We start from the raw sequence: 57671 nt of genomic DNA on the forward strand, positions 1-57671 counted from the left end.
CCCACCTGCAGGGCGTGCCCGGCTACCTGGCATATGCCGAACACGGTGTGGCCGCCCTGCGTGGCGCGCTGCAGGATGCCACCTACGGCGGCTGGTTCGCCCACCCCGGTGGCCATGACGACAGCGGCAAGGCGGCTTACCTGCATGCCTTTGTCGCCCTGGCCGCCAGCTCGGCGGTGATGGCAGGTGCTGGCGGTGCACCAGCCCTGCTGGCAGGCGCGGTGCAGGTGCTCGAAGCGCATTTCTGGAGCGAAGAGGAGGGTGCCCTTCGGGAAGCCTTCTCCCGCGCCTGGCAGTTGCCCGAGCTGTACCGTGGCGCCAACAGCAACATGCATGCGGTCGAGGCCTTCCTGGCCCTGGCAGACGTCACTGGCGACAGCCTGTGGCTGCAACGCGCCTTGCGCATCGCCGAACGCATCATCCATACCCATGCCGCTGCCAACGGCTACCGGGTCATCGAGCATTTCGACGCCCTCTGGCAGCCACTGCCGCACTACAACCAGGCGCACCCGGCCGACCACTTCCGGCCTTATGGTTCCACGCCCGGGCATGCCCTGGAGTGGGCGCGGTTGCTGCTGCACCTGGAAGCCAGCCTGGAACGGGCCGGCCTGCATGCCCCGCAGTGGCTGCCAGACTGCGCCCGCGCGTTGTTCGATACAGCCTGCCAGCAGGCCTGGAACGTCGATGGCGCACCCGGTTTCGTCTACACCCTGGACTGGGACGATCGCCCGGTGGTGCGCGCACGCCTGCACTGGGTGCATGCCGAAGCCTGCGCCGCCGCCGCGGCCCTGTTGCAGCGCACGGGCGAGGCGCACTACGAGCAGTGGTACCGCCGTTGCTGGGACTTCATCGCCAACCATTTCGTTGACCATGGCGCTGGCAGCTGGCACCACGAACTCGATGCGCACAACCAGCCGGCCGCGACCATCTGGCCAGGCAAGCCCGACCTCTACCATGCCTACCAGGCGCTGCTGCTGCCAGGCTTGCCACTGGCACCCAGCCTGGCCAGCAGCTTGGCCGGCAATGTAACCAAACGATGACATTCACGCATCGCTTCGTTACCTGGCGAGGCGAGCACGCTGTTTAGACTTCATGCAACGCAAGCGATCGACTTGCACGGCATAACAACAAGAAAGGTGCTTCGATGAATTCCACGCTCCGTCTCGCTGCCGCAATCTCACTGGCCTCCTTGTTCCCGCTGAGTGCCTTGGCTGCCGATGCCAAAGGCAGTGTCGAGGTGGTGCACTGGTGGACCTCCGGTGGTGAAAAAGCGGCGGTCGATGTGCTCAAGGCCCAGGTCGAAAAAGATGGCTTCACCTGGAAGGACGGCGCCGTCGCCGGTGGTGGTGGTGCCACCGCCATGACCGTGCTCAAGAGCCGCGCCGTGGCTGGCAACCCGCCGGGTGTCGCGCAGATCAAGGGCCCGGACATCCAGGACTGGGCGGCCACCGGTCTGCTCGACGCCGATGTGCTCAAGGATGTGGCCAAGGACGAAAAGTGGGACTCCCTGCTCGACAAGAAGGTCGCGGACACCGTGAAGTACGACGGTGACTATGTCGCCGTGCCGGTGAACATCCACCGCATCAACTGGCTGTGGATCAACCCCGACGTCTTCAAGAAGGCTGGTATCGACAAGGCGCCAGCCACCCTCGACGAATTCTACGCCGCCGCCGACAAGCTCAAGGCCGCCGGCTTCATCCCGCTCGCCCATGGCGGCCAGCCATGGCAGGACAGCACCGTGTTCGAAAGCGTTGTACTGGCGGTGATGGGTGCCGATGGCTACAAGAAGGCCTTGGTCGACCTCGACAGCGCGACCCTGACCGGCCCGCAGATGGTCAAGGCGCTGACCGAACTGAAAAAGGTCGCCACCTACATGGACCCGGACGGCAAAGGCCAGGACTGGAACCTGGAAGCGGCCAAGGTCATCAACGGCAAGGCCGGCATGCAGATCATGGGCGACTGGGCCAAGAGCGAATGGACCCTGGCGAAGAAAACCGCCGGCAAGGACTATCAGTGCGTGCCATTCCCCGGCACCGACAAGGCGTTCCTGTACAACATCGACTCGCTGGTGGTGTTCAAGCAGAACGACGCCGGCACGTCTGCCGGCCAGCAGGATATTGCCCGCAAGGTGCTGGGCGAGGACTTCCAGAAGGTCTTCAGCAGCAACAAGGGGTCGATTCCGGTGCGCAACGACATGCTGGCTGACATGAGCAAGTATGGCTTCGACGCCTGCGCGCAAACCTCCGCCAAGGACTTCCTGGCCGATGCCAAGAATGGCGGCCTGCAGCCGAGCATGGCGCACAACATGGCCACCACGCTGGCCGTGCAGGGCGCGTTCTTCGATGTGGTGACCAACTACATCAACGACCCCAAGGCCGACCCGGCCGATGCGGCGAAGAAGCTGGCGGCGGCGATCAAGGCTGCCCAGTAAAGCTGACGCGATTCCGTTGTAGGAGCGGCCTTGTGTCGCGATGGGCTGCGCAGCAGCCCCATAACCTGCGCACTCGATCTTTAAGGTAGGTAATCGACCTTGAGTCCTTTGGGGCTGCTGCGCAGCCCATCGCGACACAAGGCCGCTCCTACAGGGGAGTGCGGCGCCTTTGAGGTGAACCATGACCACAGCAACCGCCCAACTGCGGGCCTCACCCCTGGACGCGCTACAGCGCTGGCTGCCCAAGCTGGTGCTGGCGCCGAGCATGTTCATCGTCCTGGTGGGCTTCTACGGCTACATCCTCTGGACCTTCGTCCTGTCCTTCACCACCTCGACCTTCCTGCCGACCTACAAATGGGCCGGCCTGGCGCAGTATGCCCGGCTGTTCGACAACGACCGCTGGTGGGTGGCAAGCAAGAACCTGCTGCTGTTCGGCGGCCTGTTCATCGCCATCAGCCTGGTCATCGGCGTAGTGCTGGCAGTCTTGCTGGACCAGCGCATCCGTCGCGAAGGTTTCATCCGCACCATCTACCTGTACCCCATGGCGCTGTCGATGATCGTCACCGGCACCGCCTGGAAGTGGCTGCTCAACCCGGGCATGGGCCTGGACAAGCTGCTGCGTGACTGGGGCTGGGAGGGCTTTCGCCTGGACTGGCTGATCGATCCCGACCGGGTGGTGTACTGCCTGGTGATCGCCGCCGTGTGGCAGGCCTCGGGCTTCATCATGGCAATGTTCCTCGCCGGCCTGCGTGGCGTCGACCCGTCGATCATCCGTGCCGCGCAGATCGACGGCGCCAGCCTGCCGCGCATCTACTGGCGCGTGGTACTGCCCAGCCTGCGCCCGGTGTTCTTCAGCTCGCTGATGATCCTCGCGCACATTGCCATCAAGAGCTTCGATCTGGTGGCGGCGATGACTGCCGGCGGCCCTGGCTACTCGTCCGACCTGCCGGCGATGTTCATGTATTCGTTCACCTTCAGCCGCGGCCAGATGGGCATGGGCTCGGCCAGCGCCATCCTGATGCTCGGGGCGATCCTGGCGATCCTCGTGCCTTACCTGTACTCGGAGCTGCGGAGCAAACGCCATGCATAGCCCTCTCGACAAAGCGGTGCTTAGCCCGAGCCGCATCGCCATCCACGCGGTGCTGTTGCTGGCGGTGCTGCTGTACCTGGTGCCGCTGGTGGTGATGCTGCTGACCAGCTTCAAGACCCCGGACGACATCAGCACCGGCAACCTGCTGAGCTGGCCGGTGGCAATTACCGGCATCGGCTGGGTCAAGGCCTGGAGCACGGTCAGCGGTTACTTCTGGAACTCGATCATGATCACCGTGCCAGCGGTGCTCATCTCCACCGCCATCGGCGCGCTGAACGGCTATGTGCTGTCGATGTGGCGCTTCCGCGGTTCGCAGCTGTTCTTCGGCCTGCTGCTGTTCGGCTGCTTCCTGCCGTTCCAGACCGTGTTGCTGCCGGCCTCGTTCACCCTCGGCAAGCTCGGCCTGGCCAGCACCACCACCGGCCTGGTCCTGGTGCACGTGGTCTACGGCCTGGCCTTCACCACGCTGTTCTTCCGCAACTTCTACGTGAGCATCCCCGATGCGCTGGTCAAGGCTGCGCGCCTGGACGGTGCCGGGTTCTTCACCATCTTCCGCCGCATCATCCTGCCGATGTCCACGCCGATCATCATGGTCTGCCTGATCTGGCAGTTCACCCAGATCTGGAACGACTTCCTGTTCGGCGTGGTGTTCTCCAGCGGCGATTCGCAACCGATTACCGTGGCCCTGAACAACCTGGTCAACACCAGTACCGGGGCCAAGGAATACAACGTCGACATGGCGGCGGCGATGATCGCCGGCCTGCCAACCCTGCTGGTCTACGTGGTGGCAGGCAAATATTTCGTCCGCGGGCTGACTGCTGGCGCGGTAAAGGGGTAAGTCATGGCAACGCTCGAACTTCGCAATGTGAACAAGACCTACGGCAGCGGCCTGCCGGACACCCTCAAGGACATCCAGCTGTCGATCAAGGATGGCGAGTTCCTGATCCTGGTCGGCCCGTCGGGTTGCGGCAAGTCGACCTTGATGAACTGCATCGCCGGGCTGGAGCAGATCACCGGCGGCGCGATACTCATCGACCAGCAGGACGTCAGCGGCATGAGCCCCAAGGACCGCGACATCGCCATGGTGTTCCAGTCCTACGCGCTGTACCCGACCATGAGCGTGCGCGAGAACATCGAGTTCGGCCTGAAGATCCGCAAGCTGCCCCAGGCCGCCATCGACGAGGAAGTGGCGCGGGTGGCCAAGCTGTTGCAGATCGAGCACCTGCTGGCGCGCAAGCCGGCGCAGCTGTCCGGTGGCCAGCAGCAGCGCGTGGCCATGGGCCGGGCGCTGGCGCGGCGGCCGAAGATCTACCTGTTCGATGAACCGCTGTCCAACCTCGATGCCAAGCTGCGCGTCGAGATGCGTACCGAAATGAAACTGATGCACCAGCGCCTGAAGACCACCACCGTGTACGTCACCCATGACCAGATCGAGGCCATGACCCTGGGCGACAAGGTGGCGGTGATGAAGGACGGCATCATCCAGCAGTTCGGCACCCCGCAGCAGATCTACAACGATCCGGCCAACCAGTTCGTCGCCAGCTTCATCGGTTCGCCGCCGATGAACTTCATCCCGGTGCGCCTCACGCAACAGGACGGGCGCCTGCTGGCCGTGCTCGACAGCGGCCAGGCGCGTTGCGAACTGCCCCTGGGGGTAGCCGCTGACGAACTGGATGGCCGCGAGATCATCCTGGGCATCCGCCCCGAGCAGATTGCCCTGGGTGCAGCCGAGGGCAATGGCCTGCCCGGCATTCGCGCCGAGGTGCAGGTGACCGAGCCCACCGGGCCAGACCTGCTGGTGTTCGTAACCCTCAACCAGACCAAGGTCTGCTGCCGCCTGGCGCCGGATGTGGCGTGCCGGGTCGGCGACAGCCTGAACCTGCAATTCGACCCGGCACGGGTGCTGCTGTTCGACGCCGCCAGCGGCGAGCGCCTGCACCTGGCCACTACTGCCGCAACCATGAAAGACAATGTGGCGCACTTCAAAGGCCGATAACTCGTCTACACCATCAATAAGAACAAAGAGGACGCAAAGGGATGGAACAGCGCAAACGCATCAGGACATTAGGTTCGCTCGCCTTGCTCGCACCGCTGGCGATGGCCGCTGGCAGCGGCGCGCAGGCTGCCGAGGCTTTTTCCAGCGAATCGAAGTGGATGACCGGCGACTGGGGCGGCACCCGCACCGAGCTGCTGGAAAAGGGCTATGACTTCACTCTCGATTATGTCGGTGAGGTTGCCGGTAACCTGCACGGTGGTTACAACGACGACAAGACCGCGCGCTATAGCGACCAGTTCGCCCTGGGCGCGCATCTGGACCTGCAGAAAATCTTCGGCTGGCACGACGCCGAGTTCAAACTGGCGATCACCGAGCGCAGCGGCCGCAACCTGTCCAACGACCGCATCAGCGATCCGCGCGCCGGGCAGTTCAGCTCGGTGCAGGAAGTGTGGGGCCGCGGCCAGACCTGGCGCCTGACCCAGATGTGGGTCAAGCAGAAGTACTTCGACGGCGCACTGGACGTGAAATTTGGCCGCTTCGGCGAGGGCGAGGACTTCAACAGCTTCCCCTGCGACTTTCAGAACCTGGCCTTCTGCGGCTCGCAGGTGGGCAACTGGGTCGGCGGCATCTGGTACAACTGGCCGGTCAGCCAGTGGGCGCTGCGGGTGAAGTACAACATCACCCCGGAATTCTTCGTCCAGGTCGGCGCCTTCGAGCAGAACCCTTCCAACCTGGAAACCGGCAACGGCTTCAAGCTCAGTGGCAGCGGCACCAAGGGTGCGATCCTGCCGGTGGAAGCGGTGTGGTCACCCAAGGTCAACGGCCTGCCGGGCGAGTACCGCCTGGGTTACTACTACAGCACGGCCAAGGCCGATGATGTGTTCGATGACGTCAACGGCAACCCGCAGGCGCTGACGGGCGAAGCCTTCAAGTCGCACTCCAGCAAGCATGGCTGGTGGGTGGTGGCGCAGCAGCAGGTCACCGCCCATGGCGGCGACGTCAACCGTGGCCTGAGCCTGTTCGCCAACTTCACCGTGCACGACCAGGCCACCAACGTGGTCGACAACTACCAGCAGCTGGGGTTGGTCTACAAAGGCGCATTCGACGCCCGGCCCAAGGACGATATCGGCTTCGGCGTGGCGCGCATTCATGTGAATGATGACGTGAAGAAGCGCGCCGAACTGCTCAACGCCCAGAGCGGCATCAGCGATTACGACAACCCAGGCTTCGTGCCGCTGCAGCGTACCGAGTACAACGCCGAGCTCTACTACGGCTTCCACGTCACCAACTGGCTGACCGTGCGGCCCAACCTGCAATACATCAAGAGCCCCGGCGGGGTGGATGAGGTGGACAACGCGCTGGTCGCAGGTTTGAAGATTCAGTCGTCATTCTGAGAGCAATTGTTGTAAATTTACGCCAATCCACTTCGGTACCCGGCAGCCACTGGCCTTCAGTGGTTGTCGGGGATAGGCCGAGACAGCGCTATCTCAAACAACAAGAGCTCTGAACCATGCCCGAACATCCGCTCCATCGCTTCTTTACCTCGCAGCGGCCCCGGCCGACATTCGAGTGGGAGCGTTACCAGCAGCGCGATGTGCTGATCATCGACCATCCCCGTTGTCAGGCGGTGTTCAGCCGCCAGGGTGCGCAACTGCTGCATTTTCAACCAGCGGGTGAACGGCCCTGGCTGTGGTGCGCCGAGCAGTGGCCGCAGGTGGGGGCGATCCGCGGTGGTGTGCCGGTGTGCTGGCCATGGTATGGCCGCCACCCCAGCGAGGACTTGTGGCCGGCCCATGGCTGGGCGCGGCTGCTCGACTGGAAGCTGGTGGACAGCCGCGAGGACGAGGAGGGGGTAACCCTGAAATGGCGGCTGGACCTGTGCGACTGGCAGGTCGACCTGCATGCCCGGCTGGGTAGCCGCATGGAGCTGAGCCTGAGCACCGAGCACCAGGACAGCGAACCCTGCCAGCTGAGCCATGCCCTGCTGGCCTACTGGCGCATCAGTGACGTGTCCGAGATAGCGCTGTCCGGGCTGGAGGATATCGAAGGCTACGACCGCCTGAACCGCCAGGCCTGCCGTGAGGATGGCGCGCTGAAGCTCAAGGGCGGCTGCCAGAAGGTCTACCCCGGCACGCCGCGGGTGCAACTGCAGGACCCGGCCTGGCAGCGCGAGCTGTGCATTGATACCGGTGACAGCGACGACACGGTGGTCTGGCACCCGGGCAACCGCCCGCTGATGGGCGTGACCGGGCGTGAGTGCCAGCGCTTCGTCTGTGTCGAGGCCGCCAGCGGCAGTGGCGAGGGCCTGAGCCTGGCGCCGGGGCAGCGTGCCCACCTGCGCCTGCAGGCACACCGGCTCAGTTGAGCTCGTCGTCCTCGATCGGGTAGCGGCTGGCGTTGAGGCTTTCCTTGATCTTGCGCAGGTGCGGCTGGAAGTCCACGCCGCGCCGCAGGGTCATGCCGGTGGCCAGCACATCGAGCACGGTCAGCTGGATGATCCGCGAGGTCATCGGCATGTAGATGTCGGTGTCTTCCGGCAGCGGAATGTGCAGGCTCAGGCTGCAGGCATTGGCCAGTGGCGAACCGGCAGCGGTCAGGCCCAGCACCGAGGCGCCGTTTTCCCGGGCCAGGCGGGCCACCTCGACCAGTTCGCGGGTGCGCCCGGTGTAGGAGATGATCACGAACAGGTCGCCGGTGTGCGCCACCGAGGCCAGCATGCGCTGCATCAGCACGTCGGCGTGGGCCGATACTGCCAGGTTGAAGCGGAAGAACTTGTGCTGGGCGTCCAGCGCCACCGGGGCCGAGGCGCCCAGGCCGAAGAAGTGGATCTGCCGGGCCTGGATCATCATGTCCACGGCACGGCTGACCTGCTGCGGGTCGAGCTGCTGGCAGGCGCTGTCGAGCGAGGCGATGGCACTGGCGAAGATCTTCTGGGTGTAGGCGGCCGGGTCATCGTCAGCCTCCACTGCGCGGCTGACGTAGGCGGCGCCGCTGGCCAGGCTCTGCGCCAGCTGCAGCTTGAGCTCGGGGTAGCCGCTGACGCCGAACGAGCGGCAGAAGCGGTTGACGGTAGGTTCGCTGACCTTGGCCGCCTGGGCCAGCGCAGCAATGCTGAAACGGGTGGCTTGTTGCGGGTTGAGCAGGATGACTTCGGCGACTTTGCGTTCGGCCTTGTTCAGCTCGTCGAGGCGGCCCTGGATCTGTTCCAGGAGGTTTCGCACGCGGTCCATGGGGTGTGTCCTTGGGTCGGGAAGACAGCCGGCTGTGGGAGCAGCAGGCTTTTTGCACGGTCGTCTATCGTACTGTCGGCGCGGTTGACGTACCACTTGTCTGTAACACTTGTGTTTAATGTTGTGGTTTTTACTACATTATCCCTTGAAAACCGTATGTGAAAGCGGTATTCCTAGACCAACTTTAGGAAAGAACCAACATCATGGCTGCGATCAGTGTCGAACCTTGCACCTTTGCCCTGTTTGGCGCCCTCGGCGACCTGGCATTGCGCAAGCTGTTTCCTGCGCTCTATCAGCTCGACCGGGCCAACCTGTTGCACCCGGAAACCCGCCTGCTGGCGCTGGCCCGCGAGGCCGGTAGCGCGCAGGGCCACCTGGACAGCATCGAAGCGCACCTGCGCCGGCATGTGCCCGAGGCCGATATCGAGCCCGCCGCGCTGGGCCGTTTCCTCGCCAGGCTGAGCTACCAGCACCTGGACTTCCTCCAGCCCGAGGGCTACCAGGCCCTGGCCGAGCAGTTGCCGGGCGAGCTGCCGCTGATCGCCTACTTCGCCACCGCTGCGGCGGTGTACGGGGCCATTTGCGAAAACCTCGACAAGGCCGGGCTGGCCGAACGCACCCGGGTGGTGCTGGAGAAGCCCATTGGCCACGACCTGGAGTCGTCGCGCCGGGTCAACGATGCCGTGGCGCGGTTCTTCCCAGAGAGCCGGGTCTACCGCATCGACCACTACCTGGGCAAGGAAACGGTGCAGAACCTGATCGCCCTGCGTTTCGCCAACAGCCTGTTCGAAACCCAGTGGAACCAGAATTCCATCTCCCATGTGGAGATCACAGTCGCCGAGAAGGTCGGTATCGAAGGCCGCTGGGGCTACTTCGACAAGGCCGGCCAGCTGCGCGACATGATCCAGAACCACCTGCTGCAGCTGCTGTGCCTGATCGCCATGGACCCGCCCAGCGAACTGTCGGCCGATGCCATCCGTGACGAGAAGGTCAAGGTACTCAAGGCCCTGGCACCGATCACCGGTGAAGGGCTGAGCACCCGTGTGGTGCGCGGCCAGTACATCGCCGGCTACAGCGATGGCAAGCCGGTGCCTGGGTACCTGGAAGAGGACAACGCCAACGCCCAGAGCGACACCGAGACCTTCGTCGCCCTGCGTGCCGACATCCGCAACTGGCGCTGGTCGGGGGTGCCGTTCTACCTGCGTACCGGCAAGCGCATGCCGCAGAAGCTGTCGCAGATCGTCATCCACTTCAAGGAAACGCCGCACTACATCTTCGCCCCGGAACAGCGTTTGCAGATCGGTAACAAGCTGATCATCCGCCTGCAACCGGACGAAGGCATCTCTTTACGGGTGATGACCAAGGAGCAGGGCCTGGACAAAGGCATGCAACTGCGCAGCGGCCCGTTGCAGCTGAATTTCTCCGATACCTGGCGCAGTGCACGGATTCCGGATGCCTACGAGCGGCTGTTGCTCGAAGTGATGCGCGGTAACCAGAACCTGTTCGTGCGCAAGGACGAAATCGAGTATGCCTGGAAGTGGTGCGACCAGCTGATCGCCGGCTGGCGTAACGCGGGCGATGCGCCCAAGCCATACGCGGCAGGCTCCTGGGGGCCGATGAGCTCGATTGCACTGATCACACGCGATGGGAGGTCGTGGTATGGGGATATCTGAACTGAAACTGCCAGCGGCTGTGAAGGTACACGAGCTGGCGGATGCCAAGGCTCTGGCCGCGACCCAGGCCCATGACGTGGCCGAGCGCCTGCGCGCGGCCATTGCCGCCAAGGGCCAGGCCTGCGTGGTGCTGTCCGGTGGTCGCAGCCCGGTGCCGTTCCTCGAGCAGCTGGCCAGCGAAAACCTCGACTGGGCCAAGGTCACCGTCAGCCTGGCCGATGAGCGCTGGGTGCCGGTGGAGCACGCCGACAGCAACGCCGGCCTGCTGGCCCGCCACCTGTTCAAGGGCGCGGCGGCCAAGGCCCGCTTCGTTGGCCTTTACCAGCAGGCGGAGAACCTCGATGCCGCCGCGGGCAAGGCCGATCAGGCCCTGGCCAAACTGCCGCCGATCGACGTACTGGTGCTGGGCATGGGGGATGATGGCCATACCGCTTCGCTGTTCCCTGCCAGCCCCAACCTGGAGGCAGGCCTCGACCTGGCCAACCCACGCCGCTGCCTGCCCTTGCTGGCACCGAGCGTGCCGCGCCAGCGCCTGTCTATGACCCGCTCGCTGCTGGCCAGCTCCGCCTTTACCGCGCTGTCCGTACAAGGGCAGGGCAAACTCGCTACCCTGCGCGCCGCGCTGGCTGGCAACGACCTTACCGAAATGCCGATTCGCGCTTTTCTTCACGCCCCCCTGGACATCTACTGGTGCCCATGAGCCAAGGATCCACAGTCATGACCACCCTCGAACGCCCACAGCCCAAGCTCTCGATGGCCGACAAAGCCGCACGGATCGACGCCATTTGCGAAAAGGCGCGCATCCTGCCGGTGATCACCATCGCCCGTGAGGAAGACATCCTGCCGCTGGCTGACGCCCTGGCCGCCGGCGGTATCCGTACCCTGGAAGTGACCTTGCGCTCGCAATATGGCCTGAAGGCCATCCAGGTGTTGCGCGAGCAGCGCCCGGAGCTTTGTGTCGGCGCCGGCACCGTGCTCGATCGCGGCATGTTCGCCGCCGTTGAGGCTGCGGGTGCGCAATTCGTCGTTACCCCAGGCATTACCCAGGACATTCTCGAAGCCGGTGTGGACAGCGAGATCCCGCTGCTGCCAGGCATCAGCACACCGTCCGAAATCATGATGGGCTACGCCCTGGGCTACCGCCGCTTCAAGCTGTTCCCGGCGGAGATCAGCGGCGGCGTGGCGGCGATCAAGGCCTTTGGCGGCCCGTTCGGCGATATTCGTTTCTGCCCTACGGGCGGTGTGAACCCGGCCAACGTGCGCAATTACATGGCGCTGCCCAATGTGATGTGCGTGGGTGGCACCTGGATGCTCGACAGCAGCTGGATCAAGAACGGCGACTGGGCGCGGATCGAAGCGTGCAGCGCGGAGGCGATGGCGCTGCTGGACGCCAACTGAATTTGTTGTGTGCTTTACGGCTTGTGGGGCGCTTGGTCGGCGCCCCTTTTTTTTGCCTGGAGATCTTGCAGCGCTTGTACCGGCCCTTTCGCGGGTGAACCCGCTCCCACAGGTACTTTACAGATGCTGAGTGCAGCGCGATCCCTGTGGGAGCGGGTTCACCCGCGAAGAGGCCGGCACAGGCCAACAAAAAAGCCCGCATCAAACGATGCGGGCTTCCTCATTCATTGCGGCACGGCTCAGGCCGCCTTGGCTTCCTGCAGGCTCAGCGAGCGGTTCAGCGCGCTGAACAGTGCCTTGAAGCTGGCCGTGGTGATGTTTTCATCGATACCCACACCATGCACCGGGCGGCCACCGGCCACGCGCAGTTCGATATAGGCCGCGGCCTTGGCATTGGTACCGGCGCCAATGGCATGCTCGTTGTAGTCCATGATCTCCACGGCAATCGGCAGGCCGGCCACCAGTGCTTCCAGTGCGCCGTTGCCCTTGCCACGCCAGTGCAGGGTAGTTTCGCCTTCACCGGCGACTTCCACTTCCACGGCGCTGTGGCCGTTCTCTTCCTGCAGGCGGTGGCTGACCAGCGCGTACGGGGCGTTGGCCTGGAGGTATTCCTTGTGCAGCAGGCTGTAGATCTGCTGGGCGGTCATTTCCAGGCCCAGGCGGTCGGTTTCACCCTGCACTACCTGGCTGAACTCGATCTGCATGCGGCGCGGCAGGCTGATGCCGTATTCCTGCTCGAGCAGGTAGGTGATGCCGCCTTTGCCCGACTGGCTGTTGACGCGGATTACCGCCTCGTAGCTGCGGCCGATGTCGGCCGGGTCGATCGGCAAGTAAGGCACTTCCCACAGCTCGCCTTCCTGCTGCTTGGCGAAGCCCTTGCGGATGGCATCCTGGTGCGAGCCGGAGAACGCGGTGTGGACCAGGTCGCCCACGTACGGGTGGCGTGGGTGCACCGGCAGCTGGTTGCACTCTTCGACCACCTTGCGCACGCCGTCGATGTCGGAGAAGTCCAGCAGCGGGTCGATGCCCTGGGTGTAGAGGTTCAACGCCAGGGTCACCAGGTCGACGTTACCGGTACGCTCGCCGTTGCCGAACAGGCAGCCTTCGGCGCGATCGGCACCGGCCATCAGGCCCAGTTCGGTGGCGGCAATGCCGGTGCCACGGTCGTTGTGGCAGTGCAGGCTGATGATCACGCTGTCGCGACGGCTGACATTACGGCAGAACCATTCGATCTGGTCGGCGTAGATGTTCGGGGTGGACACTTCCACGGTGGCCGGCAGGTTGAGGATGATCTTGTGCTCGGGGGTCGGGTTCCACACCTCGATGACCGCGTCGCAGACTTCCTTGGCGAACTCCATCTCGGTGGCGCTGAAGGTTTCCGGCGAGTACTGGAAGGTCCACTGGGTTTCCGGCTGCTGGGCGGCGTACTTGACGAACAGCTTGGCCGCGTTCACCGCGATGTCCTTCACGCCTTGCTTGTCCTGGTTGAAGACGATGCGGCGGAACGACGGGCTGGTGGCGTTGTACAGGTGGACGATGGCCTTCTTCGCCCCGCGCAGCGACTCGAAGGTGCGGGCGATGAGGTCTTCACGGGCCTGGGTGAGCACCTGGATGGTGGTGTCGTCCGGGATGTGGCCGTCTTCGATCAGCATGCGCACGAAATCGAAATCGGTCTGCGAAGCGGATGGGAACGAGGCTTCGATTTCCTTCACGCCAACCTGCACCAGGGTCTTCCAGAAGCGCAGTTTCTTCTCCGAATCCATTGGCTCGATCAGCGACTGGTTGCCATCACGCAGGTCGGAGCTGCACCAGATTGGCGCGGCGGTGATGGTCTTCGACGGCCAGGTACGGTCAGGCAGGTCGATGGTCGGGAAAGCGCGGTATTTCTTCGAAGGGTCTTTGAGCATGGTCATGGAAGCAATCCTTTTGTGTGCGGCCGAGATCGGGCCTGCCGAGCGATAACGAGATGAAAGGCGAGGCGACGCGATTCAGCCTGGTAGTCGGGCGCTGACCAGGCAGAGGCTGCGATGTTGTCGGAGCAGGATGAGGGTGCTGAAGGTTTTCATGCCTTCAACCCTAACCAGTGGGGTGGGGGATGGCAAGCGTTCAGGAAAAATTGAGAGGAATGCTTAAAAAAAGCTTATAGGCGAGATTTTATAGCAGGAAAGCAAGGCTGGCTTCTTGATTGTTGCGCAGTATTTTTCGATGGCGCAACACAGTTGAACTGATGTCGACTGTGCTGGCCCTTTCGCGGGTGAACCCGCTCCCACAGGTGCAGCGCCATCCCTGTGGGAGCGGGTTTACCCGCGAAAAGGCCGGCACAGGCAGTACCGCTCTCAGGGCTGGAACGCGCCAATGAAAATCGCCGGATCCACCCGCGCATCGTTCAGGCTGACGTTCCAGTGCATGTGCGGCCCGGTAGCCCGCCCGGTCGAGCCCACACGCCCCACCACCTCGCCCCGGCGCAGCTGCTGCCCCACCTGCACATCGATCTTCGACATATGGCAGAACATGCTGATAAAGCCCTGCCCGTGGTCGACGAACACTGTACGGCCATTGAAGAAGTAATCGCCCACCAGGATCACCTTGCCATTGGCCGGGGTCTTGATCGGCGTGCCGGCCGGCACCGCGAAGTCCAGCCCGGCATGCGGGTTGCGTTCTTCGCCATTGAAGAAACGGCGCACGCCGAACTTGCTCGACAGCGGGCCACTGACCGGCTTGTCGAGGATCAGGTTGCTCGGCAGGGTCGGGCTGAAGCTGCGATAGGCCTTGATCTGCTCGGCCAGCTCACGATCGATGCGCTTGAGGTCGGCCGGGTTCGGGTTGACCTGGCGTGTGTTCTTCAGGGTGATGCGCTGCTCGGGGTATTTCTTGCTACCGACCGTGAAGGGCAGGGTACGGCCGTCCTGGCTCAGCACCGCGGTGCCGGGCTTCTGGGTCAGCGGGATGCCAACGATGGCCAGCCAGTTGTCCTGCTCTTTCACCACCAGCACCGGCTTGCCGTCGAAGCGGGCGCTGGGCGCGCTGGCGGCGGGGCCGAGGTCGACCACCGCCACGCCGCCGGGTACCGGCTTGTTCAGCGTGCGGGTGATGTAGCTGGCCTGGGCGCCGCCGGCCAGCAGCAGGAGGGAAAGGGCAAGCAGGGGCGCGAGCAGGCGGGGCATGTGTCAGTCCAGAAGTGAGAGGGTGACCGGGGTCAGGTGGTTGTCTTCGACCCGCACCAACAGCTCGCCTTCGTTCAGGCGGGCGGTCAGGCGCTGGCCATTGCGGGTCTGTTCGGCGTTGCGGATGGCCTGGCCCTGTTCGTCCAGCAGGATGCTGTAGCCGCGGGCGAGGGTGGCCAGCGGGCTGACCACCTGCAGCGTCTGCAACTGGGCCTGGAAGCGCTGGCGGCGGTCCTTGAGCACCTCGCGCATGGCCCGTGGCAGGCGCTCGGCCAGGCTGTCCAGGCGTTGGCCCAGCAGTTTCAGGGTGCGCCCCGGGTGCTGCGCGGCGAGGCGGGTGTCCAGGCGTGCCAGGCGCTCGTGGCGCTGGTTGAGGTTGAGCATGAACGCGCGGCGCAGGCGCATGTCCAGGTCGTCCAGGCGTTGGGCCTGCTGGCGCAGGCGCTCGCCCGGGTGGCGCAGGCGCCGGGTCAGCGACTCCAGGCGCAGGCGGTCGTGGGTCAGGCGGTTCTGCATGCGCAGCAGCAGGCGCCGTTGCAGGCCATCCAGGCGTTGCTGCAGGCCACTGTTGTCGGGGGCCAGCAGCTCGGCGGCAGCAGAGGGTGTGGGCGCGCGCACGTCGGCGACAAAGTCGCTGATCGAGACATCGGTCTCATGGCCCACGGCGCTGACAATCGGCGTGACACAGGCGGCCACGGCCCGCGCCACGGCTTCTTCGTTGAAGCACCACAGGTCTTCCAGCGAGCCGCCGCCCCGGGCCAGGATCAACGCATCGAACCCGAGGCTGTCGGCCAGACGGATGGCACGCACGATCTGTGCAATGGCTTCGCGGCCCTGCACTGCGGTGGGGATCAGGTTCAGCTCCACCTGCGGGGCGCGGCGACCGAAGACACTGATGATGTCGCGGATCACTGCACCGGTGGGCGAGGTAATGATGCCGATGCGCTGCGGGTGGGCTGGCAGCGGCTGCTTGCGTTCGGCGCTGAACAGCCCCTCGGCACCGAGCTTTTCCTTCAGTGCTTCGAAGGCCAGGCGCAAGGCGCCATCACCGGCCGGCTCGACGGTGTCGAGAATCAGCTGGTAGTCGCCACGCCCTTCGAACAGCGAAACCTTGCCGCGTACCCGCACCGCCAGGCCGTCGCGCAGGGCCTGGCGCACCCGCGTGGCGTTCTGCCGGAACAGCGCGCAACGCACCTGTGCGCCGCTGTCCTTGAGGGTGAAGTACATGTGGCCGGACGCCGGGCGGGCGAGGTTGGAAATCTCGCCTTCCACCCACACGCTGCGGAACACGTCTTCCAGCAGCACGCGGGCGCGGCCGTTGAGTTGGCTGACGGTAAGGACCTCGCGGTCCAGGCCGAGTCGTTCGAAAGGGTCTCTGATCATGGCGGGCATCATAAAGGACATCGGCCCCGGTTGTCTGTCCCGGCCCTATCGCCGGCAAGCCGGCTCCCACAGGTTTCGCGCTGGCTTGGGCCTCATGCTGTCCCTGTGGGAGCCGGCCCAGCCCTTTGGGCTGCGCTGTCGCGTAGATAACTGAAAGTGCAAGCAGTCCGCATACCCTGTGGGAGCGGCTTTAGCCGCGAAGAATCCAACGCGGTGCATGCCACCGGCTGCGCCGGTGTTCGCGGCTAAAGCCGCTCCCACAGGGCACCTGCTAATTCAATGAGTTACGTGCAGTTCTATGGGGGCAGGCCCTTCAGGCCTGCATCGCCGTCACGAACTGGCGCACCATCGAACCTGCATCACGCCTGCAAGCCATCGCCACAGAACTCTCACACCCTCCTTCCAGCACCACGAAGCTGACTGAGGCTGGCGCAATCTCGCGCATGCACGCCGGCAGCAATGCCACCCCAAACCCCGCCTGAATCAGCTGCAACTGGGTGGTCTTGCGCGACAGCACCTGCGCCGCGCGCGGGAAAAAGCCTGCCTCCATGCACATCGAGGCCGACAGGTAGCTCAGCCCGCCACGGTCCCGGTGCGGAATGGAAATGAAGCGCTCCTCCCGCAGTTGTTCCAGTTTCACCTGTGGCGCGCTGGCCAAGGGATGCCCGGCGGCGACCGCCAGCAGCAGGGGTTCGCTGAACAGTTCATGCAGCACCACCCCTTCATGCTGGCGCAGCACCGGCAAGCGCAGCAGGCCGATATCCAACCGCCCGGCAGCGATATCCTCCAGTTGCGCCTCCGACGACTGCTGGGCAATTTCCAGCGAAACCCCTGGGTTGTCGCGCAAGTAGCCGCCCAGGCGAGCCAGCAACGGGCCGGTCAGCGGTACGGTACTGGAGTGGTTCAGGCGCAGGCTACCCTGCAACCCTTCGCCAATATCGCGGGTAACCCTCTCGGCCTGCGCCAGGTCGGCCAGCAAGCGCCGCGCCCGTTCCAGGAAGGCCTGGCCAGCCAGTGTCAGGCGTGGCAGGCGTGCGGTGCGCTCGAACAGCGGCGTGCCCAGTTGCTGCTCCAGTTCCTTGATCTGCCGGCTCAGCGCCGACTGGGCGATGTACAGCCGCTCGGCGGCAGCGCTGAAGCTGCCGCATTCGGCGATTTCCACGAAGTAACGCAATTGGCGGATCGACGTCATGTCATGCCTTTTCGAGATGAGTGTGGCGACAAAGGCATATTAGTCGGCATGGCTCATGGCTGGCTAACCTTTGCCTGTCTTCCCAGGAACTGCTGCCATGCTCGCCCAACTGTCGTTTTCCGGCCTTGACTGGCTGCCCATCCTGCTTGGTGTTGGCGCTGCCTACATCGTCTTCGGCATCGCCGGTTTCGGCACCGCGCTGGTGGCCGGCCCAGTGCTGATCCACTTCATGCCGCTGTCGCGGATCATCCCGCTGCTGGTGCTGCTGGACTTCGTCGCCGCCTTCGGCAACCTGTTGCCCTCGCGCCGCGATGTCGTACGCGGCGAACTGCTGCGGCTGCTGCCGTTCATGGCCATTGGCTGCACGCTGGGCGTGGTATTCCTGCTACAGCTGAAGTCCGACCTGTTGCTGCTGCTGATGGGCCTGTTCGTCACGGCCTATGCCCTGTACGGGCTGGCGGTGAAGGTGCGGCCGGCCAGTTTGTCGGGTTTCTGGGCAATGCCGATGGGCACGGCAGGCGGGCTGTTCGGTGCCTTGTTCGGCAGCGGCGGCTTCCTTTATGCCCTGTACCTGAGCGCGCGGCTGGAGGTGAAGGAACAGGTGCGCGCTACCCAGAGCGCGCTGATCAGTTGCAGTACGGTGGTGCGCCTGACACTGTTCCTGATCGCAGGCGTCTATGCCGACCAGAACCTGCTGCTGCTCGCCGCCTGCCTGTTGCCGGTCATGCTCGTCGGCCTCTGGGTAGGGCGCAGGCTCACCCACCGGCTGTCCCGCGAAGCTTTCGTGCGCCTGGTCACCTGGCTGGTGCTGGCCAGCGGCCTGGCGCTGATCGGTCGCTACCTGAGCGCCTGAGCAGGCGGTAGAATTGCGCCAATACCGCAGTTTTTTCAGGCTTGTCCCGTTCATGAACACCCAGAGCATCATCGTTCCCAAGCTGTCTACCGTCCCGGTGCACGAAGCCCGGGCCCGCGCCATCCTGCGCTGGCTGGTGCGCGAGAAAGTCGTCGAGGAACAGCTGACCACCTGTGGCCGCACCGGCAACCGCATGGGCCATGCCCTGGCCGAAGGTGCCCGCAAAGTGGCCCTGCACCCGCAGAAACTGCCCTTCGGCGAGCAGGTCAACGGCCTGGAGGTGATGCTCAAGCGCTGCATCTATACCCCTACCGAAGGTTTCCTCGAAGAGGCCGGTTGCCCCGAGTGCCGGCGCGAGGTGGGTGAGCCGCTGTTCGAAAGCCTGGAAGAATGGATGCCGGCGGTGAGCGACAACTTCACCTGCCCGTTGTGCGGCTTCGAAGATGACATCAATGGCTTCATTTACCTGCAGCCATGTGCCTTTTCCAACCTGGGGTTCATCTTCAACAACTGGGGCGAGGCCGGGTTCACCCAGGCCTTTCTCGACAGCTTCGCCGACTGGCTCGACCAGCCGGTGACCGTGGTACAGGTAAAACTGCCACAAGGCTGACCGAAGGCCCTTATTTTGCATTGAGCGGCGCGCCGTGCATGAGTATAATGGCGCGCTTCCATTTTTCCCGCCCGGGAGCCCCCGCGATGCTGCGTATCAGCCAAGAAGCCCTGACCTTCGACGATATCCTCCTTGTACCTGGCTATTCCGAGGTACTGCCCAATGAAGTCAGTCTCAAGACCCGTTTGACCCGCGGCATCGAGCTGAACATTCCGCTGGTTTCCGCCGCCATGGATACCGTGACCGAAGCGCGCCTGGCCATTGCCATGGCCCAGGAAGGCGGCATCGGCATCATCCACAAGAACATGACCATCGAACAGCAGGCCAGCGAAGTCCGCAAGGTCAAGAAGTTCGAGGCTGGCGTGGTCAAGGACCCGATCACCATCGACGCCGACGCCACCGTGCGCGACCTGTTCGACCTGACCCGCCTGAACAACATCTCCGGCGTTCCGGTGCTGGCGAACGGCGACCTGGTCGGCATCGTCACCTCCCGTGACGTGCGCTTCGAAAGCCGCCTGGACGCCAAGGTCCGCGAGGTGATGACCCCGAAAGAGCGTCTGGTCACCGTCCGCGAAGGCGCCGACAAGAACGAAGTCCGCGAGCTGCTGCACAAGCACCGCCTGGAAAAAGTCCTGATCGTTGACGACAAGTTCAACCTCAAGGGCATGATGACCGTCAAGGACATCGAAAAGGCCAAGGCCTACCCGCTGGCCAGCAAGGACGACCAGGGTCGCCTGCGCGTCGGCGCCGCGGTCGGTACCGGCAAGGACACCGGCGAGCGCGTTGCCGCCCTGGTGGCTGCTGGCGTTGACGTGGTGGTGGTCGACACCGCCCACGGTCACTCCAAAGGTGTGATCGACCGCGTTCGCTGGGTCAAGGAAACCTACCCGCAAGTGCAGGTGATCGGCGGCAACATCGCCACCGGCGCTGCCGCCAAGGCTCTGGCCGAGGCTGGCGCTGACGCGGTCAAGGTCGGTATCGGCCCGGGCTCGATCTGCACCACCCGTATCGTTGCCGGCGTCGGCGTGCCGCAAATCAGCGCCATCGCCAACGTTGCCGCTGCACTGGAAGGCACTGGCGTGCCACTGATCGCCGACGGCGGCATCCGCTTCTCGGGTGACCTGTCCAAGGCCATCGTCGCCGGTGCTTCCTGCGTGATGATGGGTTCGATGTTCGCCGGTACCGAAGAGGCTCCGGGTGAAGTCGAACTGTTCCAGGGCCGTTCCTACAAGGCCTACCGCGGCATGGGCTCGCTGGGTGCCATGGCACAGGCGCAAGGCTCGTCCGACCGCTACTTCCAGGACTCCTCGGCCGGCGCCGAGAAGCTGGTACCGGAAGGCATCGAAGGCCGTGTTCCCTACAAGGGTGCCCTGGCCGCGATCATCCACCAGCTGATGGGCGGCCTGCGTTCGTCCATGGGCTACACCGGCAGCGCAACCATCGAAGAGATGCGCACCAAGCCGGAATTCGTGCGCATCACCGGTGCCGGCATGGCCGAGTCCCACGTGCATGACGTGCAGATCACCAAAGAAGCCCCTAACTACCGCGTAGGCTGAGGCTTCAAGCAATACAAGCATGCGGGGCTGTCATGACAGCCCCGCGTCGTTTCCGATTTCCACTGACGAGATTGAGTCATGGCCCTCGACATTCACGCTCACCGCATCCTGATCCTCGATTTCGGTTCCCAGTACACCCAGCTGATCGCCCGCCGCGTGCGCGAAATCGGCGTGTACTGCGAGCTGCATCCGTTCGACATGGACGATGAAGCGATCCGCGAATTCAACCCGCGCGGCATCATCCTCGCCGGCGGCCCCGAGTCGGTCCACGAAGCCAACAGCCCGCGCGCCCCGCAGGCGGTGTTCGACCTGAACGTACCCGTGCTGGGCATCTGCTACGGCATGCAGACCATGGCCGAGCAGATGGGCGGCAAGGTCGAAGGTTCCGACCTGCGTGAATTCGGTTATGCCCGCGTGGACGTGGTCGGCAAGAGCCGCCTGCTCGACGGCATCGAAGACCACATCGACGCCGACGGCGTACTGGGCCTGGACGTGTGGATGAGCCACGGCGACAAGGTCACCCAGATGCCGGGCAACTTCCACGTGCTGGCCAGCACCCCGAGCTGCCCGATCGCCGGCATGTTCGACGACGCGCGCGGCTACTACGGCGTGCAGTTCCACCCGGAAGTGACCCACACCAAGCAGGGCGGTCGCATCCTGTCCCGCTTCGTGCAGGACATCTGCGGCTGTGAAGCCCTGTGGACTCCGTCCAACATCGTCGAAGACGCCATTGCCCAGGTGCGTGAGCAGGTTGGTTCGGCCAACGTCCTGCTTGGCCTGTCCGGCGGCGTCGACAGCTCCGTTGTTGCCGCACTGCTGCACCGCGCCATTGGCGACCAGCTGACTTGCGTATTCGTCGACAACGGCCTGCTGCGCCTGCACGAAGGCGACCAGGTGATGGCCATGTTCAAGGAGAACATGGGCGTCAAGGTCATCCGCGCCGACGCTGAAAAGCAGTTCCTCGACAACCTGGCCGGCGAAGCCGACCCGGAGAAGAAGCGCAAGATCATTGGCCGCACCTTCATCGACGTGTTCGATGCCGAAGCCAGCAAGCTGGAAAACATCCAGTTCCTCGCCCAGGGCACCATCTACCCGGACGTGATCGAATCGGCTGGCGCCAAGAGCGGCAAGGCCCACGTGATCAAGTCGCACCACAACGTCGGTGGCCTGCCTGAGGAAATGAACCTCAAGCTGGTCGAGCCGCTGCGTGAACTGTTCAAGGACGAAGTGCGCAAGATCGGCCTGGAGCTGGGCCTGCCGTACGACATGGTCTACCGCCACCCGTTCCCGGGCCCGGGCCTGGGCGTGCGTATCCTCGGTGAAGTGAAGAAGGAATACGCCGACATCCTGCGTCGCGCCGACCACATCTTCATCGAAGAGCTGCGCAAGGCCGACTGGTACCACAAGACCAGCCAGGCATTCGTGGTGTTCCAGCCGGTCAAGTCGGTTGGCGTCGTTGGCGACGGCCGTCGCTACGCCTGGGTCGTGGCCCTGCGTGCCGTCGAGACCGTGGACTTCATGACCGCGCGCTGGGCACACCTGCCGTACGAGCTGCTGGAAACCGTCAGCGGCCGTATCATCAACGAAATCGACGGTATCTCGCGCGTTACCTACGACGTGTCGAGCAAGCCGCCAGCGACCATCGAGTGGGAATGATCCCGCCTCGCGGTTAATGAAACGGGCCTGCATTGCAGGCCCGTTTTTTTTGCCAAACCCTACTCGGCCCCGGGAGAATGCCCGAAATACGCCTTGTAGGCATGGCAGAAATTGGCAGGGTTGGCGTAGCCGACATGGTATGCAACCTGCGATACCTGCCATCGACGCTCCAGCAGAAGGGCGCGGGCCAGTTCCATTCTTTGTTGCCGAACGTATTGCAGGAGCGACCGGCCGTATTCGTGGCTGAACGCGCGGCGCATGGTGGTTTCGCTCACCCCCAATTGGCGAGCGAGGGCTGCAGCAGTGGGCGGGGCGTTCAGGTTTTCGTCGAGCTGGCGGCGCGTTTCAACGGCCAGATCGCGGCGCCCCCGGTCCTGAATCTTCTCGGCAGACCTGTGCCCGATCAGGTGGCTGGCCAGCTCCAGCACGATGGCCAGGCTCAGGCTCTCGCAATGCAGGCGCCTGAGCCCGCCGGTGTAGGGCGACAGATAGAGCTGCTGGAACAGGCGGCTTACCGCTGGGCACTGCGGCAACTGGTCGAAGCGCATGCCATCGGCGACCAGCGCCAGCAGAGGCTTCAGCTGCGCGTCGTCACGGGCCAGCTCGTGCAGGTAATCGCCAGCAATACGTACCCCGGCCATACGGGCGTGACTGTTGGCGGGCAATTGGTCCTGCGCCTCCAGGCTTTCACCAAGGCCCAGCATGTGCAATTGGCCAGAGGCATAACTGTTGAGCCTTCCGTCCACCGTGTGCTGCCACGCCCCGTCGAACACCTGCACGATGCACAGGCTTTGCGGCAGCACTTTGTCGATCTTCAGCGGCTCCGGAAATTGCAGGTTGCAATCGAAGTACTGCAACCCGTCGTGTACCGTCTGCGCCCGATAGTGGCCGGACGCGCTGCCCATCACCCGCGCGCTGTTCGCGTCCAGCACACCGGCCTCGGCGAGTGAGCCGGGGCTATCGAATGAAAAGTCGGTGTCGAGGTAGGGGCTGATCGATCGCATGTGCGCTAGGCATCCTTGGCTGAGGGCGGCATGGCCGGAAATGGTAACGCGTGCACATTTTCAGCGACAGCCATTGTGCGCACGGCGCTGTCTGTTGTGCGAACCGGTCAGCGGGGTTGGCTATTCGGACCAGGCTTATTTCAATGGGCGTTTGTTCCGATTCAGGATGGAAAAGACATGCTCGCTTATCGCAAATGGACTGCCCTTCTGGTGGCTGCGCTCAGCCTGTGGCTGGGCCAGGTTCACGCTGAAGAACGGCCGGAAGTGGCTGACCAGGTAATTGCCTACACGGGGACGCAAGGTGCCAAGGTGTGGACGCTGCGCATCGGTGCACGCGCCGCCAACGAAGCGCTGGTACAAATCGAGGGCGTCGATCACGACTGGAACATGCGCATCCAGAAAATGCAGGTGGAGAAAACCAGCAGGGATACCCGTTACTCCACCACCGTGGATGGCAAGAAATACGTTGTGCTGATCATCCAGGGCAACTGGGGCGGCGAACTGTATCTGCCGGGTGAGGCTCAGGCAATGCAGGTCGGCTATTCGGAAGGGCTGTCGCATCAGGGCAATGCCCAGGCATTCCTTACCGATTACCTGGCAGCACAGAACACGGAGGCGCAATGACCATGGGCGAGTTCAACGACCCGCTGTCCGAACTGTCTGGCTCGCTCGGCCAGGACTATGAGCAAAGCCGTGCCGCCCAGCGCGACCGAGTGATCGCTGAGCTCAAGCAAGTGATCGAGCGCGTGCCCGAGCAGAGCGAGTTCACCAACTCCCGGCGTTACCGGGTCTGGGGGCCAATATTGTTGCTGGGTTCCCTGATCATCACGGCCGTGACATTCAACCCTGAGCGCTTGGGGGCGGTTGCAGCCGGTGTCTTCATCACCTTGATTGCAGCAGCGGTGACCTGGCAACACCGTAATGCCGGTACCCAGGTATTCATGCGCTTGACCCGCCGGCAATTGTTTGTCGATACGCTGGATGCACCGGTAGACCTGGCGGAAGTAGAAGACGTTTCGGTCAAGGATGAAGGGCTGGTCATGGTGCAGACGCTGGAAATGAGCAGCGAAGCCGCCCTGCCGAAGCATCATGTGGTGAAACTGCAGTTCTTCGGTAACCAGGCCATGGTGTTGAAGAAACCGCGACCGCAGATCCGCATCATGTCCGCAGGCCTGGCCAGCAACGGACGCAAGCTGGGGAACGAGGAAGTGCTCGCGCTGCTGGCGGCCTACCGCGATGCGGCACATGCGCAACGGCAACTGGATCTGTTGCAGACCGATGGATAACGGCGAACGCGAAGCCCACCTCGCGTACCTGCAGGAGCAGGCTGATGGCCCCACCGACAGCTTCGTACTGCTGGAGCGCTCGCTCGGCAAGGCGCTGGCCTGTGCTGTGATTGGCCTGCTGTTCGGCGCACTGGGAATATGGCTGACCGCTCTGGCGGTGCAGTTCAGTCCCGGTGCCAGCAGCGGTGTCATCTGGCTGATGTCTGGTTTCGGCCTCGGCCTGGCCGGCGTCGGGGTGGCGGGGCTAGCCTGCGCCATCGTGCTATACCGCCGGCACGGCAAGCGGGTGCTGAGCGTAACGCCAGATACCCTGTGCTTCGCCAACGCGCAGGCGCCGACCCCACTGCATTCCTTCGACGGCTTCGAGGTCGAGCAGGGTTACTTCACTACCCGGCTGATCTTTACCGTGTCGGCGTTCAGCCATGCACCAGCGCTGGCACCGGCCTGTTTCAGGGCGCTGGCCTCGCCTGACGCGGTGGTCGTCGCGGGTGGCTTGCGCGTCAGGTTGTGGTTGTGCACGCCCGTCGTGGCCGGGCGCCGCCTAGGTCTGCAGGAACTGGTGGATCTGCTTTATGCCTATGTGCAAGCGGCCCAGGCCAGGCGCACGTTGGCGCAGTTGTTTCCGGGCGTGGCGCGTCTGGGTGATGCGGCCAGATGAGCCTGATCGTGACCATTGGCGCTATGGGGCAATGAGGCGCTTCGGTTGGGGCCTGATCCTGTTGCTGCTGCCACTGGTGCTGTTCGGCTGGGGTAAAGTGCAGTACTGGCGGGCTGACACGGCGCAGGATCAGGCCCGGACCATACGGCAATGGCTGGCTGCCCCCAGTGAGACGTTGCTACGGCAATTGCCATGGGAAGCCCGCAAGCAGCTTGCCAGGCATGTCGATCCACGACAGGCCCTGCAGCGCCATCTGGACCTGCTCGATGCGGATCGCCACTGGGTAAGCGTACGCAAGGTGATGGCCAGTGTGAGCTGCTGGCTGGCGGTGGCCGCTTTGCTGGCAGGCCTCTGGGCCTGGCTCAAGCTGAAGTTGGACGCCTGGCGGGCGCTGCGTTCTGCGGCCTACCTGCATGAGCGCATGATGGCCAGCTGGCAGGGCCTGGGCTGTTGCTTGAGCATTTACATGATCATGCTTGCCGGTTCGCTTTGCCTGTCGTTGCTCTACGAGGCCAGTTCCGGAGCGAGCCGCGCAGCGCAGGGCGGCATGACGGTGCTGATCGTGGTGCTGCCGCTGGCCTCTGTTCTGGTTGTGTGTGTTCGCCAGGTCTGGCGAATGCGTCGGCTGTGGCCGCTGATGCAGTCTCCGACCGCCAGTTTTCTAGCCCGCCCGCTCGGCAGGCAGGCGACCCCAGCGGTGTGGCAGTGGATCGAGACCTTGGCAGCGCAACTGCACGCGCCGGCCCCGGACCATATCGTGGTCGGGCTTGACCAAGGGTTTTTCGTCACCAGCGTTCCGATCCTGCTGCAGCCCGACGGGCAGGTCCTCAGGGGGCGCACATTGTATCTGCCTCTACCTTGCCTGGCCGCCTTGAGCCAGGCCGAGGCGGCCTCGATCATCGGTCACGAACTGGGCCATTTCAGGCGCCGTGATACGGAGCGGGGCAGCGAAACCAGTGCGCGTTTCAGCCTGATGTGCGCGCATTATTCGGCCATGGTCGGCGACGAGGATGCTCCGCGCTGGGTGGTTCGGCCCACCTTGTGGCTGGCCGGGCAGTTCTTGCACCATTTCCAGCTTGCGGTTCATCACTGGGGGCGTGCACAGGAATTGCTGGCTGATCGGGCAGGTGCCGAGGTCGCTGGCCCGAAGCTGTTCGTACAGGCGCTGTTACGGGTGATTGCCCTGGGGCAGGTGATCGACGGCTTGTTGGTCGCACACGGTGGCAGCAACCTTTTGCAGGCGCTGGCGGCGCACCTGCAAGGCACGCCGTTGCAACTGGGCGAGGAAGTGCTGGGGCTGGCCACTACCCATCCGTTCGATACGCACCCCGACCTCGCCACGCGCCTGAACAACCTGGACATCCTGCTCGACCCGCAATTGCTGCAGGCCGCCTTGCGCGTGCCGTCCGCTGATGACCAGCAGTGGTTCAATGACCTTTGTCTGGCTCCAGGCAGCACTTGCGATAGCAAGACTGCGGGCAGCATCCAAAGAGACTTCACTTAATATTTCCCATTTGCAGGTGTATCGTATTCGCCCTTCATCGCCAGCCATGCTGGCAGCTTGATTGCGCAGAACACGAGGTACCCGCACCGATGTCCTTCACCCGTCGACAAATGCTCAAGGGCCTGACCGGCCTGGTTGTGGTTGGCCTGGGCGCCGGTGGCGCGGCGCGTTACTGGCTGGGCAAGGTCGAAGACGACAATGCCGGCCATGACTACGAGCTGATCGCAGCGCCCTTGGACGTCGAACTGGTGCCTGGGCACAAGACCGAGGCCTGGGCCTTCGGCCCGTCCGCACCGGGTACCGAACTACGCGTGCGCCAGGGTACCTGGCTGCGGGTGCGCTTCATCAACCACCTGCCGGTCGAAACCACCATCCACTGGCACGGTATCCGCCTGCCGCTGGAAATGGACGGCGTGCCCTATGTGTCGCAGCTGCCGGTCAAGCCGGGCGAGTATTTCGACTACAAGTTCCGTGTGCCGGATGCCGGCAGCTACTGGTACCACCCGCACGTCAGTAGCTCCGAAGAGCTGGGCCGTGGCCTGGTCGGCCCGCTGATCGTCGAGGAGCGCGAGCCGACCGGCTTCCAGCATGAGCGCACGCTCAGCCTGAAGAACTGGCACGTGGACGAGCAGGGCGCCTGGTTGCCGTTCAGCATCCCGCGTGAGGCGGCGCGCAACGGCACCGCCGGGCGCCTGATCACCATCAATGGCCAGGCCGATTCGGTCACCGAGCTGCCAGCCGGCCAGGTGGTGCGGGTGCGTCTGCTGAACCTGGACAACACCTGGACCTACCGCATCAACCTCAAGGGCAACTGCGAGGCAAGAATCTATGCTCTGGACGGCAACCCGGTAACCCCGCGCCCATTGGACGATGACTACTGGCTCGGCCCAGGTATGCGTATCTGCCTGGCTATTCGTATACCCGAGGCGGGGGAGGAGATCTCCCTGCGCGACGGTTTCGTGCGCCTGGGCACCCTGCGTTCGGTGGTCAGCAACGACGCGCCGAGCGACTGGCCGCCGGCGCTACCGCCCAACCCGATCGCCGAGCCGGACCTGGAGAATGCCGAAAAGCTCAACTTCAATTTCGAATGGGCGGCGAAAGTCTCGGTCACTACGGACCAGGACAGGCCGTCGAGCATGTGGCAGATCAACGGCCAGGCCTGGGATATCACCGACAAGACTTGCGCCGAGCGGCCGATTGCCACGCTGAAGAAGGGCAAGAGCTACATCTTCGAGCTGAAGAACATGACCCAGTACCAGCACCCGATCCACCTGCACGGCATGAGCTTCAAGGTGATCGGCTCCAACCGCCACGACATCAAGGAGCCGTGGTTCACCGATACCTACCTGCTGGGCAAGAACGAGCGCGCCCAGGTGGCGCTGGTGGCGGATAACCCGGGCACCTGGATGTTCCACTGCCACGTCATCGACCACATGGAAACCGGCCTGATGGCCGCGATCGCGGTGGTCTGATGCGCCCGCAGATCATCGATCGCAGCCGCGATCAGGAATTCATGCGCCTGGCCCTGGCCCTGGCCGCCGAAGGCGCGGCCATGGGCGAGGTGCCGGTGGGCGCGGTACTGGTGCAGCATGGGCAGGTGATCGGGCAGGGCTTCAATCGGCCGATCATCGACAGTGACCCCAGTGCGCACGCCGAGATGGTGGCCATTCGCGCGGCGGCGAAATCCGCCAGCAACTACCGGCTGCCCGGCAGCACCCTGTATGTGACCCTGGAACCGTGCAGCATGTGTGCGGGGTTGATCGTGCATTCGCGGGTGATGCGGGTGGTGTACGGCGCGCTGGAGCCCAAGGCGGGGATCGTGCAGAGCCAGGGGCAGTTCTTCGGGCAGGGCTTCCTGAACCACCGGGTTATGGTGGAGGGCGGGGTGCTGGCGGAGGAGTGCGGGCAGATCCTCAGTGACTTCTTCAAGGCCCGCCGGGCCAAGTCTTGACCTGTTCCGGCCCCTTCGCGGGTAAACCCGCTCCAACAGGAATACCACTATCCTTAAAACCTGTGATGTACCTGTGGGAGCGGGTTCACCCGCGAAGAGGCCGGTGCAGGCCTACATCGGCGGCGACTGCTCCGCCGGCTTGTCCTTGTTCACCCCGGGCACATGCAGGCTGCCCTCGGCCACCTGGCCTTCGAGCTGCGGCTGGGTCACCCAGGTGAGGATGTCGTAGTAGCGACGGATGTTGGCCACGAAATGCACCGGCTCGCCGCCACGTGCATAACCGTATTTGGTCTGCCGATACCACTGCTTCTGCGAAAGCCGCGGCAGCATCTTCTTCACGTCCAGCCACTTGTTCGGGTTGAGCTTCTCGCGCTTGGCCAGGGTGCGGGCGTCTTCCAGGTGGCCGGTGCCGACGTTGTAGGCGGCCAGGGCGAACCAGGTGCGGTCCGGTTCCTGGATGCTGTCGTCGAGCTCTTCCTTGATCTTCATGAAGTACTTGGCGCCGCCCTGGATGCTCTGCTTCGGGTCCAGGCGGTTGGACACGCCCATCGCCTGGGCGGTGCGCTGGGTCAGCATCATCAGGCCGCGCACGCCGGTCTTGGAGGTGACTTCGGGCTGCCACATCGATTCCTGGTAGCCGATGGCGGCCAGCAGGCGCCAGTCCACCTGCTCGACCTTGGCGTAGCTCTTGAAGTGCTTCTCGTACTTGGGCAGGCGCTGCTGCAGGTGCTGGGCGAAGGTGTAGGCACCCACATAGCCCAGTACGTCGACATGGCCGTAGTAGCGGTCCTTCAGGCGTTGCAGGGTGCCGTTCTTCTGTGCCTTGTCGAGGAACTCGTTGACCTCGTTGAGCAGGCTGTTGTCTTCACCGGCCGCCACCGCCCAGCGCTGGTCGCGGGTGTCGCCCAGGTCGAAGGCAACCCGCACGTTGGGGAAGTACACCTGGTTCATCGCCAGCTCGTTGGAGTCGACCAGGGTCAGGTCGATCTGGCCTTCGTCGACCATGCGCAGCAGGTCGACCACCTCGACGGCGTCGGATTCTTCGTATTCCAGGCCCGGGTACTGCTTTTTCAGCTCGGCCAGCTGGTCGGCGTGGCTGCTGCCCTTGAGCACCATGATCTTCTTGCCGACCAGGCCCTTGGCGTTGGTGGGGCGCGTGCGGCCGTTGCGGTAGATGACCTGTGGGGTCACTTCCAGGTAAGGGTGGGAGTACCTGACCTGGGCCTTGCGCCGTTCGCTGGTGACCAGGCCGGCCGCTGCCAGCACCGGGCCGGAGGGCTTGCCGAGGCTGTCGTACAGCTCGTCGAGGTTGTCGGCGGTCTCGATCTGCAGCTTTACGCCGAGATCCTCGGCGAAATGCTGGACCAGCTCGTACTCGAAGCCGGTTTCGCCGTTGCGGTCCTGGAAGTAGGTGGCCGGGCTGTTGCGGGTGATCACGCGCAGCACGCCATCCTCCTTCACGCGCTCGAGGGTGCTGGGTTTTTCAACGCAGGCACCGAGCAGCAGAAAGAGTCCGGTTGCGAAAAGCCATCTGGCGCAACGCTGGCGCAAAGCAGTGTGGGCGAACATAGGTTGCAGTATACGCAAAGGACTGGCCCAACCATATCTCGACAACTGTTAGCTTGTCTGGTAGCGCTTTATGTGCAATGGCGGCCTAGTCCCCTTGTAGGAGCGGCCTTGTGTCGCGATGGGGCGCGCAGCGGCCCCCAGATTTTAAGCTCTGCCGCAGATATCCCTGGGGCCGCTGCGCGCCCCATCGCGACACAAGGCCGCTCCTACAAGGCGAGCGAGGCAGGTGTATTTTTTTGACCCGCAAGTCCGGTTCCGCCGCCCGGCAGGCGTGGCTTAGAGCGGGTGCCGAAACCCTTCGAATTAGGCTAGAATGCACGGCCTCTAAGCACACCCCTTCCTGAGGCTGTCCCGACGATGTTGATCCTGCGCGGCGCTCCTGCCCTTTCTGCCTTTCGCCACGGTAAATTACTCGAGCAACTGAGCCAGAAAGTCCCCGCTGTTACTGGTTTGTATGCCGAATTTGCCCACTTCGCCGATGTCGACGGCGAGCTGACCGCCGACCAGCAGCAGGTGCTGGGGCGTCTGCTCAAGTACGGCCCGAGCGTGCCGGTACAGGAGCCGAGCGGCCGCCTGTTCCTGGTCGTGCCGCGCCTGGGCACCATTTCGCCGTGGGCCAGCAAGGCCAGTGACATCGCCCACAACTGCGGCCTGCAGTCGATCCAGCGCCTGGAGCGCGGTATCGCTTACTACGTTGCCGGCAACCTGAGCGAAGCCGACGCCGAACTGATCGCGGCCGAGCTGCACGACCGCATGACTCAGCGCGTGCTCGGCCAGCTGGAACAGGCCGCTGACCTGTTCAGCCATGCCCAGCCCAAGCCGATGACCTCGGTGGACATCCTCGCCGGTGGCCGTGACGCCCTGGCCAAGGCCAACATCGACCTGGGCCTGGCCCTGGCCGAAGACGAGATCGACTACCTGGTCAACGCCTTCCAGGGCCTCAAGCGCAACCCGAACGACATCGAACTGATGATGTTCGCCCAGGCCAACTCCGAGCACTGCCGCCACAAGATCTTCAACGCCAGTTGGGACATCGACGGCCAGGCTCAGGAAAAGAGCCTGTTCGGCATGATCAAGAACACCTACCAGATGCACAACGAAGGTGTGCTGTCTGCGTACAAGGACAACGCCTCGGTGATCGTCGGCAACGTTGCCGGCCGTTTCTTCCCGAACCCTGAAACCCGCCAGTACGGCGCGGTGCAGGAGCCGGTGCACATCCTGATGAAGGTCGAGACGCACAACCACCCGACCGCCATCGCCCCGTTCTCCGGCGCCTCCACCGGCTCCGGCGGCGAAATCCGCGACGAAGGTGCGACCGGCCGTGGCGCCAAGCCCAAGGCTGGCCTGACCGGCTTCACCGTGTCCAACCTGCGTATCCCGGGCTTCGAACAGCCGTGGGAGCAGGCCTACGGCAAGCCTGAGCGCATCGTCGACGCCCTCGACATCATGATCGAAGGCCCACTGGGTGGCGCTGCGTTCAACAACGAATTCGGTCGCCCGGCGCTGACCGGCTACTTCCGTACCTTCGAGCAGGCCATCAACACCCCGCACGGTGAAGAAGTGCGCGGCTACCACAAGCCGATCATGCTGGCCGGTGGCATGGGCAACATCCGTGAAGACCACGTGCAGAAGGGCGAGATCACCGTCGGCGCCAAGCTGATCGTGCTCGGTGGCCCGGCCATGCTGATCGGCCTGGGCGGCGGCGCCGCTTCGTCGGTGGCTACCGGTGCCAGCTCGGCTGACCTGGACTTCGCTTCGGTACAGCGCGAAAACCCGGAAATGGAGCGCCGTTGCCAAGAGGTTATCGACCGCTGCTGGCAGCTGGGCGACAACAACCCGATCGCCTTCATCCACGACGTTGGCGCCGGCGGTATCTCCAACGCCTTCCCTGAGCTGGTCAACGACGGTGGCCGTGGTGGCCGCTTCGAACTGCGCAACGTGCCCAACGACGAGCCGGGCATGGCCCCGCACGAAATCTGGAGCAACGAATCGCAGGAGCGTTACGTGCTGGCGGTCAGCGCCGTCGACTTCGAGCGCTTCAAGGCAATCTGCGAGCGTGAGCGTTGCCCGTTTGCCGTAGTGGGTGAAGCGACTGAAGAGCAACACCTGACCGTAAGCGACAGCCACTTCGGCAACACGCCGGTAGACATGCCGCTCGACGTACTGCTGGGCAAGCCGCCACGCATGCACCGTTCGGTTACCCGCGAAGCCGAGCTGGGCGATGACTTCGACCCGAGCAAGCTGGACCTGGACAACGCCGTTCAGCGCGTCCTCAGCCACCCGGCCGTGGCCAGCAAGAGCTTCCTGATCACCATTGGCGACCGCACCATCACCGGCCTGGTAGCTCGTGACCAGATGGTCGGCCCGTGGCAGGTACCGGTGGCCGACTGCGCCGTCACCGCCACCAGCTTCGACGTCTACACCGGTGAAGCCATGGCCATGGGCGAGCGTACCCCGCTGGCTCTGCTGGACGCCCCGGCGTCCGGCCGCATGGCAATTGGTGAGACACTGACCAACCTGGCTGCCTCGCGCATCGAGAAGCTGTCCGACATCAAGCTGTCGGCCAACTGGATGTCTGCCGCCGGCCACCCAGGTGAAGACGCCCGCCTGTACGACACCGTCAAGGCTGTCGGCATGGAGCTTTGCCCGGAGCTGGGCATTACCATTCCGGTCGGCAAAGACTCGATGTCGATGAAGACCAAGTGGAGCGACGAGGGCGTCGAGAAGAGCGTTACCTCGCCAATGTCGCTGATCATCACCGGCTTCGCCCCGGTCACCGACATCCGCAAGACCCTGACCCCGCAACTGCGCATGGACAAGGGCGAGACCGACCTGATCCTGATCGACCTGGGCCGCGGCAAGAACCGCATGGGCGCCTCGATCCTGGCACAGACCTACGGCAAGATCGCTGCCCAGGCACCGGACGTCGACGACGCCGAAGACCTGAAGGCGTTCTTCGCCGTGATCCAGGGCCTGAACGAAGATGGCCACCTGCTGGCCTACCACGACCGCTCCGACGGCGGCCTGGTCACCACCGTGCTGGAAATGGCCTTCGCCGGCCACTGCGGCCTCGACCTGCACCTCGACCCGCTGACCGACAGCAAGGGCGACGTGCCGGCCATCCTCTTCAACGAAGAGCTGGGCGCGGTCATCCAGGTTCGCCAGGATGCCACCCCCGACGTACTGGCACAGTTCAGCGCCGCTGGCCTGGGTGAAGGCTGCGTAGCGGTGATCGGCAAGCCGGTCAACAACGGTGAAGTGTCCATCAGCCTGAACGGCGAAGTGCTGTTCGACGACGACCGCCGCATGCTGCAGCGCCAGTGGGCCGAGACCAGCTACCAGATCCAGCGCCTGCGTGACAACGCCGACTGCGCTGACCAGGAATTCGACCTGCTGCTCGAGGAAGACAACCCGGGCCTGTCGGTCAAGCTGGGCTTCGATGTCAACGACGACATCGCCGCGCCGTACATCAAGAAGGGTGTGCGCCCGCAAGTGGCCATCCTGCGCGAGCAGGGCGTCAACGGCCAGGTCGAGATGGCAGCCGCCTTCGACCGTGCCGGCTTCGCCGCCATCGACGTGCACATGAGCGACATCCTCGCTGGCCGTGTCGACTTCGAAGCCTTCAAGGGCCTGGTCGCCTGCGGTGGCTTCTCCTACGGCGACGTGCTGGGTGCCGGTGAAGGCTGGGCCAAGTCGGCGCTGTTCAACAGCCGCGCCCGTGACGCCTTCCAGGCCTTCTTCGAGCGTACCGACAGCTTCGCCCTGGGCGTGTGCAACGGTTGCCAGATGATGTCCAACCTGCACGAGCTGATCCCGGGCACCGAGCACTGGCCGCACTTCGTGCGCAACCGCTCGGAGCAGTTCGAAGCGCGTGTGGCCATGGTCGAAGTGCAGAAGTCCAACTCGATCTTCCTGCAGGGCATGGCCGGTTCGCGCATGCCGATCGCCATCGCCCACGGTGAAGGCCATGCCGAGTTCGCCAGCGAAGAAGCACTGCTGGCAGCCGATCTGTCCGGTTGCGTGGCCCTGCGCTACGTCGACAACCACGGCAAGGTCACCGAAGCCTACCCGGCCAACCCGAACGGCTCGCCGCGTGGTATCACCGGCCTCACCAGCCGCGACGGCCGCGTGACCATCATGATGCCGCACCCGGAGCGTGTGTTCCGTGCCGTGCAGAACTCCTGGCGCCCGGATGAGTGGCAGGAAGATGCCGCGCTGATGCGTATGTTCCGTAACGCACGGGTGTGGGTGAACTAAGGCGTGTACAAGCTCGCCTTCTTCGTCCCCGCCAGCCACGTCGAAGTGGTCAAGGCCGCTGTGTTCGCCGCGGGTGGCGGGCGCATCGGTGACTATGACCACTGCGCCTGGCAGACGCTGGGCCAGGGCCAGTTCCGCCCGCTGGACGGCAGCCAGCCGTTCCTCGGGCAAACCGGCCAGGTCGAGGTGGTGGAGGAGTGGAAGGTGGAGCTGGTGGTGGCTGACGACCTGATTGCCCAGGTCGTCGCTGCACTCAAGCAGGCCCACCCGTACGAGACGCCAGCCTACGAAGTCTGGCGGCTCGCCGAGTTCTAGACCGCATCAAGGCTATTCGCGGGCAAGCCCGCTCCCACAGGGATCGCACAACCCTCGGATATTGTGCGATCCCTGTGGGAGCGGGTTTACCCGCGAAGAGGCACTACAATCCAGCCACAATCTCCTTGCCCTGCCCAGGCCGCTTCAACCACCCACAAGCCAGCAACCCCACCTCGAACAGCACCCACATCGGCACCGCCAGCATCGTCTGCGAAAACACATCCGGCGGCGTCAGGATCATCCCCACCACAAAGCAGCCGACGATCACGTAGGGCCTGCTGCGTCGCAACGTAGCCACATCGGCCAACCCCACCCAGACCACGATAAACGTCGCTACCGGGATCTCGAACGCCAGCCCGAACGCCAGAAACAGCGCCAGGATAAAGTCCAGGTACTGGCTGATATCGGTCATCATCGCCACGCCCTCTGGTGTCACGCTGGCAAAGAAGCCGAACATCATCGGGAACACCAGGAAGAATGCGAAGGCCATGCCGGCATAGAACAGCACGATGCTCGACACCAGCAACGGCAGGGCAACGCGCCGTTCACGGCGGTACAGCCCCGGCGCCAGAAAGCCCCAGGCCTGGTGCAGCAGCAGCGGCATGGCGACGAACACTGCGCACATCGCGGTCAGCTTGAACGGTGTCAGGAACGGCGAAGTGACGCTGGTGGCGATCATGCTCGCGCCTTCCGGCAAGAAGCGCCGCAGCGGTTCGGAAATCAGCGTGTACAGCGTCTGGGCGAAGGGGAACAGCCCGGCGAACACCAGCGCCACCAGCGCCAGGCAACGCACCAGGCGTTTGCGCAGGTCGCGCAGGTGTTCGGTCAGCGGCATGGTCGCCGCCGGGTCCATGGCAATGCTCATGAAAGGTTTTCCTTGGGGGGAGCGACCGTGGCCGCATCATTGGCCGGCTCCGCGTTCAGGCTGATGCCTTGGCGGATCTCCTGTTCCAGGCGCTGCAAAGGCGCACTGTCGAGAGTGGGTAGCTCGACAGCGGGCAGTTCGATCTCCCGCTCCACCTGCCTGCGCAAGGCGTGCATGGCCCTGTGCGCCTGGCCCAGGCCGCGCCCGAGGGTGCGTGCCGCCACCGGCAGGCGCTCCGGGCCTAGAACCAACAGCGCGACGATGCCGACCAGCAGCAACTCGCTGAAGCCTACCTCGAACATCAGGGCTGACGGTCCGCTTGCGGTTGCTGCGTACCCTGACCGGTCAGCGGGCACGGTTGCTGCACCTGCGTATGCGCTGGGGGAGTGGCGTCAGTGTCACCGCCCATGGACTTGCGAAAACCCTGGATCGCCTCGCCCACATCGCTGCCCAGGCCCTTGAGGCGCTTGGTACCAAACAGCAGGAATACGATCAGCAGTACGATCACCAGTTGCCAGATTCCAATGCCACCCATTGCGACCACTCCTGTAAGGTCATGAAAAGGAAAGACAATCCTGCCTCGCGCAGATGACGTACACATGACGAACGGTCGCTGCCATCTACCTGCAACACCCGGCGTGTTGACTGGCGTCTTTATTCGGCGACAGAGGCAGGCAAGGATGGGTGGCAGGCAACAGCAGGGCGCGGCCCTGCTGATGGTGATGGTGGTGCTGGCGATGCTGGCGGCGGGCATGGCCTGGCTGGTTGAAGATGGCCGGCGCCAGGTCGATGATGTGCGCCTGTTGCACCAGCGGGTGCAGGCGCGAGCGATGGAGCAGGCCGGCCTGGCCTATGCCGAGCAGGCCCTGCGTGACCCCAGCTGGCGGCTTAGCCCGCTGTTCTGGCAGGCGTTGCGCGGGCAGCCGTTGAACTACGATTTTGGCGCCGGCGAGGCGCAGTTGCGGGTGCGCGACCAGCACACCTGTTTCAACGTCAATGCGCTGCTTGGCGCTGACGGCGAGCGTGCTGCGCGCCAGCTGCGTTACCTGCTGGGCGACGACATGGCTGCCGAGCGCCTGGTCGATGCCCTGGCCGACTGGCTGGATGCCGACAGCGATACCCGCCTGCAGGGCGCCGAGAGCGCCCAGTACCTGCGCCAGCAACCACCGCGCCTGGCGGCCAACCAGCCAATGCTCGATACCAGCGAGCTGAACCTGCTACTGGAGCCGGACGCCAGCCGCCAGGGCCGCTACCCGATGCTGTGCGCCTTACCGCAGACCACCGGCTGGCGGCTGAATGCCAATGCCCTTGGGCTGGAGCATCTGCCATTGCTGGAGGCGCTGTATGAAGGGCGCTATCCGCGCTCGTTGCTCAGCCGCATCATCAGCGGCCGGCCGGCGTCGGGGTATGTGGATGCAACTGCGCTACGCCAGGCCCTGGGGGCGGTGGATGACGAAACCTTCGAGCGCTTGAGCGAAGGGCTGCTGCTGAACAGCGGGTATTTCCTGTTGCAGCTGTCGTTCGCGGAGGAGGGGCGGGTGATACGCAGTGAGTTCCAGGTGGAGGCGCTGGGGGTGGTGCAATGGCATGCCCGGGTACCGGCGCAGCAGGTGCGGGTGCGCAGCCGCGAGCCGATGGTGTGGTAGGGCTTGAGATTGCCGGGGCTGCTTTGCGGCCCCTATGCCTAGAACGGTCAGACAGTCCCAATCTCGCCGCCATCAGTACGCTGGATCACCACAGTCACAGCCTGAAGCCTTTCCGTGGCCCATGTCGCGGAACTATTTTTCGCTGAGCAATACATCCTTGGAAGAGGCGCGTCACAAGACCACGGCGCTGCTCCAATTTGCTCGACAGCACCCTTGGATTGCAAAAGCTAATTCAATGGCGGTTGAAGCATTATGGTGCTATCGGAAATATACATTTCGAATGGCTGATGCAGTATCACTGATTAGGCGTCTATCGAGATAAGCTAGAGTTCCGAGCTCGGCGGTTACAGCGAGAGCCGTATTGGGTTCGCCAAAAATACTATTCGTTACACGGTCGGTAGTATAGGCCACTGCAAGTCCAGCGGCTGCATGGTTTAACTGTCTGACGGCCGCATTAGACAATGGTTCTAGTACTGTGGCACTATTAATGACTCTGTTTCCTATTCTCGCGGCAAACTCGATGTCACGGATATTTAGTGAAACGTGAAATGAATCCGGTGATGGTGCTTGTTCAGTGGTATGAATTCTTATATTAACGTTGGGGCTTTGTAAGGTTTGGTTTCCGGTGCGTAACTGTGGTCTATCTACAGAATATGTTGGAAGCTTACCGGCCAGCCAATTTACTCCCCGCTTCAACCATTGCCACCATTGTCCATTTGGGTCATGCCGATTGATGGGGTCGTTCTGGCAATAGCTGTATCCATTAGGTCCACCTTTACGGAACGGAGATTGATTATCACTCTGGAGAAATCGTCTTGATCTGGGACTATAGAATCGGCGTCCATTGCCAAGTGCATAACATTGCAGCATTGTATCGAGTCGCTGCCCGCTGAATGCGACAAGATGTGCTAATGGAGTTGTTTGGAGAAATCCATAGGGCGAATAGTTTTGTGGCAAACCTTCTGGAATACTGCGCAAAGCAGTGTTTGCATTGTCGGATTGCAGAATTTGGCTGGCTTTTTTCGAGATGTCTAGTTCCGCTAGTGTAATGCCATTGGCCCACAATAGGCGACGTGGGCTGTCACTTGCTTCACAAGTCAATTGGTTATCTTGGAAAAAGAATTTTTTCCGTTTTGATTGGGGCGTTGCTGAACGCATGTGTGTGTTCCAAAGGGTTACAAGTGGTAAAAGTATTTTTCACAAGCTTGCGGATGTCTACTGGCAGATTTATCAGGTGGTTTGAATACACTGCTACTGGGCATGCGGTCCCGAGTAGAAATGTAACGGATGATTTTTCCGGGGCTGCTTTGCAGCCCATCGCGACACAAGGCCGCTCCTACAGGGGAATGCGATCCCTTGTAGGAGCGGCCTTGTGTCGCGATAGGGCCGCAAAAGCGGCCCCCGTGCGCAGATCAATCAGGCGGTGCCGATCTCCCCGCCATCGATACGCTGGATCACCACGGTCGCAGCCCGCGGCCTTACCGTGGCACCTGCCGGGGTGGCATCGGTGGCCTTGTCGGTATACGGCCAGTTCTCCGGGTGCTGGATGTTGACGAACAGCGTCTTGTTGTCCGGGGTAAAGGTAATGCCGGTCACCTCGCAGCCATTCGGCCCGACGAAGAAGCGGCGCAGGTCCACCTGGTTCTGCGCGTTCACCGGCACCTGCTTGCCACTGGCATCCACCAGATTGGTGGGGATCACTGCCAGCAGCTGGTCGTTGGTGTAGTCGGTCACGGTGCTCTCGCCGTTGTCGGTCTCGAACCACAACACGCCACGGCTATCGAAACTCATGCCGTCCGGGCTGGCGAACTGGTTCAGTTCGGTCAGGCCGGAGCGGTTGATGTCGGCCGTACCGGCAGCGTTGGCGCCGAACACGAAGATGTCCCAGGTGAAGCTCAGCTGGTCGTCGCTGTCGTGCCAGCGGATGATGTGGCCGTGACGGTTCGGGCCGCGCGGGTTGGCTGCATCGACCTTCTCCGGGGTGCGCGCGCTGTTGTTGGTCAGGGTCAGGTACACGTCGCCGTTCAGCGGGTTGACCGTGGTCCATTCCGGGCGGTCCATCGGCGTTGCGCCCACCGCATCGCCAGCACCACGGGTGTTGAGGATGATGCCCGGCAGGTCGCCATACAGCGCACCCAAGGTGCTGCCGCCAGTGGTCGCAGTGCCCACGTCCAGCAGCAGCCATACGCCAGTGCCGTCGGCATTGAAGCGTGCCACGTACAGCTTGCCCTGGTCGAGGTACTTGGCGCCGGTGGCCAGGCGGTCGGCGGGGTTGGCGTCGGCGGCGTCCCACACAGCGGTGGACACCCACTTGTACAGGTACTCGTTGTTCGAATCGTCGCCCATGTACCACACCAGCGGTTTGCCCGCGACCGCCAGGCCCGGGCAGCAACCTTCGTGGCGGAAACGGCCCAGCGCGGTGCGCTTGGTGGCCAGTGTGGCGCTGTTGTACGGATCGATCTCGACGATGTAGCCGTAGGTGCTGGCTTCGTTGCGGTAGTCGTCGGTGGCGCTGGCGCCTTTGACGGTGACGTCGAAACGAGCGAATTCGTCGGCCACTTCGCTGCTGTCACCGGCTGCGGTTTCCCACTTGTACTGGCCGCTGGAGGTGCCCACGCCAATGCGGCGCTGGTCTTCAGGGCGGGTACCTTTGTTGACGAAGATGCCTGGCCAGTTCTCTTCACAGGTCAAGTAGGTACCCCAGGGGGTGTAGCCGTTGCCGCAGTTGTTGTTGGTGCCGCGGCAGTGGGTGCCGTCCGGCGAATACTTGGTCTTCACGTGATCAGTGCCGCGCAGGGGGCCGGTTATTTCCATGCGCGAGGCGGTTGTGAAACGGCGGTTGAGCGGGTCGTTGTCGACCACCTGCCAGCGGCCGCCGATTTTCTGCAGGCGCACCACGCCGGCACCATGGGCGTTGATTTCCTTGCGCACTTCCTCGACCGGGCGCTTGCCGTTCACATCGGTGGTCGGGCCGGCCGGGTGCAGGGCGGCGGTGTCGATGTACTCGAAGTTGATCGCCAGCAGGCCGTCTTCGGAGCTGCCGTTGATGGGGAAGAAGTGCATGCCGTCATGGTGCATGCCCATGGCGTTGGCCTGGTCGGTCGAGGTGTTGCTGCCGTCGGACTTCCACGGGTTGCCGTTGCTGTTGATCGGCGTGCCCCAGGGCGCCAGCACGTAGGCGCTGTAGCCGGCGGCAACCACGCAGGCGTCGGTGCGCGAGCCCGGGATGGACTGGAAGCCCAGTGACAGTTTCGGCACTTCCGGCTCAGTCACGGGTGGCTCGGTGACCGGATCATCGTGATCGGAACCACCACCGTCGAAGCAGCCTGTCAGGCCGGTACCGGCAATCATGGCGATGGCGGCGCCCAGGCTGCCGCGCATCACGCTGCGGCGGCTCAGGTAGGCGTCCATGACGTTGGCCATCGGCAGGTTGCCGCTTTGGTTCCGGTCCAGGTTGTCGCCGGTATCTCGACTCATCAGGGTGTCCTTATGTTGGCTGAGTTAGAGGAAACCGCGACTTTAGTGCGCAAATATGATGATTCATTGGCAGAAATGTTAAGGGGGTTTTAAAACAACTCGCTCTTAGAAGCGTGCTGTACAGATCACTTTGGAATGGCTGTCGGATTTCTGCCATCAAACTGTAATGCCAACGCCGCAACATCCGGGGCCCTGAATGAACATGGATAAGGATGGCGGGTTCGATGGCAAGCAGTGTGCACAGGCGCGAAGTGATCGGCTGGATGGGTATCGGTGCCTTGGCACCGTTGCTCGGCGCCTGCTCCGCCTTTCCCGGGCAGCAGGGCGGTAATGCCAGCTTCGACCTGCTGTACGTGGCCGACACCCTCGATGCCCGCCAGCCTGGCCAGGCGGTGGTGCCGGCCACCCGCCTGGGGCCGGTCAGCCACCTGGGCCGCGCCCCATGGATGACCGGCAGCAGTGCCAGCATCGCCTACCCGCAACTGGCGCCGCTGCTCGATGCCAGCCAGGCTGCATCTGCCCAGCTGGGCGGCTACGCGGTGCTGGCTGCGTTGCTCGAGCAGCTGCGCGGCGAGGCTGGGGCGGGCAACAGCCTGACCCTGGAAAACGGCCAGGGCTGGAATGGCAGTGGCCTGGCCTACCTGACCCAAGGCGAAAGCGGCCTGCAGGGCAGCCAGCTGCTGGGCAGTGAAGCGCGGGTCAGCAGCGACGAGCGCGTGCTGTGGCCACAGCGCAGCCCGGCGCTGTATCGCCAGGCTGGCGCCGTTACCCTGGGCGCCGGGCTGGCAGACACGCAACGCCGGGCGTTGGGCCTGGAAGCCTTGCACGTCTTCGAACGCGGCGGTGCACGTATTGCCGTGGTCGGCGTGACCGACCCCTACGCCCAGGACCAGAAAGCCTCCCTTAAACAGTGGTACCAGTCATTGCAGCCGGTGTTCGAACAAGCCCGGCGCGAGGCCGACCTGGTGGTGGCCATGGCCGATGTCGGTACCGGGCCGGGTCTGTGGCTGGCCGAGCGGGTGTCGCAGATCGACGTGCTGCTGTGCGCCCGCGGCCAGGACCTGTGGCCGGCGCCGGTCGAGGTGAGCCAGGCCAGCGGTCGCCGCGTGCCGGTGCTGTTCGCCGGTTGCCGGGGCAGCGGCGCCTTCCGCCTGCGCTGCCAGCGCGTGGCCGGGCTGTGGCAGTTCGACGGGCGTTTCTTCCCGGCCTTTGAGCAACACCTGGCACCGGCCGCGCAGCAGCGAGTCGGGGCATTGCAGGCAGAATTGCGCCAGCAGCGCGCCGGCCACGCGGCCTGGCTCGATCAACCGCTGGCCCGCGCGCCCCAGGCGCTGTGGCGCCGCGATACCCGAGGCGGCAGCTGGGACCGCCTGCTGCATCAGGCCCTGGCCGACGACAGCAGAATGCCGGTGTTGCTGCCGGGCCTGCGTTACGACTACCCGCTGCCCGCCGGGGCGGCCATTACCCGCGAACACCTGATCAGCCTCACCGGTGGCTACCCGGCACCGGTGGTCGAAGCGCCGGCCCGGCAGGTCGAGCAAGTGTTGGAAAACGCCGCGGAGCAACTGTTCGGCGACCCGCTGCTGCTGGACAACAGCCAGGACCTGCCGCGCTGGCAGGGCCAGGCCTGGCGTGTCAGCTACAGCCCGCAAGGCAAGCGCATCAGTGGCCTGGAACCGGTGCAGGGCCTGTGCCGCACCTTTGGCCTGCAATTCGAAACCCAGGCCGGCGAGCCGCTGTGGCAACGGGTCGAAGCCTGGCTCGCCCGCCAGGCGAGCGACTGGCAACTGGCGCCGCTGCAACTGCCCGAAGTGCGCTACGTGCAGGGGCACCCGGGCTGGCACCCAAGGCAACTGGCCTCGTGATGCTCGCCTCGCGCCTGCTGACTGGCGCTGGCCTGACCCTGGCCGGCTGGCTGGCCGCCCAGTGCGTGCTGCAACTGGGCCGCCAGCCGCAACCGGCCACTGCGCCCGCCGCGCCCGACAAGCCGTTGCCTGGCTTGATGGTCGGCCATTGGCAGGTACCCGTCGACGACGGTGCCATTGCCATCACCCGCCTGCCATTGCAATACCTGGGTGGCCTCAAGGCCCAGCCGCTGGCCTCCAGCGTGGTGGTGCTGCGCTATGGCGAGCAGGTGCGCACCTTGGCCCGCGGCCAGCGCCTGGCGCCAGGGATCGTGCTGCAGGACATCGACAGCGATGGCCTGATTTTCAACAATCAGGGGCGGCGTGAACGCCTGCCCTGGCCGCCACGCCCCGCCGTGACCGGCTTCAAGCGGCAAGGATGAACGATGCCTGTTAGATATTGCGTGGCGGCCGCGCTGAGCCTGGCCCTGTCCATGGCCTGTGCTGAAGAGCCGGTGTTCGACGACAATGGCACGCCCATGTACGAGGTGAACTTCGTCGACACCGAACTGGGCGAGTTCATCGACAGCGTGTCGCGCATCACCGGCACCACCTTCATCGTCGACCCCCGCGTCAAGGGCAAGGTCACCGTGCGCACCGTCGACCTGCACGACGCCGATGCCATCTACGACATCTTCCTGGCACAGCTGCGTGCCCAGGGCTACGCCACTGTCGACCTGCCCAACGGCAGCGTGAAGATCGTTCCCGACCAGGCCGCTCGCCTGGAGCCTGTGCCGGTGGAGGCGGGAGGGCAGCAGGGGGAAGGCAGCGACAGCGTGGCCACGCGGGTATTCAATGTGCGCAACGCCGCCAGCGAGCAGGTGCTGGGCATTCTCAAACCCCTGATCGACCCACGGGTCGGTGTGATCACACCTTATCCGGCGGCGCACCAGTTGGTAGTTACCGACTGGCGCAGCAACCTGGAACGTATCGCCAGCTTGCTGCGCCAGCTTGACCGCCCCCAGGACGCACCAGGCAGCGGCAGTACCCAGGTCATCTACCTGCGCCATGCCAATGCTGGCGAAGTGGTCAAGGTGTTGCGTGGGCTCAGCCAGGAAGGCATGGCGCCCTCTGAAGGTGCGGGCGAAGCAGAGGGCAAGGACAGGCCCGTAGTGCCTGTCGCCGGAGGCTCGGGCATCCGCCTGGAATACGAAGAAGGCACCAACGCCGTGGTCATGGTCGGCCCCGACAGCGAGCTGGCCGCCTACCGTGCGATCGTCGAGCAGCTGGACATCCGCCGTGCCCAGGTAGTGGTGGAAGCGATCATCGCCGAGGTATCCGACAGCAGCGCCCAGGAACTGGGCGTGCAGTGGCTGTTCGCTGACGAGAAGTTCGGTGCCGGCATCGTCAATTTCGGCAGCAACGGGGTAAACATCGCCAGCATCGCCGGGGCCGCTGCCAGTGGCGACAACGAGGCCCTTGGCGACCTGCTGTCCAGCACCACCGGCGCCATGGCGGGTATCGGCCATTTCGGCGGCGGCTTCAACTTCGCCATGCTGGTCAACGCGCTGAAGGGCAAGAGCGGCTTCAACCTGCTGTCCACGCCCACCCTGCTGACCCTGGACAACGCCGAGGCGTCGATCCTGGTCGGCCAGGAGGTGCCCTTCGTCACTGGATCGGTGACGCAGAACAACGCCAACCCGTACCAGACCATCGAGCGCAAGGAAGTCGGGGTGAAGCTGCGCATCAAGCCGCAGATCAACGTCGACAACAGCGTGCGCCTGGACATCGTCCAGGAAGTGTCGTCGATTGCCGACACTACGGCTGCCAGCGACGTGATCACCAACAAGCGCGAGATCAAGACCAAGGTCATGGTCGAGGACAACGGCCTGGTGATCCTCGGCGGCCTGATCAGCGACGAACTGAGCACCAGCGACCAGCGCGTGCCGCTGCTTGGCGATATCCCTTACCTGGGCCGGCTGTTCCGCTCCGACGCCACCAAGAACACCAAGCAGAACCTGATGGTGTTCATCCGCCCGCGCATCCTGCGTGACGGGCCGAGCCTGGCCGGGCTCAGCGAAGACAAGTACCGCACCTTGCAGCAGACCACACCGCTGCAGTTGCCCGACCTTGCGGATGCGCAAGACGCTACGCCGTTGCTGCAGGTGTTCCCCTCCAGCCGCGCACGGCTGGAAGGCGGTGACTGGTGATGCTGCCTTATCGCCAGGCACGGCAGAGCGGGGTGGCCATGGCCCCTGCGGAGCAGGGCTGGCAGCTATGGTTGCGGCACGACGCCGACAGCGCCCAATTGCAGGAGCTGCTGCGCGTGCACGGCCAGCCCAGCCTGCTCGAATACCTGGAGCCTGCACTGTTCGACGAACGCCTCGGCCAGCTGTACCAGGCCGGCGATGCTGCCACCGAGGCGCTGATCGAAGGCATCGGCGACCAGGTCGACCTGGACAGCCTGATGAGCGAAATGCCGCGCATCGAGGACCTGCTGGAAAGCGACGACGAAGCCCCGGTGATCCGCCTGATCAACGGCCTGTTCGGCCAGGCCCTGCGCCTGCGCGCTTCGGACATTCATATAGAAACCTTCGAGCAGAGCCTGGTGGTGCGCCTGCGGGTCGATGGCCACCTGCGCGAAGTGTTGCGCCCACCGCGTGCGCTGTCGGCCATGCTGGTGTCGCGGATCAAGGTCATGGCCCGTCTGGACATCGCCGAAAAGCGCCAGCCCCAGGATGGCCGTATCACCCTGCGTGCGGCGGGGCGCGAAGTGGATGTGCGGGTCTCGACGCTGCCCGGCATCCACGGCGAACGGGTGGTGATGCGCGTGCTCGACAAGCAGGCCAGCCTGCTGGCGCTGGTCAACCTGGGCATGCCGGCAGCGGTGTTGCAGGGCCTGCGCAGTTGCCTGGCGCGGCCCAACGGCATCGTGCTGTCCACGGGGCCTACCGGTTCGGGCAAGACCACTACCCTGTATGCCAGCCTCAACAGCCTCAACGACGGCAGCCGCAACATCCTCACGGTCGAGGACCCGGTGGAATACGCTATCGCCGGCATCGGCCAGACTGCGATCAACCCGCGTGCCGGGCTGACCTTTGCCAGCGGCCTGCGCGCCATCCTGCGCCAGGACCCGGACGTGATCATGCTCGGCGAAATCCGTGACCAGGAGACCGCGCAGATCGCCGTACAGGCCAGCCTCACCGGCCACCTGGTGTTGTCCACGCTGCACACCAACAGTGCGGTGGGCGCGGTGACCCGCCTGCGCGACATGGGCATCGAACCGTTCCTGATCGCCTCGTGCCTGCGCGGCGTACTGGCCCAGCGCCTGGTGCGGCGCTTGTGCAGTTGCGCCGTCGCGCACCCGCTGCAGCCGGCGGAACGCGACCTGTGGCCCGAACTGGCGGCGCTGGGCAGCAGCTACCACGCGGTGGGCTGCGAGCAATGCCAGGGCAGCGGGTATGTCGGGCGCCTGGGCCTGTATGAATTCATCGAGCTGGATGCCGGGCTGATCGGCCTGTTGTACGACGGCGCCAGTGAACTGGCCATGCAGGACTACCTGGCCGAGCGCCGGCAGAGCCTGGTGGCGATGGCCAGCGACTGCCTGGCCCGTGGCGAGACCAGCCTGGCCGAAGTACTGCGCGTGGTGCAGGGCTGAGCCATGCCGACCTATCGCTACCAGGCCGTCGACCTCGCCGGCAAGACCCACAAGGCCAGCTTGCAGGCCGACAGTGAACGGCATGCCCGCCAGTTGTTGCGTGAGCAGGGCCTGTTCGCCCGCCGCTTGCAGCGTCACGAAGCCGGCACCCGACAACCACGACGTCAGCGCCTGAGCCGCGCCCAGATGTGCGAACTGACTCGGCAGCTGGCCACCCTGACCGGTGCTGGCATCCCTCTGGTCGACGCCCTGGCTACCTTGGAACGGCAACTGCGCCAGCCCGCCCTGCACAGTGTGCTGGTGGCCTTGCGCGGCTCGTTGGCCGAAGGCCTGGGCCTGGCCCGCAGCCTGGCGCGTCAGGGGGCACCGTTTACCGGCCTGTACTGCGCGCTGGTCGAGGCCGGCGAGCGCTCCGGGCGCCTGGCCCAGGTGCTGACCCGCCTCGCCGACCATCTGGAGCAGGTTCAACGACAGCAGCACAAGGCACGTACCGCGCTGATCTACCCCACCGTGTTGATGGGGGTGTCGCTTGCCGTGGTGGTAGGCCTGATGACCTTCGTCGTACCCAAGCTCACCGAACAATTCGCCCATGCCGGGCAGAGCCTGCCGCTCATTACATCGCTGTTGATCGGCCTGAGCCAAGGGTTGGTGCAGGCCGGGCCCTGGCTTTTGGGGCTGGCCCTGTTGCTCGGCGCGCTCGGCGGCTGGTTGCTGCGCAAGCCGCACTGGTGCCTGCGCCGCGACCAGCTGCTGCTACGCCTGCCACATATCGGCAGCCTGCTTCAGGTGCTGGAAAGCGCGCGCCTGGCACGCAGCCTGGCAATCCTCAGCGGCAGCGGCGTGGCCCTGCTCGAAGCCCTGCAAGTGGCCACCGAAACCGTCGGCAACCGGCGTATCCGCCTGGCCATGGAGCAGGTGCGCCAGCAGGTGCAGGGCGGCACCAGCCTGCATCGCGCGCTGGATGCCAGCCAGCAGTTCCCGCCGCTGCTGGTGAACATGGTCGGCAGCGGCGAGGCCAGCGGCACTTTGGCCGACATGCTCGAGCGCGTGGCCGACGACCAGGAGCGCGGCTTCGCCCGCCAGGTCGATACCGCCATGGCGCTGTTCGAACCCCTGATGATCCTGGTGATGGGCGCCGTGGTGCTGTTCATCGTGCTGGCGGTGCTGTTGCCGATCATGCAACTCAACCAGGGCCTGCAACTGTGACGACAAGGAGTACTGCCATGCAGCATCGACGTAACCGCCAGCGCGGTTTCACCCTCATGGAAATCATGGTGGTGATTTTCATCATCGGCCTGCTGATCGCCGTGGTCGCGCCCAGCGTGCTGGGCAACCAGGACAAGGCCATGAAGCAGAAAGTGATGGCCGACCTGGCCACCCTGGAGCAGGCGCTGGACATGTACCGCCTGGACAACCTGCGCTTCCCCAGTAGCGAGCAGGGCCTGGCCGCGCTGGTGAAAAAGCCGGCCCAGGAACCGCTGCCACGGGCCTGGCGCAGCGACGGCTACGTGCGCCGCCTGCCGGAAGACCCGTGGGGCACCCCGTACCAGTACCGCATGCCCGGCGAACATGGCCGGGTCGACGTGTACTCGCTGGGCGCCGACGGCCTGCCGGGCGGCGAAGGCCAGGATGCCGACCTGGGTAACTGGGAGCTGTAACGGGTGCGTCGTCAGCGGGGCTTCAGCCTGATCGAATTGCTGGTGGTGCTGGCAATCGCCGGGCTGATGACCGGATTGGCTGTGGCCGGGTTTGGCAACAGCCAGGCCAGTGTCGACCAGGCGCTGCAACGGCTGGCGAGCGAGACCCGGGCGCAGGCCGCGCTGGCCCGGCATGCCGGGCAGCTGCGCGGGCTGCGCTGGAATGGCCAGCGCCCGGAGTTCGTCCGGCGCGAGGGTAATGGCTGGGTGGTCGAAGCAGTCGCCCTTGGTGACTGGCCCAAGGGCCTGCGCCCGGACTGGCCGGCCGGCCCGCAGCCGCGCCTGTTGTTCACCCCGCATGGCTGGGCGCAACCGGGCAACGTGCGCTGGCGCTGGGCCGATGGCAGCCAGCAATGGGCCTGGAGCCGCGATGGCCGCTTGCAGGTGGTGGTCGCCCCATGAAGCGGCATCAGCGTGGCTTTACCCTGCTGGAGGTGACCGTGGCCCTGGCGATTGCCGCGGTGCTGGCGGTGATCACCAGCCAGGTTTTGCGCCAGCGCCTGGCGGTGCAGGACAACCTGCAGCAACACCGCCTTGGCCTGCTATGCGCGCGAGAACTGCAAACCCGCTTTGCCGTCGAGCAATACTGGCCGGCGGCAAACCAGGCTGGCGGTGAACTGAGCCAGGGCGGCCAGCGCTGCCACTGGCAACTGCAGCTGCGCCGCACCGGCGTACGCGACCTGCGCCGCGGCGAGCTGCTGTTGTTCGCCGACCGCGACCAGCGCCTGCCGCTTGGCCAGTACACCGTATTCCTGGAACGGCCATGAGTTACAGAAACCGTGAAGCTTGCGCGGCCCCTGTGGGAGCGGGCATGCCCGCGAAGCCGGCGACTCGGTGTATGGCACCGGCTTCGCCGGTGTTCGCGGGTGAACCCGCTCCCACAGAGGCCCGGTTCCACCCCGCGCAGGTGCCTGCCTCTGGATCAGCCGTGAGTGACAGAGATCGTGAAGCTTGCGCGGTCCCTGTGGGAGCGGGTTTACCCGCGAAGCAGGCGACTCGGTGTATGGCACCGGCTTCGCCGGTGTTCGCGGGCGCGCCCGCTCCCACAGAGACCCAGTTCCACCCCGCGCCGGTGCCTGCCCCTGGATCCGCCATGAGTTACAGAGATCGTGAAGCTTGCGCGGTCCCTGTGGGAGCGGGCATGCCCGCGAAGCAGGCGACTCGGTTTATGGCACCGGCTTCGCCGGTGTTCGCGGGCGCGCCCGCCCCCACAGAGGCCCAGTTTTACCCCGCGCAGGAGCGTGCGCCTGGATCAGCCGTGAGTTACAGAGATCGTGAAGCTTGCGCGGTCCCTGTGGGAGCGGGCATGCCCGCGAAGCCGGCGACTCGGTGTATGGCACCGGCTTCGCCGGTGTTCGCGGGTGAACCCGCTCCCACAGAGGCCCGGTTCCACCCCGCGCAGGTGCCTGCCCCTGGATCAGCAGTGAGTTACAGAGATCGTGAAGCTTGTGCGGTCCCTGTGGGAGCGGGTTTACCCGCGAAGCAGGCGACTCGGTGTATGGCACCGGCTTCGCCGGTGTTCGCGGGCGCGCCCGCTCCCACAGAGGCCCGGTTCCACCCCGCGCAGGTGCCTGCCCTTGGAGCAGCCGTGAGTGACAGAGATCGTGAAGCTTGTGCTGCCCCTGTGGGAGCGGGTTTACCCGCGAAGCAGGCGACTCAGTGCATGGCACCGGCTTCGCCGGTGTTCGCGGGCGCGCCCGCTCCCACAGAGGCCCAGTTCCACCCCGCGCAGGTGCCTGCCCCTGGATCAGCCGTGAGTGACAGAGATCGTGAAGCTTGCGCGGTCCCTGTGGGAGCGGGTTTACCCGCGAAGCAGGCGACTCGGTGCATGGCACCGGCTTCGCCGGTGTTCGCGGGTGAACCCGCTCCCACAGAGGCCCAGCTCCACCCCGCGCAGGTGCCTGCCCCTGGATCAGCAGTGAGTTACAGAGATCGTGAAGCTTGTGCGGTCCCTGTGGGAGCGGGCATGCCCGCGAAGCAGGCGACTCGGTGTATGGCACCGGCTTCGCCGGTGTTCGCGGGCGCGCCCGCTCCCACAGAGGCCCAGTTCCACCCCGCGCCGGTGCCTGCCCCTGGATCCGCCATGAGTTACAGAGATCGTGAAGCTTGCGCGGTCCCTGTGGGAGCGGGCATGCCCGCGAAGCAGGCGACTCGGTGGATGGCACCGGCTTCGCCGGTGTTCGCGGGCGCGCCCGCTCCCACAGAGACCCAGTTCCACCCCGCGCAGGTACCTGCCCCTGGATCAGCCGTGAGTGACAGAGGTCGTGAAGCTTGCGCGGTCCCTGTGGGAGCGGGTTTACCCGCGAAGCAGGCGACTCGGTGCATGGCACCGGCTTCGCCGGTGTTCGCGGGCGCGCCCGCTCCCACAGGGAGGGCGCATACCCGTCAGCCCGGGACCCAGCCCAGCAAGCACCGCCAGGCCGGCCTTACCCTGATCGAGCTGATGGTCGCCCTGGCACTTACTGCTGTGCTCGGCATCATGCTCGCCGCCCTGGTCAACGGCTGGCTCAAGGTTCGCGAGCGCCTGCAGGTCACCACGCAGGAAACCTCGGTGCTGGACTTTTGCCTGGCCTTGGAGCGTCGCTTCGATAGCCCGGTAATGCGCCGGGTCTACGACCAGCGCCTGCCTTTGGCCAGCCGCTGGCTGGACTGGCAACCGGCAAGCAACCAGTTGCTCTGGGTCGCCATCACCGGCATGCCGGAAGCCGAGGGCGGCTCGCGCCTGCAGCGCCAGCGCCTGCGCTTCGAGGCCCGCGAGCAGCGCCTGCTGCTGGAAAGCTCGGCCGATCTCTACGCCGCCGCCGCCCCACGCTGGGTCCAGCGCGAGCGGCTCGACCGGGTCAGCGCCATGAATGTTCTTTATTACCAGGGCGGCCGCTGGCTGGCCTGGCCTTCCGACCAACCTGCGCACCCCGGCCGTGGCGTGCGTCTGGAACTGCAGCGTGACGGAGCACCCTATGTCTGCACCTTCGCCCTCCCGTGGGGGCGCTCATGAAGTTTGAATGGCGGCGGCGCAGCCCGGCCCAGTCGTGGTTGTTGCTGCGACCAGGCGTTGTCTGGCACTGGGCGCTGGCCGAGGGCGGCCTTGTGCAACGCCAAGGGCAGGGCGAGCCCCCGGCGAACCTGCAGGCCCGTGTGGCGTTGATCCTGCCTGCCGAGGCCTGCAGCTACTTCCGCGTGCCGGCACCGCCGGGGCTCAAGCGTGAAGAATGGCCGTTGTTGCTCGAAGACCGATTGCTGCAGGCCATCGACGAGGTGACATGCGCCTGCCTGGCCCGCGAACCCGGCCATCTTCGGTTACTGGTAGTGGCCCGTCAGCAACTGGAGGACTGGCGCGGGCAGTGCGCCGAATGGGGCTTGCAGGTGGCACGTTGCTGGGCAGAACTACAGCTGCTGCCGCCCCCCGAGGCGGGCCATGCCTGGCAATGGCAGCGCACACCCGGCATGTATTTGTACAAAGGGCTGGCCGAAGACAGGCAGGAGCACTGGCTGGCCTGGCCGGATGCATTGGGCGAGGTGCCACGGCAACCGTGGGCGGAGCTGCAAAAGGTTCCGCTGAGCGGTGACTGGCCCAGTACGCTGGCACCGCTCGATTCATTGCCCGGCCTGTTCGAGCGTACCCGCAAGGTGCGCTCGCTGCCGGTGGTGTCCCGGCCGCAGCAACGGCTGCTCGCTGCCTGCCTGGTACTGGCTGCCGTCTGGGGCGGGCTGTGGTTGAGCAAGCAATGGGCCCAGGCGCAATTCTGGCGCAGTCAGGTCATCGCCGTGACTGGTGAGCAGGCCAGCCCCCGGCACGCCGCGCAGGCCCTCAAGCGCCTGCGCGAAAGTGAACTGCAACAGCAGCTGCGCACGCGCCAGCTCGAAGACCTGCAGACGGCGTTGCAGGCCTGGCTGCGTGACCACCCCGGCTGGCGCCTGCAAGCGGTGCGCTTCGATGGCCAGCGCTGGCACCTGCGGCTGGAGGGCGAGGGCGGTGCGCCGCCATGGAGCGACATGGCGACAGCCGCCGGGGCCTCGGTCCAGGTGCAGGACGGCCAAGTGGTGTTCGACCTGGGAGCAGCCTCATGAACCGGGACTGGATACAGCGTCATCGCTTGAAGTTCGCCTGGGCACTGATTGCCCTGTTGCTGGCCTTCCTGGCCCTGCGCACAGGCCTTGCGCAATGGCGCGAGCTCAGCCAGTGGCGGGGGCTGGCCGAACAGGCCGCCAGCCTTCAAGGCGGCCCGGAGTTGAACCTGGAGCGGCTCCGACAGTCGGCCCAGGCGCGGCAGATCGAACTGGCCGAGGTCGATGCGCAGGGCAAGACCTGGCAACTGCGTGGGCAGTTGGCCGACGAGCGAGTGCTGCAGGGCTGGTTGCAGACCCTGCGTGCAGAAGGCGTACAGCCATTGCAGTGGGGGCTGGAACAGCATGAAAAGGGTTTGCGCTTCGACCTGGTGGTGCGGCCATGAGCCGAAGAAGTGTGGCGTGGGTGCTGCTGGTTTTCGCCGTGACATTGCTGGTGGAACTGCCGGCCAGTTGGGTGGTGCGCGGGATAGGACTGCCAGCGCGTGAGGTCAGCGGCAGCCTGTGGCAAGGCCAGGCGCAGCAACTGGGGCCGGTCGGGCCATTGCGTTGGGCGGTGCAGCCCTGGCGCTTGCAGGCGAAAGCGCAGCTGGGCTTCCAGGGCCAGGCCTGGCAGTTGCGCGCCGATGGCTGGCCATGGCGCTGGCGGCTGGAGGCGACGGCCATGGGGGCCCAGGCGACGGTGGCGACGGATTACCGCTTGGCCGGCCAGTGGCAGGGCACATTGCGGGTGCAGGGGGCAGGGCGGCAATGCCGTGCCAGCGAAGGCCGCATGACGGTAACCGACCTTGCCCTGAGCGAGCCCTGGTCACTGGGCTTGGGGCAGGGCTGGCTGGAAATGGATTGCCGCAGCGGCTGGCATCTGCGCGGGCAGCTGGCGCAGCAGGGGCAGCATCAGTTGGCCGTGGATGCCGACCTGCCCGCGCGCCGGGCGCAGGTGGTGGTCGAGTTGCAGCCGGAGGCGGCGCTGACGCCTTTGCTGCGTGGGGTGCAGTGGCTTGGGCCGCAGGCGCTGGCAGGGCAGCGAGACTTGCGCTGGTAGACTGATGTTATCGCCGGCCAGCTGGCTCGGCGTGTGTAGGAGCGGCCTTGTGTCGCGAAAGGGCTGCAAAGCAGCCCCCGGGTTTCAGCGCATATGCACAAATTGCTGGGGCTGCTTTGCAGCCCTTTCGCGACACAAGGCCGCTCCTACAACCAATCAACTGTCTGGCCCAAATGCTAAAAGAGGGCACGAAGCCCGTGCCCTCCAGAGCGGCGCCTGCTTCAGTTTTTCTTGCCCTGCACACTCGAAGCCCACTGCTCATTGCGATTGTGCCCACTGGTCCTCAACAACCCCAGGTCCAGTGCATTTTCCCCATCCGCCGCACCCTTGCCCTTGGCCAGCTCGGCCACCGCCGTGCCCAGGTCCACCGGTGAGTTGGACGCATCGATCGACACATCCCGGCGATAGTCGTTACCGCTCAGTGTTTCGCGGGTAACCGAGTTGGCGTCGAGCACCACATCGCCTTTGGCCGACTGCAAGCGTGCCCCCACCAGGTGAGCGTTGCCACCAACCTGCAGGTCGATACCGTCGCTGCCTTTGAGCGTGGTCTGCTGGCCTACGCTGTCACGCTGCGCGTGCGACACGTCGAGGCTGAAGGTGGGCGAGAGCCCCGGGTCTGCCTTGCTCAGGGCGGAGCCAGCTTTTTCATTCACCTTGCTCCCCAGCGGCCCTGCCACCGAAGTGGCCGCGTTGACGTAGCCTCGCGGGTTTTTCTCCTGGCTCAGCCGGGCATCGCCTTTCACGCTCAGGGTATTGACGTTGTCCTTGCGGCTGGCGATGCGCAGGTCGCCGTCGATCACTCCATCGATACGCCCCGTCTCCAGGGTGACGCCTTCGAGGCGGGTATCGCCACGGCTTTGCAGGTCGATGCGCTCGGCGCGCAGGTCGCTGGCGTTCCAGGTGAGGTTGTCGCGCTTGTCGAGCTCCACCTTGAGGCGGCCATGCAGGCCGCGGGTGTCGAGCGCGCCCTTGGCCATGTCGAAGCCGGCGCCGGCGGTGATGTCGAGGTTGTCACGGCGCTCCTGGCTGGAGGACGCTTCCACCAGCATGCCGCCATTCGATGCGTCGAGGGTTATCTGTTCGGCCGAGGCCTGCAGGCCTTCAAGGTGCAGGGCGATATCCTCGCGGGCGCTGCTGCCCAGGGTCACTGAGCCGTTGCTGGCGAACAGGGCATTCACCGCCTGGCGTGCCTCTTCGTCCTGCTTGCCGTGGCTGAAGTGGCCGCCGATGGCACCGCCCTTGGTGTTGCCAGCCTTGACCGCCAGCTCCACGCCGCCGCCCATCTTGGCGCCGGTAGCGTTCTGGGTATCGCTGGCCGCCTTGACCTGCAGCCGACCGCCGCTTTGCAGTTGAATGTCGCCGGTCTTGGCCTCACGGCTGCCAATGCGAGTGCCTTCGAGCAACAGGTCGCCGCCACTGCTCAGCTGTACCTGGCCCTTGGCGTCGATCTGCGCCACCTGGGCCTTGCGCTGTGTGCTCTGGTTCTGGCCGTGGTCGAGGTAGCCCCGGCCATCGACGCCGGTGCTGCCCGGGCGGTTGCCGACCTTGGCCCAGGCATTGCCGTCGAGCTGGCGTGACTGCTGTTCGGTCTGGTCGTTTGCCTGTGGCAATGTCAGCGAACCGGCACTGCTGATGACCACGCTGCCTTCACCGCCATCGATGCGCGTCCCTTCATAATGGCCAGAGCTGCCCAGTTGCACCTGGATGCCCTGTTGCCCATACAGGCTGCCGGGGACGGCGCTGCTGGTGCTGTCCTTTTTGTCCAGCGAGCCGCCTTTGCCGGCGGCGCGTGCATTCAGGTCTTCACCGGTGCTGGTGTCCAGGCGCACATCGCCGCCGTAGGCCAGGCGTTGCACGGTATTTTCCTGGGTGTTCTCGGCCGCCTGCATCTGGTGTTGTCGGGCCTCGATCTGCAGCTTGCCGGCGTTGGCGCGCCACGCGGTGCCCTGGTCGGTGATGTTGTCGGCCTTGACTTCGACCTTGGCCCCGGACAACTCGCTCACCTGGGCAAAGCCGCGGCGCTGGTTTTCCAGACGCTTGAGGTGCTCCACGGTCATGTCGGCGCCAACGCTGGGCGGCGCCATGGCGTCTTCGGGGGAGGCTTGCTGGAAGCGCGCGGCTTCTTCGCCCAGCACCAGGCGTTCGATGGGGCGGGTAAGGTCGCGGTACTCGACACTGGCGCCGAGGCTGCCCGACCAGTCGTCACGGCGTTGTTCACGTTCCTCGGTATCCTGCACCGCGCGGTTGTCGATGCGTTTGGCCGTTACCTGCAGGGTGTTGCCGGCCTTGACGCGTGCGGCCTCTGTGACCAGTTCATCGCCATTCAGCTTCAGGTCGCCGCTGGCCTGCAATGTGCTGCGTTGCACCTTGCTGTCGCGTTCGGTCTGCACCTGGCGGTTGTGATGGCCTTCGAACAAGCTGCCCAGCCGGTCGATGCCACCGGTCACCGTCAGGCCGCCGCCACTGTTGGTGGTGCTGGTGGTTTTGTCGCGGTCGTTGCGGGTTGCCCCCAGGGTCACCTTTTGGGCCTGCACATCGAGGTCGCCTGCGGCGGCCTTCACCGTGGAACCGTTGACTTGCAGGTGAGCCCCGCTGCCAAGGCTCACCGAAGCGCCCTCTAGCTCACTGGCGACCTGGCTGGTGGTGCGCTGCTTGCTGCTGGTGGTGGCGACGTCATAGGCAATGCCGGCCGAATACTGGCGGGACTCGGGCTTGCCATCCTCGGCCTCCTGGGTCTGCTTGGCGCTGGCGCTGAAGCCGCGTTGCTGGTTACGGGTTTCGCGCTCGTCAACCGCTTGCGCGCTGGTAATCAGCAGGTCGCCCTTGGCCTCTACCTGCAGGTGCCCGCCCGCTGCGACCTTGGCGCCCTGGATGCGCATTTCCTCGGCGCTGGCCAGGCGCAGATTGGTGGCCGAGCTGACGTCGCTGGTAAGTACCTGTTGCGTACGCTCGGTGTTCTCGTGGTCGCTGCCAATCAGGCCGAACAGCTTGCTGTCGCTGGTCCGGTCGGTGGAGGTGGTGCGGCCATGGTCGGCTTCGATGGCCAGTGCACCTTTCGTGCTGTAGAGCACCGCGTCCTCCTTGCCGTGCACGGTACTGCCCTTGACGGCCACCTGGTCAGCTACCACGGCCAGCTTGCCATCTGCCGTGACACTGCTGCCGGCAACGGCCTGGCCTTCGCTGTCGTTACCCTTGCGGTCGCCAAAGAAGGTGCCCGATACCAGGTCGCCACGATAGTCGCGCCGGGTACCGCGCTCCTGCAGCGCGGTGGTACCGATGGTTGCGTCCTTGGCCTCGATCGCCATGTCGCCGCGGCTGTGCAGGCTGCTGCCCTTCACATCGACGGTATTCTTGGCCTTCAGCGTCATGCGCTGGGCCTGGAGCGCACTGCCTTGCGCGGTTTCCTTGTATTGGTCGGTATCGCTGTCACCGCGCCACAAGTCCTTGCGGTGGCGAACCTGCTCTTCGGTGTGCTGGCTGTCGATGCCGGCAGCGATGGCCAGGTTGGCGCCGCTGTCGAGGGTCAGCTCATTGCCAGCATCCACCTTGGCAGCCACCAGGCGCATGTCGTCAGCGGATTGCAGCAGCACGCCGTCCTTGCCTTGCAAGCTGCTGCCCTGTTGCTGCTGCTGGGTGGTGGTGGTTTCGCGGTTGTAGGTTTCGCGGGTGACGAACAGGAACTTCTTGCTCCAGCTGTCGCTGTCGCGCTCGATGTTCTCGCGGGTCGTGGCATCCAGCGTGAGCTTCTTGCCCGCCTTGGCCTCGATTCGCCGAGCTTGCCCATCGACGGTTTCGAGTGTCAGGTCATCGGCAGCAGTCAGCCGCAGATCGCCCTGTTCGCTGTGCAGTTCGATGGGGCTGTCGGCCTTGCCGCTGACCTGCAGGGCGCCGGCCGACTGGATGTCGACCCCGTCGATACCCAGCAGCTGCGATGCCCCCACACGCACACCGGCACCTTCTGCGGTGCTCACCACGCGAATGCGCCCGGCGCGCATGGCGCCGAACAGGCTGGCATCGATGCTGGACGGGGTGCCGGGCAGGTGTTCGACAATTTCGCCGCTGGTGCTGTCGATGCGGTTGCGACCGACGGTGATATCGATGGAGTTGCGCGCCATCAGCAGCCCTTTGCCGTCCACGCGCGGGGCGATCAGATCGAGGGCGCCGTTGGGGTTGCGCTGGCCGCCCTCAAGCACTTGCAGGGTACCGCTGGCGTTCAGCGTGTCGAGGTACTTCAGTTGCTGGCCGTCGAACTCGGGGCTGCCCACCACGAAGCCGGCGCGTGTGGTGTTGATGAAACTGCCGCCGTTGAGGGTGATGCCATTGGGGTTGGCCAGGATGTAGTCGGCCGGGCGGCCGAAGATTTCCTGCGGCCCTTCGATCAGCGAGGCGTTGCGGCTGACCACCTCGTTGAGGATGGTCGAGGCGGCCTGGCCCTGGAATTGCGGGTTGGCCGCCAGGGCACCGGCCAGCTCCGACTGCCCGGCCTGGGTGGCATTGTTCAGCACTACCCCGGAGCGGTCGACGTTGTAGTCGAGGAACTGGTTGTGCGACAGCCCTTTGGCGTTTGGCGCGACAATATCGATGACCGGGACGCCGTGGCC

The 57671-nt window shown here is 64.8% G+C and carries 48 protein-coding genes (2 of these 48 cut by a window edge); 35 read left to right on the forward strand and 13 right to left on the reverse strand.

The window, feature by feature from the left end:
• The 7 genes from CAG00_RS14070 to CAG00_RS14100 form a co-directional block, all read left to right on the forward strand.
• Window positions 1-1040 carry the 3' portion of an AGE family epimerase/isomerase gene (locus CAG00_RS14070; protein ID WP_085664533.1) on the forward strand. Its footprint begins 211 nt before the window's first position, so the window shows 1040 of its 1251 coding nt (coding positions 212-1251); its start codon lies beyond the left edge, outside the window; it ends in the stop codon at window positions 1038-1040.
• A 104-nt stretch (window positions 1041-1144) separates the two neighbouring features.
• Window positions 1145-2431, forward strand: coding sequence for an ABC transporter substrate-binding protein (locus CAG00_RS14075; protein ID WP_085664534.1), 1287 nt, complete (start codon window positions 1145-1147; stop codon window positions 2429-2431).
• Window positions 2432-2612: 181 nt separating this feature from the next.
• A complete protein-coding gene (locus CAG00_RS14080) occupies window positions 2613-3521 on the forward strand; it encodes a carbohydrate ABC transporter permease (protein ID WP_025337868.1) in 909 nt (302 codons plus the stop codon).
• Window positions 3514-4359: a carbohydrate ABC transporter permease gene (locus CAG00_RS14085; RefSeq protein WP_075043901.1), complete on the forward strand. Its 846-nt coding sequence runs from the start codon at window positions 3514-3516 to the stop codon at window positions 4357-4359. Before CAG00_RS14080 ends, CAG00_RS14085 begins: the two co-directional genes overlap by 8 nt.
• A 3-nt stretch (window positions 4360-4362) precedes the next feature.
• Complete coding sequence (locus CAG00_RS14090; protein WP_085587535.1) at window positions 4363-5517, forward strand: ABC transporter ATP-binding protein; 1155 nt, start codon at window positions 4363-4365, stop codon at window positions 5515-5517.
• Between the two features lie 101 nt (window positions 5518-5618).
• Window positions 5619-6911 (forward strand): carbohydrate porin, encoded by a 1293-nt coding sequence (locus CAG00_RS14095; RefSeq protein WP_238067667.1) that lies wholly within the window; start codon window positions 5619-5621, stop codon window positions 6909-6911.
• A 116-nt stretch (window positions 6912-7027) separates the two neighbouring features.
• Complete coding sequence (locus CAG00_RS14100) at window positions 7028-7882, forward strand: D-hexose-6-phosphate mutarotase (RefSeq protein WP_013971129.1); 855 nt, start codon at window positions 7028-7030, stop codon at window positions 7880-7882.
• On the opposite strand, the gene hexR is transcribed toward CAG00_RS14100, so the two are convergent.
• The gene (hexR, locus tag CAG00_RS14105; protein ID WP_169774905.1) at window positions 7875-8738 is read right to left on the reverse strand and encodes a DNA-binding transcriptional regulator HexR; all 864 of its coding nucleotides are present in this window, start codon (window positions 8736-8738) and stop codon (window positions 7875-7877) included. The genes CAG00_RS14100 and hexR overlap by 8 nt on opposite strands.
• 212 nt (window positions 8739-8950) lie before the next feature.
• Between hexR and zwf the strand changes: the two genes are divergently transcribed.
• Genes zwf through CAG00_RS14120 form a run of 3 tightly spaced genes read left to right on the forward strand, consistent with a single transcriptional unit; the run spans window position 8951 to window position 11818 of the window.
• Complete coding sequence (gene zwf / locus CAG00_RS14110; protein WP_085664535.1) at window positions 8951-10420, forward strand: glucose-6-phosphate dehydrogenase; 1470 nt, start codon at window positions 8951-8953, stop codon at window positions 10418-10420.
• Window positions 10407-11120 (forward strand): 6-phosphogluconolactonase, encoded by a 714-nt coding sequence (gene pgl / locus CAG00_RS14115; RefSeq protein ID WP_085664536.1) that lies wholly within the window; start codon window positions 10407-10409, stop codon window positions 11118-11120. The genes zwf and pgl overlap by 14 nt, the downstream gene beginning before the upstream one ends.
• Window positions 11121-11137: 17 nt before the next feature.
• Window positions 11138-11818, forward strand: coding sequence for a bifunctional 4-hydroxy-2-oxoglutarate aldolase/2-dehydro-3-deoxy-phosphogluconate aldolase (locus tag CAG00_RS14120; protein ID WP_025337874.1), 681 nt, complete (start codon window positions 11138-11140; stop codon window positions 11816-11818).
• 239 nt (window positions 11819-12057) lie between these two features.
• On the opposite strand, the gene leuA is transcribed toward CAG00_RS14120, so the two are convergent.
• The 4 genes from leuA to CAG00_RS14140 all read right to left on the reverse strand — a co-directional run bounded on the left by leuA (window position 12058) and on the right by CAG00_RS14140 (window position 17557).
• Window positions 12058-13731: a 2-isopropylmalate synthase gene (gene leuA, locus CAG00_RS14125; RefSeq protein ID WP_085587545.1), complete on the reverse strand. Its 1674-nt coding sequence runs from the start codon at window positions 13729-13731 to the stop codon at window positions 12058-12060.
• A 423-nt stretch (window positions 13732-14154) separates the two neighbouring features.
• Window positions 14155-14982 (reverse strand): M23 family metallopeptidase, encoded by an 828-nt coding sequence (locus tag CAG00_RS14130; protein WP_085616742.1) that lies wholly within the window; start codon window positions 14980-14982, stop codon window positions 14155-14157.
• A gap of 3 nt (window positions 14983-14985) precedes the next feature.
• Window positions 14986-16365 carry an exodeoxyribonuclease VII large subunit gene (gene xseA, locus CAG00_RS14135; protein ID WP_085664537.1) on the reverse strand — a complete coding sequence of 460 codons (1380 nt, stop codon included), beginning with the start codon at window positions 16363-16365 and terminating at the stop codon, window positions 14986-14988.
• A 313-nt stretch (window positions 16366-16678) separates the two neighbouring features.
• Window positions 16679-17557 carry a LysR family transcriptional regulator gene (locus CAG00_RS14140; protein WP_085664538.1) on the reverse strand — a complete coding sequence of 293 codons (879 nt, stop codon included), beginning with the start codon at window positions 17555-17557 and terminating at the stop codon, window positions 16679-16681.
• Window positions 17558-17654: 97 nt separating this feature from the next.
• Between CAG00_RS14140 and CAG00_RS14145 the strand changes: the two genes are divergently transcribed.
• The 4 genes from CAG00_RS14145 to guaA all read left to right on the forward strand — a co-directional run bounded on the left by CAG00_RS14145 (window position 17655) and on the right by guaA (window position 22232).
• Window positions 17655-18410 (forward strand): sulfite exporter TauE/SafE family protein, encoded by a 756-nt coding sequence (locus tag CAG00_RS14145; protein ID WP_025337879.1) that lies wholly within the window; start codon window positions 17655-17657, stop codon window positions 18408-18410.
• Window positions 18411-18462: 52 nt separating this feature from the next.
• Window positions 18463-19020 (forward strand): sugar ABC transporter ATPase, encoded by a 558-nt coding sequence (locus tag CAG00_RS14150; protein WP_075043909.1) that lies wholly within the window; start codon window positions 18463-18465, stop codon window positions 19018-19020.
• Window positions 19021-19106: 86 nt separating this feature from the next.
• Window positions 19107-20576, forward strand: coding sequence for an IMP dehydrogenase (gene guaB, locus CAG00_RS14155; RefSeq protein ID WP_046617114.1), 1470 nt, complete (start codon window positions 19107-19109; stop codon window positions 20574-20576).
• A 78-nt stretch (window positions 20577-20654) separates the two neighbouring features.
• Window positions 20655-22232: a glutamine-hydrolyzing GMP synthase gene (gene guaA / locus CAG00_RS14160; protein ID WP_013971139.1), complete on the forward strand. Its 1578-nt coding sequence runs from the start codon at window positions 20655-20657 to the stop codon at window positions 22230-22232.
• 59 nt (window positions 22233-22291) lie between these two features.
• Here the strand turns inward: guaA and CAG00_RS14165 are convergent, their stop codons facing one another.
• Window positions 22292-23236: a helix-turn-helix transcriptional regulator gene (locus CAG00_RS14165; protein WP_085587553.1), complete on the reverse strand. Its 945-nt coding sequence runs from the start codon at window positions 23234-23236 to the stop codon at window positions 22292-22294.
• A gap of 177 nt (window positions 23237-23413) precedes the next feature.
• Between CAG00_RS14165 and CAG00_RS14170 the strand changes: the two genes are divergently transcribed.
• The 6 genes from CAG00_RS14170 (at window position 23414) to tadA (ending at window position 28635) form a co-directional block, all read left to right on the forward strand.
• A complete protein-coding gene (locus CAG00_RS14170) occupies window positions 23414-23860 on the forward strand; it encodes a hypothetical protein (protein ID WP_085664539.1) in 447 nt (148 codons plus the stop codon).
• Window positions 23857-24522, forward strand: coding sequence for a hypothetical protein (locus CAG00_RS14175; protein WP_330872945.1), 666 nt, complete (start codon window positions 23857-23859; stop codon window positions 24520-24522). The genes CAG00_RS14170 and CAG00_RS14175 overlap by 4 nt, the downstream gene beginning before the upstream one ends.
• The gene (locus CAG00_RS14180; RefSeq protein WP_085664598.1) at window positions 24482-25180 is read left to right on the forward strand and encodes a hypothetical protein; all 699 of its coding nucleotides are present in this window, start codon (window positions 24482-24484) and stop codon (window positions 25178-25180) included. Before CAG00_RS14175 ends, CAG00_RS14180 begins: the two co-directional genes overlap by 41 nt.
• Before the next feature lie 31 nt (window positions 25181-25211).
• A complete protein-coding gene (locus CAG00_RS14185; protein ID WP_085664540.1) occupies window positions 25212-26684 on the forward strand; it encodes a M48 family metallopeptidase in 1473 nt (490 codons plus the stop codon).
• Between the two features lie 89 nt (window positions 26685-26773).
• On the forward strand, window positions 26774-28156 hold the full coding sequence (locus CAG00_RS14190; RefSeq protein WP_085664541.1) for a multicopper oxidase family protein: 1383 nt from the start codon (window positions 26774-26776) through the stop codon (window positions 28154-28156).
• On the forward strand, window positions 28156-28635 hold the full coding sequence (gene tadA / locus CAG00_RS14195) for a tRNA adenosine(34) deaminase TadA (protein ID WP_063911428.1): 480 nt from the start codon (window positions 28156-28158) through the stop codon (window positions 28633-28635). The genes CAG00_RS14190 and tadA overlap by 1 nt, the downstream gene beginning before the upstream one ends.
• 111 nt (window positions 28636-28746) lie before the next feature.
• Here the strand turns inward: tadA and mltF are convergent, their stop codons facing one another.
• A complete protein-coding gene (mltF, locus tag CAG00_RS14200) occupies window positions 28747-30204 on the reverse strand; it encodes a membrane-bound lytic murein transglycosylase MltF (protein WP_013971158.1) in 1458 nt (485 codons plus the stop codon).
• Window positions 30205-30561: 357 nt separating this feature from the next.
• Here mltF and purL point away from each other — a divergent pair, with 357 nt between their 5' ends.
• Together purL and CAG00_RS14210 are read left to right on the forward strand one after the other, a co-directional pair.
• Window positions 30562-34461 carry a phosphoribosylformylglycinamidine synthase gene (gene purL / locus CAG00_RS14205; RefSeq protein WP_075043917.1) on the forward strand — a complete coding sequence of 1300 codons (3900 nt, stop codon included), beginning with the start codon at window positions 30562-30564 and terminating at the stop codon, window positions 34459-34461.
• Between the two features lie 3 nt (window positions 34462-34464).
• A complete protein-coding gene (locus CAG00_RS14210) occupies window positions 34465-34776 on the forward strand; it encodes an NGG1p interacting factor NIF3 (RefSeq protein WP_085664542.1) in 312 nt (103 codons plus the stop codon).
• 103 nt (window positions 34777-34879) lie between these two features.
• On the opposite strand, the gene tatC is transcribed toward CAG00_RS14210, so the two are convergent.
• Genes tatC through tatA form a run of 3 tightly spaced genes read right to left on the reverse strand, consistent with a single transcriptional unit; the run spans window position 34880 to window position 36176 of the window.
• The gene (tatC, locus tag CAG00_RS14215; protein WP_085664543.1) at window positions 34880-35641 is read right to left on the reverse strand and encodes a twin-arginine translocase subunit TatC; all 762 of its coding nucleotides are present in this window, start codon (window positions 35639-35641) and stop codon (window positions 34880-34882) included.
• Complete coding sequence (tatB, locus tag CAG00_RS14220) at window positions 35638-35943, reverse strand: Sec-independent protein translocase protein TatB (protein WP_085664544.1); 306 nt, start codon at window positions 35941-35943, stop codon at window positions 35638-35640. The genes tatC and tatB overlap by 4 nt, the downstream gene beginning before the upstream one ends.
• A complete protein-coding gene (tatA, locus tag CAG00_RS14225) occupies window positions 35943-36176 on the reverse strand; it encodes a twin-arginine translocase TatA/TatE family subunit (RefSeq protein WP_085664545.1) in 234 nt (77 codons plus the stop codon). The genes tatB and tatA overlap by 1 nt, the downstream gene beginning before the upstream one ends.
• Before the next feature lie 145 nt (window positions 36177-36321).
• On the opposite strand from tatA, the gene gspK reads away from it, so the two are divergent.
• Window positions 36322-37287 carry a type II secretion system minor pseudopilin GspK gene (gspK, locus tag CAG00_RS14230; RefSeq protein WP_085664546.1) on the forward strand — a complete coding sequence of 322 codons (966 nt, stop codon included), beginning with the start codon at window positions 36322-36324 and terminating at the stop codon, window positions 37285-37287.
• A 258-nt stretch (window positions 37288-37545) separates the two neighbouring features.
• Here gspK and CAG00_RS14235 read toward each other — a convergent pair whose 3' ends face one another.
• Together CAG00_RS14235 and CAG00_RS14240 are read right to left on the reverse strand one after the other, a co-directional pair.
• Window positions 37546-38445, reverse strand: coding sequence for an RHS repeat-associated core domain-containing protein (locus CAG00_RS14235; RefSeq protein WP_139657443.1), 900 nt, complete (start codon window positions 38443-38445; stop codon window positions 37546-37548).
• A gap of 258 nt (window positions 38446-38703) precedes the next feature.
• Window positions 38704-40764, reverse strand: coding sequence for a PhoX family phosphatase (locus CAG00_RS14240; RefSeq protein ID WP_085664547.1), 2061 nt, complete (start codon window positions 40762-40764; stop codon window positions 38704-38706).
• Between the two features lie 224 nt (window positions 40765-40988).
• On the opposite strand from CAG00_RS14240, the gene CAG00_RS14245 reads away from it, so the two are divergent.
• From CAG00_RS14245 to CAG00_RS14345, 12 genes are all read left to right on the forward strand, one after another.
• Window positions 40989-42629: a lipoprotein UxpA gene (locus tag CAG00_RS14245; protein ID WP_085664548.1), complete on the forward strand. Its 1641-nt coding sequence runs from the start codon at window positions 40989-40991 to the stop codon at window positions 42627-42629.
• Window positions 42626-43051 (forward strand): pilus assembly protein PilZ, encoded by a 426-nt coding sequence (locus CAG00_RS14250; RefSeq protein WP_176240886.1) that lies wholly within the window; start codon window positions 42626-42628, stop codon window positions 43049-43051. Before CAG00_RS14245 ends, CAG00_RS14250 begins: the two co-directional genes overlap by 4 nt.
• A 3-nt stretch (window positions 43052-43054) precedes the next feature.
• A complete protein-coding gene (gene gspD / locus CAG00_RS14255) occupies window positions 43055-44818 on the forward strand; it encodes a type II secretion system secretin GspD (protein WP_075043924.1) in 1764 nt (587 codons plus the stop codon).
• On the forward strand, window positions 44818-46266 hold the full coding sequence (locus CAG00_RS14260; protein ID WP_085664549.1) for a GspE/PulE family protein: 1449 nt from the start codon (window positions 44818-44820) through the stop codon (window positions 46264-46266). The genes gspD and CAG00_RS14260 overlap by 1 nt, the downstream gene beginning before the upstream one ends.
• Before the next feature lie 3 nt (window positions 46267-46269).
• Window positions 46270-47472 (forward strand): type II secretion system inner membrane protein GspF, encoded by a 1203-nt coding sequence (gene gspF, locus CAG00_RS14265; RefSeq protein ID WP_085664550.1) that lies wholly within the window; start codon window positions 46270-46272, stop codon window positions 47470-47472.
• A gap of 17 nt (window positions 47473-47489) precedes the next feature.
• Window positions 47490-47924: a type II secretion system major pseudopilin GspG gene (gene gspG, locus CAG00_RS14270; RefSeq protein ID WP_013971171.1), complete on the forward strand. Its 435-nt coding sequence runs from the start codon at window positions 47490-47492 to the stop codon at window positions 47922-47924.
• 3 nt (window positions 47925-47927) lie between these two features.
• Window positions 47928-48365: a type II secretion system minor pseudopilin GspH gene (gene gspH / locus CAG00_RS14275; protein WP_085664551.1), complete on the forward strand. Its 438-nt coding sequence runs from the start codon at window positions 47928-47930 to the stop codon at window positions 48363-48365.
• On the forward strand, window positions 48362-48730 hold the full coding sequence (locus tag CAG00_RS14280) for a type II secretion system protein GspI (protein WP_085664552.1): 369 nt from the start codon (window positions 48362-48364) through the stop codon (window positions 48728-48730). Before gspH ends, CAG00_RS14280 begins: the two co-directional genes overlap by 4 nt.
• 1556 nt (window positions 48731-50286) lie before the next feature.
• On the forward strand, window positions 50287-50958 hold the full coding sequence (locus CAG00_RS14330) for a prepilin-type N-terminal cleavage/methylation domain-containing protein (RefSeq protein ID WP_085664555.1): 672 nt from the start codon (window positions 50287-50289) through the stop codon (window positions 50956-50958).
• Window positions 50955-52031, forward strand: coding sequence for a type II secretion system protein GspL (gene gspL, locus CAG00_RS14335; protein ID WP_085664556.1), 1077 nt, complete (start codon window positions 50955-50957; stop codon window positions 52029-52031). Before CAG00_RS14330 ends, gspL begins: the two co-directional genes overlap by 4 nt.
• Window positions 52028-52414 carry a type II secretion system protein GspM gene (gene gspM / locus CAG00_RS14340; RefSeq protein ID WP_085664557.1) on the forward strand — a complete coding sequence of 129 codons (387 nt, stop codon included), beginning with the start codon at window positions 52028-52030 and terminating at the stop codon, window positions 52412-52414. Before gspL ends, gspM begins: the two co-directional genes overlap by 4 nt.
• Entirely contained in the window at window positions 52411-53070 is a 660-nt protein-coding gene (locus CAG00_RS14345; protein ID WP_085664558.1) for a general secretion pathway protein GspN, read from the forward strand. Before gspM ends, CAG00_RS14345 begins: the two co-directional genes overlap by 4 nt.
• 221 nt (window positions 53071-53291) lie before the next feature.
• Here CAG00_RS14345 and CAG00_RS14350 read toward each other — a convergent pair whose 3' ends face one another.
• Window positions 53292-57671, reverse strand: partial view of a hemagglutinin repeat-containing protein gene (locus tag CAG00_RS14350; RefSeq protein ID WP_085664559.1) — the 3' portion only. 144 nt of this gene lie beyond the right edge of the window; 4380 of the gene's 4524 nt are visible here — the last part of the coding sequence; its start codon lies off the right edge, out of view; it ends in the stop codon at window positions 53292-53294.

The sequence above is a fragment of the Pseudomonas sp. B5(2017) genome (assembly GCF_002112825.1).
GTDB classification, from domain to species: Bacteria; Pseudomonadota; Gammaproteobacteria; order Pseudomonadales; family Pseudomonadaceae; genus Aquipseudomonas; species Aquipseudomonas putida_Z.

Coding starts and splice junctions, on each gene's coding strand:
- CAG00_RS14075 (WP_085664534.1), top strand. CDS start 1,145: ATGAATTCCACGCTCCGTCTCGCTGCCGCAATCTCACTGGCCTCCTTG.
- CAG00_RS14080 (WP_025337868.1), top strand. CDS start 2,613: ATGACCACAGCAACCGCCCAACTGCGGGCCTCACCCCTGGACGCGCTA.
- CAG00_RS14085 (WP_075043901.1), top strand. CDS start 3,514: ATGCATAGCCCTCTCGACAAAGCGGTGCTTAGCCCGAGCCGCATCGCC.
- CAG00_RS14090 (WP_085587535.1), top strand. CDS start 4,363: ATGGCAACGCTCGAACTTCGCAATGTGAACAAGACCTACGGCAGCGGC.
- CAG00_RS14095 (WP_238067667.1), top strand. CDS start 5,619: ATGGCCGCTGGCAGCGGCGCGCAGGCTGCCGAGGCTTTTTCCAGCGAA.
- CAG00_RS14100 (WP_013971129.1), top strand. CDS start 7,028: ATGCCCGAACATCCGCTCCATCGCTTCTTTACCTCGCAGCGGCCCCGG.
- zwf (WP_085664535.1), top strand. CDS start 8,951: ATGGCTGCGATCAGTGTCGAACCTTGCACCTTTGCCCTGTTTGGCGCC.
- pgl (WP_085664536.1), top strand. CDS start 10,407: ATGGGGATATCTGAACTGAAACTGCCAGCGGCTGTGAAGGTACACGAG.
- CAG00_RS14120 (WP_025337874.1), top strand. CDS start 11,138: ATGACCACCCTCGAACGCCCACAGCCCAAGCTCTCGATGGCCGACAAA.
- leuA (WP_085587545.1), bottom strand. CDS start 13,731: ATGACCATGCTCAAAGACCCTTCGAAGAAATACCGCGCTTTCCCGACC.
- CAG00_RS14130 (WP_085616742.1), bottom strand. CDS start 14,982: ATGCCCCGCCTGCTCGCGCCCCTGCTTGCCCTTTCCCTCCTGCTGCTG.
- xseA (WP_085664537.1), bottom strand. CDS start 16,365: ATGATCAGAGACCCTTTCGAACGACTCGGCCTGGACCGCGAGGTCCTT.
- CAG00_RS14140 (WP_085664538.1), bottom strand. CDS start 17,557: ATGACGTCGATCCGCCAATTGCGTTACTTCGTGGAAATCGCCGAATGC.
- CAG00_RS14145 (WP_025337879.1), top strand. CDS start 17,655: ATGCTCGCCCAACTGTCGTTTTCCGGCCTTGACTGGCTGCCCATCCTG.
- CAG00_RS14150 (WP_075043909.1), top strand. CDS start 18,463: ATGAACACCCAGAGCATCATCGTTCCCAAGCTGTCTACCGTCCCGGTG.
- guaB (WP_046617114.1), top strand. CDS start 19,107: ATGCTGCGTATCAGCCAAGAAGCCCTGACCTTCGACGATATCCTCCTT.
- guaA (WP_013971139.1), top strand. CDS start 20,655: ATGGCCCTCGACATTCACGCTCACCGCATCCTGATCCTCGATTTCGGT.
- CAG00_RS14165 (WP_085587553.1), bottom strand. CDS start 23,236: ATGCGATCGATCAGCCCCTACCTCGACACCGACTTTTCATTCGATAGC.
- CAG00_RS14170 (WP_085664539.1), top strand. CDS start 23,414: ATGCTCGCTTATCGCAAATGGACTGCCCTTCTGGTGGCTGCGCTCAGC.
- CAG00_RS14175 (WP_330872945.1), top strand. CDS start 23,857: ATGACCATGGGCGAGTTCAACGACCCGCTGTCCGAACTGTCTGGCTCG.
- CAG00_RS14180 (WP_085664598.1), top strand. CDS start 24,482: ATGCGCAACGGCAACTGGATCTGTTGCAGACCGATGGATAACGGCGAA.
- CAG00_RS14185 (WP_085664540.1), top strand. CDS start 25,212: ATGAGGCGCTTCGGTTGGGGCCTGATCCTGTTGCTGCTGCCACTGGTG.
- CAG00_RS14190 (WP_085664541.1), top strand. CDS start 26,774: ATGTCCTTCACCCGTCGACAAATGCTCAAGGGCCTGACCGGCCTGGTT.
- tadA (WP_063911428.1), top strand. CDS start 28,156: ATGCGCCCGCAGATCATCGATCGCAGCCGCGATCAGGAATTCATGCGC.
- mltF (WP_013971158.1), bottom strand. CDS start 30,204: ATGTTCGCCCACACTGCTTTGCGCCAGCGTTGCGCCAGATGGCTTTTC.
- purL (WP_075043917.1), top strand. CDS start 30,562: ATGTTGATCCTGCGCGGCGCTCCTGCCCTTTCTGCCTTTCGCCACGGT.
- tatC (WP_085664543.1), bottom strand. CDS start 35,641: ATGAGCATTGCCATGGACCCGGCGGCGACCATGCCGCTGACCGAACAC.
- tatB (WP_085664544.1), bottom strand. CDS start 35,943: ATGTTCGAGGTAGGCTTCAGCGAGTTGCTGCTGGTCGGCATCGTCGCG.
- tatA (WP_085664545.1), bottom strand. CDS start 36,176: ATGGGTGGCATTGGAATCTGGCAACTGGTGATCGTACTGCTGATCGTA.
- gspK (WP_085664546.1), top strand. CDS start 36,322: ATGGGTGGCAGGCAACAGCAGGGCGCGGCCCTGCTGATGGTGATGGTG.
- CAG00_RS14235 (WP_139657443.1), bottom strand. CDS start 38,445: ATGCGTTCAGCAACGCCCCAATCAAAACGGAAAAAATTCTTTTTCCAA.
- CAG00_RS14240 (WP_085664547.1), bottom strand. CDS start 40,764: ATGAGTCGAGATACCGGCGACAACCTGGACCGGAACCAAAGCGGCAAC.
- CAG00_RS14245 (WP_085664548.1), top strand. CDS start 40,989: ATGGCAAGCAGTGTGCACAGGCGCGAAGTGATCGGCTGGATGGGTATC.
- gspD (WP_075043924.1), top strand. CDS start 43,055: ATGCCTGTTAGATATTGCGTGGCGGCCGCGCTGAGCCTGGCCCTGTCC.
- CAG00_RS14260 (WP_085664549.1), top strand. CDS start 44,818: ATGCTGCCTTATCGCCAGGCACGGCAGAGCGGGGTGGCCATGGCCCCT.
- gspF (WP_085664550.1), top strand. CDS start 46,270: ATGCCGACCTATCGCTACCAGGCCGTCGACCTCGCCGGCAAGACCCAC.
- gspG (WP_013971171.1), top strand. CDS start 47,490: ATGCAGCATCGACGTAACCGCCAGCGCGGTTTCACCCTCATGGAAATC.
- CAG00_RS14280 (WP_085664552.1), top strand. CDS start 48,362: ATGAAGCGGCATCAGCGTGGCTTTACCCTGCTGGAGGTGACCGTGGCC.
- CAG00_RS14330 (WP_085664555.1), top strand. CDS start 50,287: ATGGCACCGGCTTCGCCGGTGTTCGCGGGCGCGCCCGCTCCCACAGGG.
- gspL (WP_085664556.1), top strand. CDS start 50,955: ATGAAGTTTGAATGGCGGCGGCGCAGCCCGGCCCAGTCGTGGTTGTTG.
- gspM (WP_085664557.1), top strand. CDS start 52,028: ATGAACCGGGACTGGATACAGCGTCATCGCTTGAAGTTCGCCTGGGCA.
- CAG00_RS14345 (WP_085664558.1), top strand. CDS start 52,411: ATGAGCCGAAGAAGTGTGGCGTGGGTGCTGCTGGTTTTCGCCGTGACA.